The sequence below is a fragment of the Caloramator proteoclasticus DSM 10124 genome, from assembly GCF_900129265.1.
In the GTDB taxonomy this organism is placed as follows: Bacteria; Bacillota; Clostridia; order Clostridiales; family Caloramatoraceae; genus Thermobrachium; species Thermobrachium proteoclasticum.
In genome coordinates this window covers 1-48,054 of sequence record NZ_FQVG01000013.1, presented here as the reverse complement: position 1 = coordinate 48,054, position 48,054 = coordinate 1, and the positions used below count along the sequence as shown (strand labels likewise).

General features: G+C 33.0%; 60 protein-coding genes and 1 other annotated feature. Of the genes, 7 read left to right on the top strand and 53 right to left on the bottom strand.

Features of this window, described 5'->3' with window-relative positions:
* Positions 1 to 117, top strand: a 117-nt coding sequence (locus BUB63_RS04850; protein ID WP_143290224.1) for a transposase, incomplete at its 5' end; no start/stop codon positions are given.
* A gap of 184 nt (positions 118 to 301) precedes the next feature.
* On the opposite strand, the gene BUB63_RS13710 is transcribed toward BUB63_RS04850, so the two are convergent.
* The 4 genes from BUB63_RS13710 to BUB63_RS04830 are packed head-to-tail and all read right to left on the bottom strand — an operon-like array spanning position 302 to position 3,611.
* On the bottom strand, positions 302 to 1,324 hold the full coding sequence (locus BUB63_RS13710; RefSeq protein ID WP_051350661.1) for a hypothetical protein: 1,023 nt from the start codon (positions 1,322 to 1,324) through the stop codon (positions 302 to 304).
* Positions 1,325 to 1,326: 2 nt separating this feature from the next.
* Positions 1,327 to 1,578: a zinc/iron-chelating domain-containing protein gene (locus tag BUB63_RS04840; protein WP_073248147.1), complete on the bottom strand. Its 252-nt coding sequence runs from the start codon at positions 1,576 to 1,578 to the stop codon at positions 1,327 to 1,329.
* 5 nt (positions 1,579 to 1,583) lie between these two features.
* A complete protein-coding gene (locus tag BUB63_RS04835; protein WP_027308807.1) occupies positions 1,584 to 1,988 on the bottom strand; it encodes a hypothetical protein in 405 nt (134 codons plus the stop codon).
* 18 nt (positions 1,989 to 2,006) lie between these two features.
* Positions 2,007 to 3,611: a phage tail family protein gene (locus BUB63_RS04830; protein WP_073248145.1), complete on the bottom strand. Its 1,605-nt coding sequence runs from the start codon at positions 3,609 to 3,611 to the stop codon at positions 2,007 to 2,009.
* Between the two features lie 445 nt (positions 3,612 to 4,056).
* Here BUB63_RS04830 and BUB63_RS04825 point away from each other — a divergent pair, with 445 nt between their 5' ends.
* Positions 4,057 to 4,506: an FUSC family protein gene (locus BUB63_RS04825; RefSeq protein ID WP_073248143.1), complete on the top strand. Its 450-nt coding sequence runs from the start codon at positions 4,057 to 4,059 to the stop codon at positions 4,504 to 4,506.
* Between the two features lie 16 nt (positions 4,507 to 4,522).
* Positions 4,523 to 4,960, top strand: a complete 438-nt coding sequence (locus BUB63_RS04820) for a Fur family transcriptional regulator (RefSeq protein ID WP_073248141.1) — start codon at positions 4,523 to 4,525, stop codon at positions 4,958 to 4,960.
* Here the strand turns inward: BUB63_RS04820 and BUB63_RS04815 are convergent.
* From BUB63_RS04815 to BUB63_RS04795, 5 genes are all read right to left on the bottom strand, one after another.
* A complete protein-coding gene (locus BUB63_RS04815; RefSeq protein ID WP_073248139.1) occupies positions 4,950 to 5,402 on the bottom strand; it encodes a threonine/serine exporter family protein in 453 nt (150 codons plus the stop codon). The two genes, BUB63_RS04820 and BUB63_RS04815, sit on opposite strands and share 11 nt — an antisense overlap.
* 6 nt (positions 5,403 to 5,408) lie before the next feature.
* Entirely contained in the window at positions 5,409 to 6,164 is a 756-nt protein-coding gene (locus BUB63_RS04810) for a threonine/serine exporter family protein (RefSeq protein ID WP_027308811.1), read from the bottom strand.
* A 287-nt stretch (positions 6,165 to 6,451) separates the two neighbouring features.
* Complete coding sequence (locus tag BUB63_RS04805; protein ID WP_143290241.1) at positions 6,452 to 8,803, bottom strand: glycoside hydrolase family 31 protein; 2,352 nt, start codon at positions 8,801 to 8,803, stop codon at positions 6,452 to 6,454.
* Positions 8,804 to 9,051: 248 nt separating this feature from the next.
* Positions 9,052 to 13,335, bottom strand: a complete 4,284-nt coding sequence (locus BUB63_RS04800; protein WP_073248135.1) for a 2-hydroxyacyl-CoA dehydratase — start codon at positions 13,333 to 13,335, stop codon at positions 9,052 to 9,054.
* A gap of 475 nt (positions 13,336 to 13,810) precedes the next feature.
* Positions 13,811 to 14,308: an SEC-C metal-binding domain-containing protein gene (locus BUB63_RS04795; RefSeq protein WP_073248133.1), complete on the bottom strand. Its 498-nt coding sequence runs from the start codon at positions 14,306 to 14,308 to the stop codon at positions 13,811 to 13,813.
* Between the two features lie 223 nt (positions 14,309 to 14,531).
* Positions 14,532 to 14,779: a binding site (T-box leader), on the top strand.
* 78 nt (positions 14,780 to 14,857) lie between these two features.
* On the opposite strand from BUB63_RS04795, the gene asnA reads away from it, so the two are divergent.
* A complete protein-coding gene (gene asnA / locus BUB63_RS04790; protein ID WP_073248131.1) occupies positions 14,858 to 15,865 on the top strand; it encodes an aspartate--ammonia ligase in 1,008 nt (335 codons plus the stop codon).
* An 18-nt stretch (positions 15,866 to 15,883) separates the two neighbouring features.
* On the opposite strand, the gene BUB63_RS04785 is transcribed toward asnA, so the two are convergent.
* Genes BUB63_RS04785 through BUB63_RS04775 form a run of 4 tightly spaced genes read right to left on the bottom strand, consistent with a single transcriptional unit; the run spans position 15,884 to position 22,088 of the window.
* Positions 15,884 to 17,695: an LTA synthase family protein gene (locus BUB63_RS04785; RefSeq protein ID WP_073248129.1), complete on the bottom strand. Its 1,812-nt coding sequence runs from the start codon at positions 17,693 to 17,695 to the stop codon at positions 15,884 to 15,886.
* Positions 17,696 to 17,706: 11 nt separating this feature from the next.
* Complete coding sequence (locus tag BUB63_RS13590) at positions 17,707 to 17,880, bottom strand: hypothetical protein (protein ID WP_156897887.1); 174 nt, start codon at positions 17,878 to 17,880, stop codon at positions 17,707 to 17,709.
* A gap of 12 nt (positions 17,881 to 17,892) precedes the next feature.
* The gene (locus tag BUB63_RS04780; RefSeq protein WP_073248127.1) at positions 17,893 to 19,452 is read right to left on the bottom strand and encodes an ATP-dependent helicase; all 1,560 of its coding nucleotides are present in this window, start codon (positions 19,450 to 19,452) and stop codon (positions 17,893 to 17,895) included.
* 8 nt (positions 19,453 to 19,460) lie between these two features.
* Complete coding sequence (locus BUB63_RS04775) at positions 19,461 to 22,088, bottom strand: DEAD/DEAH box helicase (protein WP_143290240.1); 2,628 nt, start codon at positions 22,086 to 22,088, stop codon at positions 19,461 to 19,463.
* Between the two features lie 272 nt (positions 22,089 to 22,360).
* Between BUB63_RS04775 and BUB63_RS04770 the strand changes: the two genes are divergently transcribed.
* From BUB63_RS04770 to BUB63_RS04760, 3 genes are all read left to right on the top strand, one after another.
* Positions 22,361 to 23,971 (top strand): Na/Pi cotransporter family protein, encoded by a 1,611-nt coding sequence (locus BUB63_RS04770; RefSeq protein WP_073248126.1) that lies wholly within the window; start codon positions 22,361 to 22,363, stop codon positions 23,969 to 23,971.
* Positions 23,972 to 23,976: 5 nt separating this feature from the next.
* Positions 23,977 to 24,192 (top strand): hypothetical protein, encoded by a 216-nt coding sequence (locus BUB63_RS04765; protein WP_073248125.1) that lies wholly within the window; start codon positions 23,977 to 23,979, stop codon positions 24,190 to 24,192.
* Positions 24,193 to 24,356: 164 nt separating this feature from the next.
* Complete coding sequence (locus tag BUB63_RS04760) at positions 24,357 to 25,958, top strand: Na/Pi cotransporter family protein (RefSeq protein WP_073248124.1); 1,602 nt, start codon at positions 24,357 to 24,359, stop codon at positions 25,956 to 25,958.
* A 48-nt stretch (positions 25,959 to 26,006) separates the two neighbouring features.
* Here BUB63_RS04760 and cwlD read toward each other — a convergent pair whose 3' ends face one another.
* The 40 genes from cwlD to tuf form a co-directional block, all read right to left on the bottom strand.
* The gene (gene cwlD / locus BUB63_RS04755) at positions 26,007 to 26,684 is read right to left on the bottom strand and encodes an N-acetylmuramoyl-L-alanine amidase CwlD (protein WP_027309159.1); all 678 of its coding nucleotides are present in this window, start codon (positions 26,682 to 26,684) and stop codon (positions 26,007 to 26,009) included.
* Positions 26,685 to 26,802: 118 nt separating this feature from the next.
* A complete protein-coding gene (gene rpsI / locus BUB63_RS04750) occupies positions 26,803 to 27,195 on the bottom strand; it encodes a 30S ribosomal protein S9 (RefSeq protein WP_027309158.1) in 393 nt (130 codons plus the stop codon).
* 25 nt (positions 27,196 to 27,220) lie between these two features.
* On the bottom strand, positions 27,221 to 27,655 hold the full coding sequence (gene rplM, locus BUB63_RS04745) for a 50S ribosomal protein L13 (RefSeq protein WP_035166393.1): 435 nt from the start codon (positions 27,653 to 27,655) through the stop codon (positions 27,221 to 27,223).
* Between the two features lie 123 nt (positions 27,656 to 27,778).
* Complete coding sequence (gene truA, locus BUB63_RS04740) at positions 27,779 to 28,513, bottom strand: tRNA pseudouridine(38-40) synthase TruA (protein ID WP_073248123.1); 735 nt, start codon at positions 28,511 to 28,513, stop codon at positions 27,779 to 27,781.
* Between the two features lie 2 nt (positions 28,514 to 28,515).
* Entirely contained in the window at positions 28,516 to 29,313 is a 798-nt protein-coding gene (locus BUB63_RS04735) for an energy-coupling factor transporter transmembrane component T family protein (RefSeq protein ID WP_073248122.1), read from the bottom strand.
* A complete protein-coding gene (locus tag BUB63_RS04730) occupies positions 29,310 to 30,170 on the bottom strand; it encodes an energy-coupling factor transporter ATPase (RefSeq protein ID WP_073248121.1) in 861 nt (286 codons plus the stop codon). Before BUB63_RS04730 ends, BUB63_RS04735 begins: the two co-directional genes overlap by 4 nt.
* Complete coding sequence (locus BUB63_RS04725; protein ID WP_073248120.1) at positions 30,155 to 30,997, bottom strand: energy-coupling factor transporter ATPase; 843 nt, start codon at positions 30,995 to 30,997, stop codon at positions 30,155 to 30,157. Before BUB63_RS04725 ends, BUB63_RS04730 begins: the two co-directional genes overlap by 16 nt.
* Positions 30,998 to 31,069: 72 nt before the next feature.
* A complete protein-coding gene (gene rplQ, locus BUB63_RS04720; protein ID WP_027309152.1) occupies positions 31,070 to 31,417 on the bottom strand; it encodes a 50S ribosomal protein L17 in 348 nt (115 codons plus the stop codon).
* A gap of 12 nt (positions 31,418 to 31,429) precedes the next feature.
* Positions 31,430 to 32,377: a DNA-directed RNA polymerase subunit alpha gene (locus tag BUB63_RS04715; protein ID WP_073248119.1), complete on the bottom strand. Its 948-nt coding sequence runs from the start codon at positions 32,375 to 32,377 to the stop codon at positions 31,430 to 31,432.
* A gap of 61 nt (positions 32,378 to 32,438) precedes the next feature.
* A complete protein-coding gene (gene rpsD / locus BUB63_RS04710; RefSeq protein ID WP_073248118.1) occupies positions 32,439 to 33,059 on the bottom strand; it encodes a 30S ribosomal protein S4 in 621 nt (206 codons plus the stop codon).
* Positions 33,060 to 33,077: 18 nt separating this feature from the next.
* On the bottom strand, positions 33,078 to 33,476 hold the full coding sequence (rpsK, locus tag BUB63_RS04705; protein ID WP_027309149.1) for a 30S ribosomal protein S11: 399 nt from the start codon (positions 33,474 to 33,476) through the stop codon (positions 33,078 to 33,080).
* Between the two features lie 17 nt (positions 33,477 to 33,493).
* The gene (gene rpsM, locus BUB63_RS04700) at positions 33,494 to 33,871 is read right to left on the bottom strand and encodes a 30S ribosomal protein S13 (protein WP_027309148.1); all 378 of its coding nucleotides are present in this window, start codon (positions 33,869 to 33,871) and stop codon (positions 33,494 to 33,496) included.
* Positions 33,872 to 33,966: 95 nt separating this feature from the next.
* Complete coding sequence (rpmJ, locus tag BUB63_RS04695; protein ID WP_018663678.1) at positions 33,967 to 34,080, bottom strand: 50S ribosomal protein L36; 114 nt, start codon at positions 34,078 to 34,080, stop codon at positions 33,967 to 33,969.
* Between the two features lie 13 nt (positions 34,081 to 34,093).
* The gene (gene infA, locus BUB63_RS04690; RefSeq protein WP_027309147.1) at positions 34,094 to 34,312 is read right to left on the bottom strand and encodes a translation initiation factor IF-1; all 219 of its coding nucleotides are present in this window, start codon (positions 34,310 to 34,312) and stop codon (positions 34,094 to 34,096) included.
* 17 nt (positions 34,313 to 34,329) lie between these two features.
* Positions 34,330 to 34,599 carry a KOW domain-containing RNA-binding protein gene (locus BUB63_RS04685; RefSeq protein ID WP_027309146.1) on the bottom strand — a complete coding sequence of 90 codons (270 nt, stop codon included), beginning with the start codon at positions 34,597 to 34,599 and terminating at the stop codon, positions 34,330 to 34,332.
* 11 nt (positions 34,600 to 34,610) lie between these two features.
* Complete coding sequence (gene map, locus BUB63_RS04680) at positions 34,611 to 35,360, bottom strand: type I methionyl aminopeptidase (protein ID WP_027309145.1); 750 nt, start codon at positions 35,358 to 35,360, stop codon at positions 34,611 to 34,613.
* Positions 35,357 to 36,010, bottom strand: coding sequence for an adenylate kinase (locus tag BUB63_RS04675; RefSeq protein ID WP_073248117.1), 654 nt, complete (start codon positions 36,008 to 36,010; stop codon positions 35,357 to 35,359). The genes map and BUB63_RS04675 overlap by 4 nt, the downstream gene beginning before the upstream one ends.
* Before the next feature lie 20 nt (positions 36,011 to 36,030).
* Positions 36,031 to 37,305 (bottom strand): preprotein translocase subunit SecY, encoded by a 1,275-nt coding sequence (gene secY / locus BUB63_RS04670; protein WP_073248116.1) that lies wholly within the window; start codon positions 37,303 to 37,305, stop codon positions 36,031 to 36,033.
* A gap of 2 nt (positions 37,306 to 37,307) precedes the next feature.
* Entirely contained in the window at positions 37,308 to 37,748 is a 441-nt protein-coding gene (gene rplO / locus BUB63_RS04665; protein ID WP_073248115.1) for a 50S ribosomal protein L15, read from the bottom strand.
* 16 nt (positions 37,749 to 37,764) lie between these two features.
* Positions 37,765 to 37,944: a 50S ribosomal protein L30 gene (gene rpmD, locus BUB63_RS04660; RefSeq protein WP_027309141.1), complete on the bottom strand. Its 180-nt coding sequence runs from the start codon at positions 37,942 to 37,944 to the stop codon at positions 37,765 to 37,767.
* Positions 37,945 to 37,958: 14 nt separating this feature from the next.
* Positions 37,959 to 38,456 carry a 30S ribosomal protein S5 gene (rpsE, locus tag BUB63_RS04655; RefSeq protein WP_073248114.1) on the bottom strand — a complete coding sequence of 166 codons (498 nt, stop codon included), beginning with the start codon at positions 38,454 to 38,456 and terminating at the stop codon, positions 37,959 to 37,961.
* A 19-nt stretch (positions 38,457 to 38,475) separates the two neighbouring features.
* Positions 38,476 to 38,844: a 50S ribosomal protein L18 gene (gene rplR, locus BUB63_RS04650; RefSeq protein ID WP_073248113.1), complete on the bottom strand. Its 369-nt coding sequence runs from the start codon at positions 38,842 to 38,844 to the stop codon at positions 38,476 to 38,478.
* 18 nt (positions 38,845 to 38,862) lie between these two features.
* Positions 38,863 to 39,405 carry a 50S ribosomal protein L6 gene (rplF, locus tag BUB63_RS04645; RefSeq protein ID WP_073248112.1) on the bottom strand — a complete coding sequence of 181 codons (543 nt, stop codon included), beginning with the start codon at positions 39,403 to 39,405 and terminating at the stop codon, positions 38,863 to 38,865.
* 23 nt (positions 39,406 to 39,428) lie between these two features.
* A complete protein-coding gene (rpsH, locus tag BUB63_RS04640; RefSeq protein ID WP_027309137.1) occupies positions 39,429 to 39,827 on the bottom strand; it encodes a 30S ribosomal protein S8 in 399 nt (132 codons plus the stop codon).
* Between the two features lie 25 nt (positions 39,828 to 39,852).
* Positions 39,853 to 40,038 (bottom strand): type Z 30S ribosomal protein S14, encoded by a 186-nt coding sequence (locus BUB63_RS04635; RefSeq protein ID WP_027309136.1) that lies wholly within the window; start codon positions 40,036 to 40,038, stop codon positions 39,853 to 39,855.
* A 16-nt stretch (positions 40,039 to 40,054) separates the two neighbouring features.
* Positions 40,055 to 40,597, bottom strand: a complete 543-nt coding sequence (gene rplE, locus BUB63_RS04630; RefSeq protein ID WP_051350702.1) for a 50S ribosomal protein L5 — start codon at positions 40,595 to 40,597, stop codon at positions 40,055 to 40,057.
* A gap of 21 nt (positions 40,598 to 40,618) precedes the next feature.
* Positions 40,619 to 40,936, bottom strand: coding sequence for a 50S ribosomal protein L24 (rplX, locus tag BUB63_RS04625; protein ID WP_027309134.1), 318 nt, complete (start codon positions 40,934 to 40,936; stop codon positions 40,619 to 40,621).
* Positions 40,937 to 40,960: 24 nt separating this feature from the next.
* On the bottom strand, positions 40,961 to 41,329 hold the full coding sequence (rplN, locus tag BUB63_RS04620; protein WP_018663705.1) for a 50S ribosomal protein L14: 369 nt from the start codon (positions 41,327 to 41,329) through the stop codon (positions 40,961 to 40,963).
* A 25-nt stretch (positions 41,330 to 41,354) separates the two neighbouring features.
* A complete protein-coding gene (gene rpsQ / locus BUB63_RS04615) occupies positions 41,355 to 41,609 on the bottom strand; it encodes a 30S ribosomal protein S17 (RefSeq protein WP_027309133.1) in 255 nt (84 codons plus the stop codon).
* 18 nt (positions 41,610 to 41,627) lie between these two features.
* Positions 41,628 to 41,840: a 50S ribosomal protein L29 gene (rpmC, locus tag BUB63_RS04610; protein ID WP_027309132.1), complete on the bottom strand. Its 213-nt coding sequence runs from the start codon at positions 41,838 to 41,840 to the stop codon at positions 41,628 to 41,630.
* Positions 41,830 to 42,270 (bottom strand): 50S ribosomal protein L16, encoded by a 441-nt coding sequence (gene rplP, locus BUB63_RS04605; protein WP_073248111.1) that lies wholly within the window; start codon positions 42,268 to 42,270, stop codon positions 41,830 to 41,832. Before rplP ends, rpmC begins: the two co-directional genes overlap by 11 nt.
* 24 nt (positions 42,271 to 42,294) lie before the next feature.
* Entirely contained in the window at positions 42,295 to 42,969 is a 675-nt protein-coding gene (rpsC, locus tag BUB63_RS04600; RefSeq protein ID WP_073248110.1) for a 30S ribosomal protein S3, read from the bottom strand.
* A gap of 25 nt (positions 42,970 to 42,994) precedes the next feature.
* Entirely contained in the window at positions 42,995 to 43,330 is a 336-nt protein-coding gene (rplV, locus tag BUB63_RS04595; RefSeq protein ID WP_027309129.1) for a 50S ribosomal protein L22, read from the bottom strand.
* 18 nt (positions 43,331 to 43,348) lie between these two features.
* Positions 43,349 to 43,630: a 30S ribosomal protein S19 gene (gene rpsS, locus BUB63_RS04590; RefSeq protein ID WP_073248109.1), complete on the bottom strand. Its 282-nt coding sequence runs from the start codon at positions 43,628 to 43,630 to the stop codon at positions 43,349 to 43,351.
* A 65-nt stretch (positions 43,631 to 43,695) separates the two neighbouring features.
* A complete protein-coding gene (gene rplB, locus BUB63_RS04585) occupies positions 43,696 to 44,523 on the bottom strand; it encodes a 50S ribosomal protein L2 (protein WP_027309127.1) in 828 nt (275 codons plus the stop codon).
* 63 nt (positions 44,524 to 44,586) lie between these two features.
* A complete protein-coding gene (rplW, locus tag BUB63_RS04580) occupies positions 44,587 to 44,886 on the bottom strand; it encodes a 50S ribosomal protein L23 (RefSeq protein WP_027309126.1) in 300 nt (99 codons plus the stop codon).
* Positions 44,886 to 45,506 (bottom strand): 50S ribosomal protein L4, encoded by a 621-nt coding sequence (gene rplD, locus BUB63_RS04575; RefSeq protein ID WP_027309125.1) that lies wholly within the window; start codon positions 45,504 to 45,506, stop codon positions 44,886 to 44,888. The genes rplW and rplD overlap by 1 nt, the downstream gene beginning before the upstream one ends.
* Before the next feature lie 24 nt (positions 45,507 to 45,530).
* Entirely contained in the window at positions 45,531 to 46,160 is a 630-nt protein-coding gene (gene rplC / locus BUB63_RS04570; protein ID WP_027309124.1) for a 50S ribosomal protein L3, read from the bottom strand.
* Between the two features lie 56 nt (positions 46,161 to 46,216).
* Complete coding sequence (gene rpsJ, locus BUB63_RS04565) at positions 46,217 to 46,525, bottom strand: 30S ribosomal protein S10 (protein ID WP_027309123.1); 309 nt, start codon at positions 46,523 to 46,525, stop codon at positions 46,217 to 46,219.
* A 307-nt stretch (positions 46,526 to 46,832) separates the two neighbouring features.
* Positions 46,833 to 48,035, bottom strand: coding sequence for an elongation factor Tu (gene tuf / locus BUB63_RS04560; protein WP_073248108.1), 1,203 nt, complete (start codon positions 48,033 to 48,035; stop codon positions 46,833 to 46,835).
* Positions 48,036 to 48,054 lie beyond the last annotated feature (19 nt).

Here is a 48,054-nt window from a genome sequence, read left to right as displayed (position 1 = left end):
TATACAAATGCTTGTACTGAAGGCTTTAATAACAAAATTAAAGTTATTAAAAGAAATGCCTTCGGCTTTAAAAACTTTGATAGGTTTAGAAATAGAATTCTTCATTGCTGTAATTAAAGTAAATTATAATACCAAATTTTAGAAAACCAACTCCCGTTGGTCTTTTTGTCCTGCAATTTTTTGCAGGGGACTCTCCCCCATCCAACCTATCTTTATAAAATCACTCTCAAACAAGAAAGGACAGGCATTCTAATTGAATACCCGCCCCAACAATTGACAAAGAGCCTTTTTTGTAAAATAACTATGCTATTTTTTCCATTTCAATTTTATACTCAGCTAATTGTTCTTTAAAATTACTTTTTGCTAATTCATTTAATTTAATTTCATAATTTTTACTTTGCTTTAAAATCTGGATTTGTGTTAATTCTTTTAATGTCTTTATTGATAATATAGTTCTATATAATATATTTCTCTCATTTTCATCAAATAATTGATAATCACAATATTTTTCATTTACGATTATCTCTAACTTTTCAATATCCTCTAAAAATATATTTCGTATTTTTTTTATTTCTATCGTAAAAAACTGTACTGTTTTAGCTGTCTCCCTTAATATATTTTCTGCTGTTTCCATCTTTTCTATAGCTTTATTAGCTTCTCTTCTAACCTCATAAGCTTTCTCAAGACTTTGGGTCCCCTTACTATTTAATAATAATCCTCCAACAGCTAACGCAGGGCCTGCTACAAGTCCACCTAAAACCGCTGTACCACCTGCTATTCCAAGTCCTCCGGCTGCTAAAGAACCTCCTCCAAAGAAAGCTAAAGTTGCATTTGTTGCTGCTGCACCTGATAATGCACTTAGAGCTGTTCCTGTTGATGCTGTACCTAAAAGCATTGCTCCGCCCCATGCTCCAATTCCAGCTAAAGCTCCTGCTCCTATAGAACCAGTAACACCTGCTAAAATATCGATTGCTCCTAAATTAATATCCTTGAATTCTTTTAGTTCTTCTGGTGTTAATGAAATAAATTCATTATGTAGTTCACCATTAAATTTTGGCTTATTATGTATTTTTTCATATAACATAATAAATCTCTTTAGATCTTTTGTCCAAATATCCATTTTTACTTTTCCTAATTTTTCTAATTTATTTGTGCAGTTATTTTGTTCTTCTTCCATTTTTTCTTTAGCTCGTTCATATCTATATGTTGCATCTTCAACAATCTCATTTGCTTCCTTTATTTTATTTGCACCACTAACTCCTGCCCCTATTCCTGTTGCTGCAGTAGCCGCTGCTATACCAATAAACAATAAAGGTATTGGCATATCTATACCTCCTTTAACTTTCTACACACTAAATAATTTAATCTATAATACTCTTCTCTATCCATTTTATCTTTAAGATATAATTCATAATATAAATCTACATTACATTTAATAGGTCTTTTATTATATATTGTACATAATCTCTTTTCCATATCAAAATATTTACAAATACCATCTCCTCTATCTAAATCTTTATAAATTGGATTTAAATTAAGGTTAATACAACACTTTCCACATTTACTACATTTAAACATATGATTTAACCAACTATGTCAAAAACTTTTTTATATACATTTTTTAATTCATCCAATACACTTGAAATGGATTTTATCATATCTGAATCTAAATTAAAATCATTTTTTAATTTTTCTAACAATTCAATTTCTCTATCATCTTCTTTTTTATCTACCTTGACTAACGCAATAAGTTCAAACATAATTTTCTTTATATTGCTAAAATTACTTTTTTCCTTTAATCCTTTAACAATTTCTTCATATTTTATACCTTTAATTTGATAATCTTCTTCAAATAATCCCATTTCAAATCTGTATTCATTAATTAAATCCAATTCCTCTTTTTCAATTTTTAAGTCAGCTTTTATTACTAAATTACACAATTCAAGAAATAATTGTTGCTCTTGTTCTGATAAATACTTCAAAAACATTCTAAACTCCTCCTTTTTTTATAATTCTAAAACAAAATTTTTATCTAACATGCAATTATTAAATTCTTCAAAATTTTTAAATTGCATGTTACACCCTAAACTTGATAGAAAATCAGTTAATACTGTTGTCATATCTTCTCCTCTTTCTAACCTATTATTTATTTGAATAATTTCATATGTTTTTTTATTTAATTCTTTTATATCTATATCCATTAGTTTAGATATATAATTATCTAATATTTTATTAGCTTCTTTTAAATCATTTACAACATTATCATATATTGTATTATTCATATACTTAATAATTTTTCTCATTAAGTCTGAATTGTCTATAAAATATATAATACTAATACTCATAATACCACTAACTAAAGTTCCTACAAAAATTGGTATTGTATCATTTAATACTTCTCCAATTAAAGGGATCGATGCAACACCACTTGTAGATATTAACTTTTGAACAGCTTCAGTAATTAAATTTCCTATTATTGCAGAAATTCCTAAAAAAATAATTTTACAAGCTGCACATACTTTTTTTTCAAATGGTAGATTATCTGGATTATATATTAAAATTTTCAATGCTTCTTTAATTGAAACTATTGCTTGTCTTATTATTCTAACAACATTTTTTGCTGTTGTTAAAAACATATTAATTATAGTTGTAACAACAGAAGAAAGTACTCCTGATATAAATCCATTTTTAAAAGCATCTAAAATATCTTTAAACTTTTCTTTTACACAAATTACAGCTTTTTCGATAATATTTCTTAGTTTTTCCCAAAATATCTTTAAATCAAAATTATTTTTTAATTCCTTTACCAACAAAGGTATTTCATCAAATATAATAAATGTAAATTCTGTACATATAATACCTAATGCTTGTCTTATTCCTAATTTACTTCCTTGTAAAATTGAATCTTTACCTATTTCTCTTGAATAATGTTGTAACAATTTTCTCGCATTATGGCTATCAATTTTCTTTTTTGATTGTTTATATAAGTATGTTGCCTTTTCTTTATTAATTTTAAAATATTCAGCATTAGTCATATTACTTCCTTTTCTTTTTGTATTCAGAAACTCTTCCATTGATTTTTCACCTTTTGATAAATTAATTGAAGCTTTTGTTAGTGCCATATTTGAATTATCATTGCCTATTTTCTTTATTCCTTCAACGCTATTAAGCATTCGTGTTTTTGGGTCATCGTGCAGTTCTTTAAGTGAAACTATATGATCTAAATGTGTAGAACCATCTTTTTGTAATTTATCTCCTGTATATTCGCATCTCAGTTCTTTTTCTCTTTTATAAATTTCTTTTTTCTTTCTATTCATTTCACTAGCTGTTACATAATCTTCTCTGTTATATTGTCTTTCACCACGCTCTCTAAATTTTTGATTTGCATAAACGCCTTTTTCAAAGTTGTGAACTGTTTGAACATTTCCTCCATCTATGTCTTTAAATAATATAAAATCTAGTCCAAAAGATGTTATTAAAGAATTATATACAACTTTTTTATATTCCTTTATTAGACAATTAATTTCATCATTACCATTTTCATTTTGAGATTCCACAATAATTTCCTCATTATCAAATTCATAATATAAATAACTTAAAGTTTTTTCCATCATATCACCTCAATATACATATTTATACATTTATAAACCATATTCTTAATATAACTTATAATAATTACTATAATTAATATGCATTTAACATATTGATTTTATTTAAAAAAACTTATTTATCTCTATACACTTGAGATTTAATATTTTTTCAATAAAACTTTATAAAAAATACCTTTTATTTCCTATCTAAAACCACTTAGAAATTAAATCTCAAGAACTTAAATTGACATATTTCATATAATATTATAAATATTCTACTTAAATATTAAAATTCCTTCATAATTCACTATATTTTTTAAATATATTTATTTCATGATTTGATTATATATTTTATTTTTATTTGCATTTGAAATTAATGTTTTGTTTTATTATAATCAAGATATGAAATTATTTTTTATAAAACAAACCTTAAATTAGTATTTTAAATAATATTAAAGGTGATGAAATGAATATTGGTCTTAGGAACATAAAAACTGCACTTTCGGTGTTTTTATCAATTTTAATTTCAAATTTTGTTGGGCTTGATTATCCATTTTATGCTGCTATAGCATCGCTTGTTTGTATGCAATCTACATTAGAAAAAACATATACAGCAGGAAAAAACAGACTTTTAGGTACTGTAGTCGGGGCAATTCTTGGCTTTATATTTGCTTCTGTATTTCCAACAAACGCTATTTTCTCAGCCATAGGAATAATTGTACTCATTTATATTTGTAATAAACTTGAGTGGAATGATGCAATATCAATGGCAGGAATTGTTTTTTTAGCAATTATGTTAAATGTAAAGGATAATAAACACGCCCTTATATACAGCTACAAAAGACTTTTTGAAACACTTATCGGAATTGTTGTTGCATTTTTAGTGAATTCCTTTATATTCCCACCAGAAAAATAATATGGAGTGTGTTAATATGAATGCAGTACAACTTGAAGAGATATTAAAGTCAAATGGATATAAAATGACAAACCAAAGAAGAGCTATAATAGAGGTTTTATGTGAAAACATTGGAAAATTTTTATCTGCTGAAGACATACTAAATTTATCTAAAATTAAATGCCCTCAAACAAATTTCTCAACAGTATATAGAAATTTAGAAATTCTTGAACAACTTGAATTAGTACATAAAACAAATATGGATGCAAATAGCACCTGCTTTTATGAAATAATTGATTTAGACAATCACCACCACCATATTATATGTACACAATGTGGCAAAACAAAGGCTATAGACTTTTGTCCTCTCGAAATGTTTAAATCCAATATAGAAGATGAGGATTTTGAGCTATTAGACCATAAGGTAGAACTTTACGGGATATGTAGTGAGTGTAGAAAAAAGCCTAAGAAATAACCTTAGGCTTTTTTCTATACTTTTCATTAACTTTGTATACAAATTGAAATGCAGTAGATGCCAGCATTATTCCAAAGGCAATTGCACCTGCTGTTCCTATTGTTTCTATTCCCTTATTTGCAGCAAATACTAATCTTCCTTCTACTATTGCTCTAACTGTAGTATAGGCCGTAATACCTGGAACAAGTGGATAGATTCCAGGAATTGAAAATACAAAGGCTGGAGTTTTACGTTTTCTTGCCATAGCTTCACTATATATTCCACAAGCAAAGGCTGCAAGAAAGGTAGAAAAAACTACTCTATCTGTTTGTATAAATAACACCTTAAATACAACCCAAGAAATTCCTCCACATAAACCAGCCCATACTAAATTTTTTCGTTCAATGTTAAAAAGTATTGCCCCTGCAAAACTTCCTATAAATGCTAAAATAAAATCCATCATATTACCTCACACCCAACTTAATTGTAGTATTAATGAAACACCAACACCAAGACCTATGGCAATTGCTATAAAGGATGCTTCAATTAACCTTGCAAAACTTGATATAAAGTCACCATATAGTGCATCCTTTATACCATTTGTAATGGCAACACCAGGAACAAGCGTCATTATAGCACCTATTATTACCTTATCTATGTTTACATAGGGGATTAACTTAGCAACTATTATTGATAATACTCCTGCCATAAGGCCTGACAGAAAAAACTCTAAAAATTGAAAGAATCCATATTTTTGGATATTATCTTTAATATAAAAAATAAACATACTTATGACAAAGGCAACTAATGAATCTAAAAAGCTACCTCCAAATAGTTTAGCAAAACCAAAGGCAACAAAGCCCGATGATATAATCTGAAGATTATAACTAAAATAGGGCATATTTTTTATTCTATTTAATTCCTCCATTGCCTCTTTGTAGGAGGACCTCTCATTTAAAAGCCTTCTTGAAAAGGTGTTTATCATCTCAACCCTATGAAGGTCAACACTTCTATTTTTTATTCTCTTTACATTGCTTAAAACATCTCCATTTTTGTTTCTTACTGTTAAAGAAAATCCTGTTGGCATAACAAAGCACTCACAATGGACTCCATAGCTATTGCAAATCCTTGTTATAGTATCCTCAACCCTATATATCTCTGCACCACTTGATAGAAGTATCTCCCCAGCAAAGCTTGCTATATCCATAACTTCCTTTATATTCACACTATCACCTATCCTTAATGTAATAATAACAATTAATAATATATCATAAATTAATCAAAAGGTTTATTATTTATTAGTTAAATTAACTTAAATAAATTGTAAACCTTTGTAAAAATATTTTGACATTATTATTTACATTATGTTTACAATTTATCAACAACATCTTAATATTGAATGTGTATTATTAGATACGTAAAGTGAAGCTCAAATTTTCCCCCCATAATAGTTCCCCCTTTAATATAGATTAATAAAAAATGGTATAAGCCGGCGTTAAGCCGGCTAATTTCCTATATATAGAATTTTATTTGACAATCTTTAATCTCTAAAGAAACTACTGTATCATTTCCATAAACTTCTGCTTTAACTTCAACATCATTTACTGTAACCTTTTCTGCCTTGATGTTCTTTAATCTAATCTTTGCCTTTTTATAACCCTTATCATATCCTTTATGTTCAACACTAAAACTTATATTTACAAAGTTCTCTTGTTCTGTTTGTACTAATTTGTAAAGATTATATTCTCCTTCCCTATAATTAAAGGTCTCTCTATCATCTTCATAGTGAAGATAGCTTCCATTACCCTTATAAACTTCAAATTCTACTTCATCCAATTCCTTTTCTCCTACATAATTCATCTCTCTGTATGTTGGTATAATACTACCTGCCTTTATATATATTGGGCAGATATCAATTGGAGCATCCTTTAGAACTACCCTATTTCCTTCAAATACTTCTCCTGTCCAATAATCATACCATACACCTTCTGGTAGATATACTGCTCTAAAGGTTTTTCCCTGCTCTAATATTGGTGCAACTAAAATATTTTCACCAAATAAAAATTCATCGTTTAATTCGTAGGTATTCTTATCCTCCATATAATGCATAAATAGAGGCCTCATTATTGGAAGTCCTTTTTCTTCTGCTTGGTAGAATAAATCATATAAGTATGGTAGAAGCTTGTATCTTAGCTTTATATATTTTCTATTTATCTCCTCTGTCCTTTCATCAAAGGCCCAAGGTTCTTGGTCTCTTGTATGTATACAGGAGTGGTTTCTAAATAGTGGAGTAAAGCATCCAAGTTGTACCCATCTTGATAAAAGCTCTGGAGTACAATCAAACTGAAAGCCTCCAACATCTGTTCCGCAGAAGGCAAAACCTGATAATCCTAAATTTAAAAGCATAGGAACTGCCATTCTTAAATGTTCAAAGAAACTATGGTTATCTCCTGTCCAAACTGTTGAATATTTTTGCGTCCCTGCAAAACACGCCCTTGTTATAACAAATGGTCTTTTATCGGTATATCTTTTTAACCCCTCATAGGTAGACTTTGACATAAGATGTCCATATACATTGTGAATCTCCCTATGATCTGTTGGATAACCATCGTTTTTAAACTGAACATCATCTGGAAGTGGTCCTCTAAAGGATGCTGGTTCGTTCATATCATTCCAAATACCAGCTACACCACTATCTACCATAACCCTTTGCTTTTCCGACCACCATCTTCTAACCCTCTCATCAGAAAAATCAGGATATAAAGATTCTCCTGGCCAAACCTCATTTACATAAGGAATACCATCCTTATCCGTTGCAAAATATCCATTTTCTATTCCTTCATCATAAACATAGTATCCCTTATCCTTTTTAACACCTGGGTCGATAATTGTTACAACCTTAAAGCCCATATCCTTTAGCCTGTCTGTAAAGGCCTTTGGATCTTTAAATTTCTCCTTATCCCAAGTAAACACCCTATATCCATCCATATAATCTATATCAAGATATATTACATCACAGGGGATATCCCTTTTTCTAAAGTTTTCTGCAATCTCTAAAACCCTGCTCTCTGGAGCATAACTCCATCTACACTGCTGATAGCCAAGTGTCCACATTTGAGGAAGTGGTGTTCTCCCTGTTAAATATGTATATCCATCAATAACATCAACTACCTTTGGACCATAGGTAAAATAATAATCCAAATTACCATCATCGGCACCAAAATAGTAGTAACTACTGTTTTCCTTTCCCATATCAAAATATGTTTTAAAGGTGTTGTCAAAGAATATACCAAAGGCCTTATTTTCTCTTAGTGTAATAAAAAAAGGAATAGATTTATATAGTGTTGTATAGTTTTCAACGTGGGGTTTTGGATCATCTGTATTCCACATCTCGTAGTAATATCCTCTTTTATTAAGATGTCCTGTTTTTTCTCCAAATCCATAAAAATATTCGTCTCCAAGCATCTTTTTTATAACTTCTATTTTATGAGGTTTAAAATCTGTCTGTGTACTTATTCCTTCTCCCTCTGCAATTGAAGTATTTCCTCGTCTTATAAATGGGCTTCTCTCACCATCATAATCTAAACATAATGGATTTTTCTGTTTATCATAAAAATCTACCCTAAAGTTATCATATATTACAACAATGACGTCATTAGTTTCTATCTCTACTCTATCTTCATATCTTTTTTCTAATATGTTTGCTTCCTTTGTTTTTAAATTCTCAATAGCCTTTGAATTATGTTCCTTATATTTCATTGGAACAAAAACGTTTATAATTGTATCACTTATTACCTCTATAATGCCCTCTCCATTCTCGAAACTAAATATAAACTTATTCTCTCTCCTTACATATTCCTTCATCTTTCCTAACAAATAAATCACTCCCTTCTCTATAATTCTACAACAAAATTAAACGCTTAAGTAGTGTCAATTTGTATGAGTTTTTAAAATAATTTAAACAAAAGAGAAGGATAAAAACTTTACACTTTATGTACCATCAAAGGCAAGTAAAATTAAGAATAATAGTATGATTATAAGAGCCAGTTGGTTTAATTTTATCCCAACTGGCTCTTGCATACTCCCTTATAGACTATTATTTTTTTGACCGTTTAGTTTTCGTCCGCTACGCTTGCCTCTTGTAGTATGTTGCTGTCCATATATTTTTGTGCTGATTCTAACACCCTCCTGTGGGCTACAGACATCATAAGTTTAAGCCTGTTTACTTGATTTACTTCACTTGCCCCTGGGTCATAATCTATTGCAACTATATTTACATCCTTATATCTTTCCCTTAATGCCTTTGCAACTCCCTTTCCTGTTACGTGGTTTGGAAGACAGGCAAAGGGTTGAAGACACGCAATGTTTGGCACTCCCATTTCAATTAGCTCAATCATCTCTGCCGTTAGAAGCCATCCTTCTCCTGTTTGATTTCCTAAATCTATTATTTCCTTTGCCTTTTCAGCTAAATGGTAAATAGTTGTTGGTACCTCAAATCTTGATGAATTCTCAAGAGCCCTTCTTATCACATTCCTATACATCTCAACTATTTTTATAGTTGCATTTCCTAAAATCTTTGCCTTTTTGCTACCCGATAAATACTTATGCTTATATTCTGCATCGTAGGCACTATACAAGAAGAAATCAACAAGGTCAGGAACTACAGCCTCTCCTCCCTCTTCCTCTATTAGCTTTACAATATCGTTATTTGCTGTTGGATGGAACTTAACAAGTATTTCACCTACTACACCAACTCTTGGCTTTCTTGTTTCTTCTATCTCTACAGCTTCAAAGTCTGCAATCATATCAGTTACAACCTTCTTATACTCAAAAACACTTCCACTTTTTACTACTCTTTTACATCTATTAATCCATTTTTCATAGAGCCTGTCACAGCTTCCCTTTTCCTTTTCATATGGTCTTGTTCTGTATAAAAGCCTCATAATTAAGTCTCCAAGCAGTAGTGCCATAACTCCCCTATGAAGCATTGGAAGTGTTACCTTAAAACCTGGATTTTTTTCAAGTCCAACGGCATTTAGTGATATTACAGGAATGTGTGAGAGTCCTGCATCTGAAAGTGCTTTCCTTAAAAATCCTATATAGTTTGTGGCTCTACATCCTCCCCCTGTTTGAGAAATTATAACAGAGGTGTTGTTAAGGTCATACTTACCCGACTTTAGTGCACTCATAAGTTGTCCAACTACAATAATTGAAGGGTAGCAGGCATCATTATTTACATATTTTAGTCCCTCATCTATTGCATTTTTATCAACTGATGGAAGAACCTCAAGATTGTATCCTGCCCATCTAAAGGCCTCCTGTACTAATTCAAAATGAATTGGTGCCATCTGTGGTGCAAGTATTGTATGTTTTTTCTTCATATCCTTTGTAAAAGTAACCTTTTCACTGTATGTTTTTATTCTCTTTGGAACAAAGTTTAACTTATCCCTTTCTTCTACTGCAGCTTTAAGTGACCTAATTCTGATTTTTACTGCCCCTAAGTTATTTATTTCATCTATTTTAATTAAAGTATAAATCTTACCATAGGCTTCAAGCAGTTCTTTAACTTGGTCAGAAGTTATAGCGTCAAGCCCACATCCAAAGGATGTAAGTTGAACAAGCTCTAAATTTTTACTTCTTGCAACAAAGCTTGCAGCCCTATAGAGTCTTGAATGATATGCCCATTGGTCTACAACCCTTAAAGGTTCATCTAATTTACCAAGATGAGCAATACTATCCTCTGTTAAAACACAAAAGCCCTGTGATACTATAAGTCTATCTATTCCGTGATTTATTTCTTTATCTAAATGATATGGGCGTCCTGCAAGTACAATAGCCTTTTTATGATTCTTTTCAATATATTCTAATACTTCCTGTCCCTTTCTTCTTATATCCTCTTTAAATCTATCTAATTCCTTGTCTGCCTTATCTACTGCTCTACTTATTTCTTCAAACGGTATATTAAAATCAAAAAGTTCTTCCGCCAATCTACTCTTTAGTTTTTCCTTATCATCAAAGGGTAGGAATGGATTTAAAAACTTTATTCCCCTTTCGTTTAAGATATCCATATTGTTTTTAATTACTTCACTATAGGATGTTACAACTGGACAGTTATAATGGTTGTGGGCATCACTAAATTCTATCTTTTCATAGGGCAATGCTGGATAGAAAATAAAGTTTGCTCCCTTGTTTATTAAGTTTACTATATGTCCGTGCACAATCTTTGCAGGATAGCATACTGTGTCTGAAGGAATTGTATCCATTCCAAGTTCATATAACCTTCTTGTTGATGTATCTGATAGTATAACTTTAAATTTAAGCTCAGTAAAGAAAGTAAACCAGAAGGGATAATCTTCATACATATTAAGTACTCTTGGTATTCCAACACTTCCTCTTATAGCTTGGTTATCATCTAAAGGTTTATAGCTAAACAGTTTGTTATATTTATATTCATAAAGATTTGGTAGCTTCTCCTTTGTATTTTCTATTCCTGCTCCTCTTTCACATCTATTACCCGTTACAACACTTTTATCATTTATTCTTGTAATAGTAAGAAGGCAATTGTTTGTACATAGTTTACACCTTTTTATTTCGTTTGAATATGTTAAGCTATTTATCTCCTCTAACTTTAATATTTTTGATTTTTCTCCATCAGTATAGCTATCCTTTGCTATAAGTGCAGCTCCAAAGGCACCCATTATTCCTGATATATCAGGTCTTACAACATTAAGCCCTGTTATTTTTTCAAAAGCCCTTAAAACTGCATCGTTGTAGAAGGTACCGCCCTGCACTACAACCTTGCTTCCAATATCCTTTGAATCCTTAAGTTTAATAACCTTAAAAAGGGCATTTTTTATAACAGAGTATGAAAGTCCTGCTGAAATATCCTCAACAGTTGCACCTTCCTTTTGTGCCTGCTTTACCTTTGAATTCATAAAAACTGTACATCTACTTCCTAAGTCTACAGGATGTTTTGCAAAAAGTGCTGACTTTGCAAAATCCTCTATTGACATCCCAAGAGACTTTGCAAACCCCTCAATAAAAGATCCACATCCAGATGAGCAGGCTTCATTTAACATAATATTTTCAATTATTCCATCCTTTACAGTAAGACATTTCATATCCTGTCCGCCTATGTCTAATATAAAGTCCACTCCATCTAAGAAATAATCAGCAGCTCTAAAATGTGCAACAGTTTCAACTTCGCCAATGTCTATATTCAATGCATTTTTTAATAGCTGTTCTCCATAGCCTGTAACTGCAGATTTTGCAATATATGTTTTATCGTTTAAGTTCCTATATAGATCCTTTAGAGCTTCTATTATAGAGTTTAATGGGCTTCCTTGGTTGCTGGAGTAAAAGGAATATAGAAGATTTCCTTCTTTATCTATTAATGCTACCTTTGTCGTAGTTGAACCTGCATCTATTCCTAAGAAGCATTCCCCTTCATAGGTTTCTAATTCTCTTCTTTTAACCCTGTTTTTCTCGTGTCTATTTTTAAATTCTAAATACTCCTCTTCATCCTTAAATAAAGGTTCTAATATATCTTCATCTACCTCTTTTATATCTGCTGCTTCATCTAATTTATTTATAATTTCACTTAATTTGTACAAATTGCTGTTGCTACTTAAAAGTGCTGCTCCTATTGCCACAAATACTTGTGAATTTTGTGGTATATAAACATCCTCTTCTTTTAGGTCAAGAGTTTCTACAAACCTTCTTCTAAGCTCTGATAAAAAGTATAGAGGCCCTCCTAAAAATGCAACTTTGCCCTTTATAGGTCTACCACAGGCAAGTCCACTTATAGTTTGGTTTACTACTGCTTGAAAAATAGATGCAGCTATATCCTCTTTTCTTGCTCCCTCATTTAATAGAGGTTGTACATCCGTTTTAGCAAAAACACCACATCTTGAAGCAATTGGATATATTATCTCATAATCCTTTGCAAGTTCATTTAATCCATCTGCATCTGTATTAAGTAAACCTGCCATTTGGTCTATAAATGCACCTGTACCTCCTGCACAGGTTCCGTTCATTCTCTGCTCTATTCCATTTTTAAAATATGTAATTTTTGCATCCTCTCCACCAAGTTCTATAGCAACATCAACTTCTCTTATTAGTTTTTCTACCGCATAGGTTAAAGCTACAACTTCCTGCTCAAAGGGTATATTTGTCCACTTTGAAATTGAAAGTCCACCTGAACCTGTAACCTTAACCTTAAAATCTAAATCTCCAAATTCATCTAAAAGCTCCTTCAATAGAGCCTTAAGAGTTCCTTTAATATCAGAGTAATGTCTTTGATATCTTTTAAAGAGTATCTCCCCATTTTTCCCAAGTAAAACAAGTTTTACTGTTGTGGAACCTACATCTATGCCACATCGCAAAACCTTCATCATACTAAGACCTTCCTTCTATACCAATTTAAATATTAATATTATACTATTGTTTTTTTATTTGATTACTAAAATTATAGGTTGTATTTGTAAATTTAATTTTATGTCAATAATAAAATTCACCTTAATTGGTGAACTGAAATAATTTATTATATTTACTCTAACTTATATTTTTACTTTTAAATTAGATAAATTTCTTGAAAAACTAATAATATTTTATCATATTATTTTTAAAATGGTAAATTTAAAAGAAAATTTAAACTAAAATTTTTAAAATATACAAATTTTTTTATAATAAAATAGCAAACTATTGTTTATATTTTTATCTGATATAAATAGTAATAAAAATTGTTTATTATTTAATTATATTATAATTTATTTATATAAAAAATACAATATGTTGTTTATATATATCGTTCTTTAAATTATTATGCACTTTTAAAAATAATATATTAAAAAAATAAGGTGCAGATGCACCTTATTTTCCACAACACTTCTTATATTTCTTACCTGAACCACAAGGACAAGGATCGTTTCTACCAACCTTATTTTCATTTACAACTATCTTTGACTTGTTGTATTCTTTTCTTATCTCTTTTCTTCTTTCAACTGTTAAAATGCCATCCCATTCTGGAAGTTCATATAACCAGTTTGCCTTTGCATCAAGCATATTGTAATATAGCTTTTCAAAATCTATTTCAAGCTTAAGTTCTGTATCTTCTTCTAATTTTTCTTCATCTACTGGATTCACTAAGCTTGTATTAATACCTGATACAAACGCAGCAAATGTAAGTTCATCAACACCATATTGATTAGCAAGATCCTTTAACTTTCCTTCAATAATGTTTTTCTTATTTTCTAATATGTCCTTGTAGATTAATTGTTCCTTCTTTAGATAATCTGTCCAGAACTCTTCATAGTCTGGTGCATTAACCTTTGAATCTGCAAGTTCTTCCCACTTTTTATATAAGCTCATACCTAACGCTCCTTCGTATAAAAGTTTTAACAACATTTGATTATACCATAAGCAAGTATATTTGAGCAATAGTTGATATTTATATTGAAATTATATTTAATATAAAAAAACTGTATATTTATCAAAAATACATCAAAAATAAAAGTATAAATTAGTCATTTAAAAACTTTAAATTTTTTAAAAATTGAATGTTGACATATTTTAAATTTCATTTTATAATTAGTAAAAAGCGATGAGGGGAAGAGTAGATATAGGAAGTAGTTAAAGCGAGCTGGTGACGGTGGAAGACCAGTACGATGCCTATATTGAAGAACATCCCTAAGCTCCCAACCGAAATCATTTAAATGAGAGTAGACTTGGGCGGATTACTCTACCGTTAAAAGGAGTACAGTATCGAGTTTTTCTCCGTACTGAAAGTGGGTTTTATGCCAATTTGGGTGGTACCGCGGAAGTTAACCTTTCGTCCCATTATAGGGATGAAGGGTTTTTTATTTTGTAATTTTGTAGCGCTACATACATATAAATAAATTTTATCAAGGAGGAACTATTATGGAATGGAAGGTATGCTATGATTATAAACCTACACTTGATTTAAAGGAAACTGAAATTGCAATAAAAAGATTAAAGGACTACTTTGAATCTGCTTTATCTCAAAAGCTTAACTTAACAAGAGTTTCTGCTCCACTATTTGTTCAAAAGTCAACAGGCTTAAATGACTATTTAAACGGAGTTGAAAGAACAGTATCCTTTGACGCCTACGATATAAAAGAAGAAACACTTGAAGTTGTTCAGTCCCTTGCAAAGTGGAAAAGGTATGCTCTAAAAAGATATGGATTCAAACCTGGAGAAGGCCTATATACTGATATGAATGCAATAAGACGCGATGAGGAACTTGATGCACTTCATTCAATATATGTTGATCAGTGGGACTGGGAAAAAATAATTCTAAAGGAACAAAGAAACACTCAAACATTAAAACAAATAGTTAAAGATATTTATAGTGTTTTTAAGCAAACTGAACTTTATGTTTACAGCTTGTATCCCCATATTACACCTATTTTACCTGAAGAAATAACATTTATTACAACACAGGAACTTGAGGATATGTATAAAGAACTTTCACCAAAGGAAAGGGAATATGAAGCCTGTAAAAAGTATGGGGCAATTTTCTTAATGCAGATAGGAGATTATTTAAAATCAGGTATAAAACACGATGGACGCTCCCCTGATTATGATGATTGGAAATTAAATGGTGATATAATATTCTACTACCCTATCTTAGACTGTGCCTTTGAATTGTCTTCTATGGGAATTAGAGTAGATAAGGATGCTCTACTTTATCAAGTTGAAAAGTGTAATTGCAGTGAAAGATTAGAGATGCCATTCCACAAAATGATTTTACAGGAAGAACTTCCATTTACAGTGGGTGGAGGAATTGGTCAGTCAAGAATATGTATGTTCTTTTTAAGAAAGGCTCATATTGGTGAAGTTCAATCATCTGTTTGGCCAGAAGACGTAGTAAAAAAGTGTAGCGAATTAGGAATTACTTTATTATAAAAGATAAGGGCTTTGCCCTTATCTTTGTTTAAAATAATTTGAGCTTATGATTTTATCTGAAATTTCAATTCCCTTTAGTGCGTGCCTCTTTGTTTCTTCATCAACTTCTCCAATAACACTTCCATTATCTAATACTGTAAAATTTAAATTAGTATTAAGTAAAACTCTGCCTATTGCAGTATCTTGATATTCTCTGCTTTCTATTCCAAGCAGATAACATATTGTTGGTAAAAGGTCAACTTGTCCACCAATTGTATCAATTGTCCTTTGCTCCATTCCTTTATGGTACACTATGAGAGGTATCTCTTTGTTATTAATAAGCCACCAATCCTCTTTTTGGCTTAGATTTTCTATACTATTTTGATAATACTTATGAACCCCCTCGTGATCACCTGATATTACAACAACTGTATTATCTAATAGTCCCTGTTTATCAAGTTCATCGATAAACATTCCTAAACATTTGTCTGTATAATGAATGCTTTCAAAATATCCACCCAAATATGACTCATTAAGTTCTTTGTTTAAATTTAAACCCCTATATTTTTCATCAATATTAAAGGGCATATGGCTTGTTAATGTTACAATAAAGGTGTAAAAGGGCTGTCTTTGAGTTTTAATTAATGGAACTATCTGTTTCAAATAGGATTCATCACTTAATCCTAAACCTATCTTCTCATCAACATTAAAACTTGTTTCATCTGTACATTTATCAAATCCTATTGAATATAATGCCCTCATCCAATTCCAATAGGGACCTTTATCTGAATGTATTGCGTGGGTATAATAACCATATTTTTTTAATATTTTAGGTAAAGAATTATAGGTATTATCTGGATATCTAAAGAATGTACTTCCTCTCCTAACTGGAAATAACGAAGTATTTACAATAAGGTCTCCATCTGAACTAATACCATTGTGAGTCTGTTCGTGATAATTATTAAAATAGATGCTATTTTTCAAAAGTCTATTTAAATTAGGAGTTATCTCTTTTCCATTAATGCTCTTATTTATAACAAAGTTCTCTAAGGATTCGACCTGTATATAAATCAAATTTTTACCTTTAAATAGACCCTTATATTCATTTTCCCCTTCTATATTTTCTTTTTTATTAAACCATTCCTTTATATCTATCTTTTCCTGTTCTGTAAGTTCTATATGCCTACATTCTTTTATATAATTGAATACGTCAAAAACGTGATATCCAATTGGGGATAAATTGGATATCGTAACCTTTGGTGAATATGTCATTTGATATATCGCTTGTTTTTTAGTGTTAAATAAAATCATTGCGTCCACTGGTTCTATTATAAAAATAATTGAAACTAACAATGAAATGGTAAATGCTTTAGCTTGTACACTCTTTTTAGATACATTTACCTCTTGTTTTTTATAAAAATAGAATAATACTAAAATATCCAAAAACAAAAATAAATCATAAAACTTTATTAGAGATTTTATACTATCTGATAAATTATATAAATTTCCAGTCTGCATCAATGAATGTACTGATAAAAAACTGCCAAAGCCTCTAAAATACCAAATATCAATTAAAAACAATATAGTAACAAAAAAATTTATGCAAAACAAATAGTAAACTTTAAACTTCCCTCTAAATAGAAAATAAAAGGACATCAAAATGACAATATATGAGAAATATAATAGGTATGATGGTATACAGCCTATTGTGTAAAAAATGGCAAAACTCTTTGTATCAGTTACTATATGTGCTAAAATGGATATACTTTTAATAAATAGTAAAAATACTGCCAAAAAAAATAATTTGTTATTTTGATAAATACCTTTTAATCTCTCCTTCAAAAAGTGCATCTAATTCCTCCCTACTTAATCCAAAACTTCAATAGAATAAAAAATACTATACCCATTATACCTGCAAATAAAAGTGCAATTGGCAAAAGTACTTCAATTGCTGCGATTGTCATAGCAAGCACATCCTTAAACCCAAGCCTAATTGGTTCATCATTTAATTCGTTGTTATTTTTAAATTCTCCCACACAAATTCCCCCTTAAATAAATTCTCCTTGACAAAACAACTTTAAAAACTCCTTCTCTCCATAGGAATCAAATTTAACCTTTAATACATTGTCATCCTCATATATTACTACACCTTCTCCATATTTTTTATGTGTAACCTTCTTTTCTATATTTTTCTTTTCTTTTTCTAATCTTAACATATCGTAAATTTCATTTAAAGTATATTTTGAGCTGTTATCCTGTTCCAATAAAAGATTTTTAGGAAGCATAGATATATACTGACTCTTATATCCCTTAAACCCAAAATAGGACGGACTTTTTATATAAGATATCTCAAGAGCTTCCTTTGCCCTCGTAACACCAACAAAGAAAAGTCTAAGTTCCTCTTCTTCAATCTCTCTTTTGGTTGATATTGGTATATTACCCTCATTTACCCCAACTATAAAAACATATCTAAACTCTAATCCCTTTGAGGAATGAAGTGTAAGAAGCTTTACAGACTCTCTGTTTATCCTGTCCTGTTCTGTTTCTAATCCCTTTATAAATTCACACTCAACTTCACGGCTTAATACATCATATAGAAGCTCTCCCTGTGCCTGTCTTCGAAAAAGCACAGCAATATCCTTAAGATATACTCCTTTTTCCTTTAATTCCTTTATTCTTCTTAATATATAGTTTGCTTCATTAAAGGCATCATAATGGCTTGTTATCTTGATTGGTTCTCCATATTCCCTTTCACAATGTATTTTTTCACCTATTAAAGCTGCTGCTGCCTCCGTAATTGTTCTTGTTGACCTGTAGTTTATAGGAAGATCATAGGTTCTTGCATTATATTTCTCTATAAAAGAATTAAATATATTTTTTGTTCCTGTTCTAAAGGAGTATATAGTTTGATTTGGATCTCCTACAACAAATATACTCCCTCTTTTTCCTGCAATCTTTTCTATAAGTTTTAGCTGCATATAATCGGTATCCTGAAATTCATCTACTATTATATGTTCAAAATCTAATTCTTCATTTAAAAAGTCACAGCAATTTATAATTAAATCCTCATAATCCATTATGTTTTTTTCCTTCTTAACCCGTTTATATTCTTCATAGAGCTTTTCGATATCGTCTTCCTTTTTCATATTAGCATAAAGTAGATTACCATTTTTAAATTCTTCTATTCTTTTTTGTATTTTAGATTTGTATTTTATATTTAACCTCCCCTCTTTTACTATATTATTTAATATCTCTCCAGCCTCTTCGTAAGTTATTATTTTAAAATCTCTGGTATAACCATATCTATCTATATCCACATTTTCTCTTAATATCCTGTTTGCAATACTATGGAAGGTACCTATATATTTTATTTCCTCATCTATATTATTTTTAAGCCTCTCCTTTAACTCCTCTGCTGCTTTATTTGTAAAGGTAACCACCATAATTTTATTTAACGGTACTTTTTTTATAAGATGAAGATACAATACCCTATAGACTATAACCGTTGTTTTACCACTTCCTACACTTGCCCTTAATGCCACATACTTTTCATCTGTCTCAACTGCCCTTCTTTGAAAGCTGTTTAACTTATCAAATAAACTTAGCAAATTCTCACCTACCTTATTAAATCATCGTATCTTCTTATTATTTTATCTATTTTGCTTTCAGATTTTTTTATATTAACATCTATAGAAAAATTATCCTTAACCTCAACATATCTTTTTATTATATTTTCTATCTTTACTTTATTTAAGGTATCCATTACCCATTCTCTAAAGAAGGCAGACTCAACATTTAAAATAAGTACATTACCTCTAACTTCAACTTCATCTACTATATTAAAGAATCCTAAAAAGGATTCACTTCTTGATTTTAAGAAATTTCTATAATCATTCCATTTAAATTGAAGCTCTTCTAATTTAAAATATTTACTTTCTTCTACAACAACCTCTTCCACCTTTTTAGTTATTTTAGGACTCTCCTCAACCTGTTTCATCATACCCTCAAGTGCCCATAGAACCATCTTTTTATCCAAATGATAATCCCCTACACAGGCAGGACATCCATCCTTGCATTTGCAATTTCTAACCAAATTTATAGCATCAACCAATATCTCCTTTGCAAAATCAAAGGCCTTCTCTGTAAATCCCAATCCGCCTGGGTATAAATCATATAGTATAACATAGGCCCTCTTTATTTCTCCATCCTTTTCAACTGTGTTAAACATAGTTGCTCCAATATCCTCAGCCGTTGCCATTGTTCTTATTCTTGCTGCGGTAAGAAGTGAATGTTTAATGCCGTTATAATAATTAAATTCTGTATAAAGGTTTAAAACATCATCGACATCATTCGGTATTAAATACCAAAGCCCTTCAGTCTCAAGAGTGGTAAATAGGTTATCCTTTATTGATTCGAATCCTAAGTTTTGCCTATTGTGAAACTGTATCATCTTATATGCCACAACTGCCTCTTTAATTAAAACGTCGCCAAAGGTAGCAGTGGTTCTTGCAAAATTAATATTTTTAAACTCCTTTATTATATTTACCATTGTATCTGTAAAGGGAACAGTAAAATAATTAACTTCTATTGGAAAAACTGTTGCTATTCTATTTACTAAATCAAGCTTTTCCACCATATATTGAACACCATCGTGCATATAGATAGCCTTTTCATATACTTCGTGGAAGGCTTGATACTCATCCATCTCTGTAAGCATTTCCCCATTTACTTTGTTTATAACCTTATAAATATCCCTTGATATATTTCTTAAGCTAAAATCTCCTGCAGGATGTTCCTTCCCAATCCAAGTAAATATTCCACCATCATTTTTTAACTCTCCTGCCTTTAAGAGAACAGGTATTATCTCTGCTATATCTGGAAACAGTTCTGCATCATCAAGAGTAAGTGGTAATTCTGCTGCAGCTGCTCTTACGTGGGCAAGCTGAATAAAAAGATTATTCTTATCTAAAACTGCATTTTCTACGCCTGTCTTTAATAAAAATTCGCTATTTACAGCTATATATTGGTCAATTGGCCCAACATCAAGTATTAGTATTCCAACAGCTTCTTTACGCCTTCCTGCACGTCCTACCTGCTGCCAAAAGGATGCCTTAGTTCCTGGAAATCCAGAGCATATTACAATATCAATATCCCCTATATCTATTCCAAGTTCTAAAGCATTTGTTGCTATTACACCATTAATTTCTTCCTTAACAAGCCTTTTTTCTATATCCTTTCTCTCTTCCTTTTTATATCCACCTCTATATCCTGCTATCTTATCTGTTAAATCAAGAAGGCTTGGTATATCTTCAACATTTGCTAACTTATCACGCGTTTCCTTTAAAACAACCTCAACTTCACGCCTACTTTTACAAAATGTAATAAATCTTCTTCCATTTTGAATCATATCCGGTATAATTTCTGCAGCCTCTTCTTCTGGTGTCTTGCGATATTCAGAATCTCTAACATATGGGGGCTGCCAAATATAAATGTGTTTTTTATGGGATGGGGAACCATCCTTCTTAACGTGATAGAATTCTTCAGCTGTTAATGTTTCTGCAAGTTCCTTTGGATTTGCTATTGTTGCTGAGCTAAAAAGATATTGAGGGTTTGACCTATAGTATTTACAAACTCTCTTTAGTCTTCTAATTATATTAGCCATATGAGAACCAAAGGCACCTCTGTAAACGTGAAGTTCATCTACAACAAAAAACTTTAACTTAGAAAAAACGTGATTAAACCCATATAGACTATGATTAGGTAAAAAGGCTGAATTTAGCATTTCAGGATTTGTAAGAATTATATTTGCTGTTTTTCTAATTCTTGTTCTTTCGTTAGGGGGGGTATCCCCATCATATATACCTGCTTGTATTCTGTCTTCTCCAAAATGTTCAATAAAGGGAAGAATGTTTCTAAACTGATCATTTGCAAGGGCCTTTGTAGGATATACAAATATAGCTCTTGTTTTATTATCTTTAAGTATCTCATCTATTACAGGAAGTAAAAAACTCAAAGTTTTACCACTTGCTGTCTGAGTTGTTATAATAACATTTTCACCCTGCTTTGAATGTTCAAACATCTCCCTTTGATGTGAGTAAAGTTTTGTAAAACCTCTTTTAATTAAAAACTCCTTTAATTCATCCGATATATTCTCCGGAAAATCCACATAACTTGCACATCTTTCATCTATACTGATTTCTGATATTATTCTATTTTTAAATGATTCTATCTCCTTTAAATACAAATTAATCACCCCTATTTAATTTTATACTTTTAAAAGTATTTATTCAAATGTATAATTAATATAGGGTATTGTTAATTTAATGTTAATCCTATTTTATCACTTGGTTAAATATTTTGTTTTATTAACACAAACTTAACACAGAATTAACATAAGATAAGTATAATCTAAATCGTATGTAGAAAAACATATTTTAAAGAGTAATATTGTCGAAAATGGACGCGTAAAAATATTTCTATTTACGCGTTTAATAATGTAAAAGATGGGGGTATATTATGAATGCAAAAATGGTTTTTGAACTGTTAGGTGGCCTTGGTCTTTTCGTCTATGGTATGCATATGATGGGAGGAGGACTCCAAAAGGCTGCAGGAGAAAAACTTAAAAGAATACTTGAAGTTTTAACAACTAACAGAATACTTGCAATTACTGTTGGTGCAATTGTTACTGCAATTATCCAAAGTTCATCTGCTACAACTGTTATGACAGTTGGTTTTGTTAATGCAGGACTTATGAATCTATATCAAGCAGCAGGTGTTATAATGGGTGCAAACATTGGTACTACAATGACTGCACAACTTATTGCTTTTAAGCTAACAGATGTTGCACCACTAATACTTGCAATTGGTGCTGCAATGCTTATGTTCTCAAATAAGAAGAAAACTAAGGATATTGGAGAAATAGTATTTGGTTTTGGTGTTCTATTTGTAGGTATGAAAATGATGGAACACTCAATGAAGCCACTTGCTCAGATGGATGGGTTTAGAAATCTAATTATAACCTTAGGTACTCACCCAATACTTGGAGTATTTGTAGGACTTGGAATGACAGCAGTTGTTCAAAGTAGTAGTGCCACAATTGGTATTCTTCAGGCTCTTGCTGGAATTAATGCACTACCACTTAATGTTGCTCTTCCAATACTATTTGGTGATAACATAGGTACTTGTGTTACAGCAATGCTTGCAAGTATTGGTGCAAGTAAAAACGCAAGAAGAGCATCATTTATACATCTTTCATTTAATTTAATTGGTACTCTAATATTTATGGCTATTTTGCCTATAGTAGTAAAGCTAATTCCTATGCTTGGTGGAGATATAAAAAGACAAATTGCAAATGCCCATACAATATTTAATTTAACAAACGTAATAATTCAAGCACCATTCATACCTCTACTTGTTAAATGGGTTAAGTGGTTAGTTCCTGGTGAAGAAAAGGAAGCAACTGCAATGACTTTAGAACACTTAGATTCAAGACTTCTTGAAACACCATCAATAGCTGTTGGCCAAGTTATTAAAGAAGTTTCAAGAATGGGACAAATTGCTTCAGAAAATTTAACAAGATCTATGGAAGCCTTCTTCAATGAAGATACTAAATTAATAAACAAGGTATTTGAAGTTGAACAAGTAGTAAACTTCCTTGAAAGAGAAATAACAGCCTTTATGGTGGCTCTATCTAATACTTCTCTTTCAGAACACGATTCAGAAATTATAACTTCACTATTCCACGTTGTAAACGACATTGAAAGAATTGGTGATCACGCTGACAATATAGCAGAACTTGCACAGTTTAGAATTGATAACAAATTGGTATTCTCAGATGAAGCTATAAAGGAACTTCAAGAGATTTATGGTGTGGCAAAATATGCGGTCGATTCATCAGTAGAAGCTCTAAAGAATTTTGATTTTAGTTTAGCACAAAAGGTTCTTGAGGCTGAAGGAAAAATAGATATGATGGAAAAGCAACTTAGAAATGAACATATAGATAGATTAAACAAGGGTGTATGTTCAACTGCAAGTGGTACAATATTCTTAGATTTAATAAGTAACATCGAAAGAATAGGTGACCACTCAAATAACATAGCACAAATGGTACTTGATTTTAAGGAGTGAAGAGGATGAGAAGATACGAAGAACCCTACTATGGTAAAAGATATCTATATGATATAGAAAAAAAGACTCTACACGATTTAGTAAATGAAAAAACAGAATGTAATATTGATAGCATTGATAAAGAAGCTATTGATATGTATAGCTCATTAAATGAAGCTTCACTGCTTTTAGACCATCCCTTCTATTATCCTTGTCCACACTGTATGAAGAAGGATGAATAATTAGTATAGGGTGCCACGAACAAGGTATTTTGAAATTCCCATTGTTCCTGGCACCTTTTTAGATAATTTTTTACAATAAAATAACTTTATTATACTTTTTTATGTAATTTAAAAAATCCTTTTGTTATAATAATATTAGTGAATATAACATTGGGGGAATACATATGAAAACACAAATTTATAATTTATTAGGTGGAATAGGTTTACTTATTTTCTCGTTATCTATGCTTAGTCATTCATCTCAAAATTATTTTAGCTCTTGGTTTCATAATAAATTTAAACATAAGAATGTAAGCAAATTGTACTCTTTGTTTGAAGGAATAATATTTTCCTTTATAACAGAAAGCAGTACTATTTCAGCAACATCCTATTCAAGTATTCTTGAGGCTGGTTCTATTGATTTTGTTAATATTTTATATTTTATATGTGGTGTAAATATTGGTGCCTCTTTAATCCCAGTTATTATACTTCTTAATATTTCAGTAGTACCTTATTTATTAATATTTGCAGGAACATTTATAGTTATATTTGTTAATAAAAATACTAAGAAAAATATATTTAATTTAGGTCAGATTCTTTTAAGCATAGGTCTTCTTTTAGTATCTTTAATTTATATTAAATCTGGAACAATAGAAAACCAGCTAATACACCTTATAAAAAACAACTACATTTCAAGCTTTTTTGTAGGGATAATAATTGCACTTATTTTTAGAAGCAGTAATGCAGTAGTCATACTTCTTATTCCATTTGTTCAAAACAACATTATAGGATTTAATTCTGCTTTATTCATTATAATAGGTGCTAATATAGGTTCTGCATTTTATGTTTTATTTAAATCCTATAAACAGGAAAGACATATAATAATTACATCCTTCATACATTTAATTATTAATATAATGGGAGCTGCTGCAATATATATTATTTATTTAATTAATCCGTTTTTTCTATATACAACCCCCTATATATCATTAAACATTATAATTTTGCACATTTTAACTAACATATTTGGCTCATTTTTTTCAATATTATTTTCAAATCCAATAGTAAAGGGACTATTAAATAATATATATCCTCTTAAGGCAGATAATAGCACAAAAAGATTTAAATATTTAAATCCTATTGTTACAAATACACCATCCGTTGCAATTGAGCAATGCATAAAGGAAATTAGTAGAATGGGTGAGATAGCACTTTTAAACCTTGAAAAATCCTTTAATCTTATATTTGATTATAGAAGAAATATCATAAATCAAATACAAAAGGATGAGGATTTACTTGATTATCTTGAGGATGCATTAATGAACTTTTTAACTACCTTATCTATGAAAAATCCAACATATGGTGAATCAGAAGTAATTATGAACCTTTATAATATGATAAACGATATGGAACGTGTAGGAGACCACGCTATAAATCTTTTGGATCTTGCAGAATATAAATTTAACCACTATGTCAATTTTTCTGAAGAAGCCTCCGTTGAGTTAAAGTACTTCTTTGAACTTTGTCATACATCCTTCAGCAAAGCTCTTGAAGCTTTAAAGAATAGAGATTTAGAGAAGGTAGATGAAGTTGTAGAACTTGAGCAGAAGATTGATTCTGTTGAAAAACAGTTAAGAAAAGACCACATAGATAGGTTGAATAAATGTATATGTAATCCTAACAGCGGTATGATATTCCTTGATTGTTTGACAAACCTTGAAAGAGTTGGAGATCACGCATATAAAATTGCTCTAACTACAAGGGATATAGTAAAAACATTACAGTAGTATTTAAACAGCTCTTAAAGTGTTACTTTAAGAGCTGTTTGTTTGTGCTTATTTACTATTTCCCAGGTAATACGATGAAATACCTTTAAATATAGCCCATGCTATTTTATTTTGATAGATTTCTGATTTAAGTAGTTGTTCCTCTTCATAGTTTGATAAAAAACCACATTCTATTAAAATAGATGGTATTTGGTTGTCTCTTATTACATATATATCGTTTGTACCTTTCGCTTCTCTCTTATTGCCTCGGTTTAGAGTTTTAATTAGCTCCTGCTGAATAAGTTTTGCTATTTTCTCACTCTCTGTATCATTTTTAGGGTAAAAGACCTGTGCCCCATAATACTGGCTTTCAGGGAAGAAATTTAAGTGTATGCTTATAAATAGGTCTGCCTTATATTTCTTTATAAACTGCTTTCTGTTTCGCAAGTCTTCATTCTTTTTATCTCGTATCCTACCATATTCACTATATAACCCCTCATCAATCTCTCTTATCATTATACAAGTATATCCTGCATCCTCAAGATATCCTTTAAGCTTTTGAGCTATATTTAAGTTTATATCCTTTTCAATTGTTCCATCTCTTCCTATAGCACCTGGGTCTATTCCTCCGTGCCCTGCATCAATTATTACAACTTTATTTGTGTTAAAACCCAATACAGGCAACTTTATATATAATACAATTCCTATTGTTATTACTATGATTAAAGCAATATATCTTTTTAACATCCTATCACCCTATTTTCGTTATTCAATAATTATTATATGCATTAACTAAATAATAATAACAAATGCAAAAAATAAAACTGGAACTGCATATGCAGTTCCAGTATATATAATAGGCATATTATCTCTTTGAGAATTGTGGTGCTCTTCTTGCCTTCTTTAGACCGTACTTCTTTCTTTCTACCATTCTTGGGTCTCTTGTTAGGAAACCTGCCTTCTTAAGAACTGGTCTTAAGTCAGCATCAGCTTGAACAAGTGCTCTTGCTATACCGTGTCTTATAGCACCTGCTTGACCTGTAAATCCACCACCGTGAACATTTACAAGTACATCATACTTGTCAAGAGTTCCAGTTAAAACAAGTGGTTGCTTAACTATAACCTTAAGAGTTTCAAGACCAAAGTAGTTGTCTATATCTCTTTTATTTATAACTATGTTTCCTTCTCCTGGAACTAATCTTACTCTTGCTACTGAAGTCTTTCTTCTACCTGTTCCAAAGTATTGAACCTTTGCCATCTTTCCTTCCTCCCTTCACACCACATTAATACTTTAATTCAAGTACTTCTGGCTTTTGAGCGTGGTGATTGTGTTCTGCACCTCTGTATACCTTAAGCTTCTTTGCCATCTTTCTTCCTAATGGTCCCTTTGGTAACATTCTTCTAACTGCTTCTTCTATTGCTAATTCTGGCTTAGTTTCTAATAGTCTTCTGTATGGGATTTCCTTTAATCCACCTGGATATAGTGAGTGATGTCTGTAAAGTTTTTGATCTAACTTCTTACCAGTTAAAGCAACCTTATCAGCATTTATAACTATTACAAAGTCACCAGTATCTACGTTTGGAGTGTAGATTGCCTTATGCTTTCCTCTTAATATTGTAGCTATTTGGCTTGCAAGTCTTCCTAATGTCTTGTCAGTAGCATCAACAACATACCATTTTCTTTCAACTTCTTGAGCTTTTGCCATGTATGTTTTCATCATTTTCCCTCCTTGACTTATTAAATCTCTCTATCGATAAAGATCCGGGGCCAGTGGATCTTAGTATCGTAAATTACACCATTTTTTATTTTAATACATTGAGCCGGGTGTGTCAAGCTTAATTTAATAATAAACTTCTTCCAGACACAAACCACAGGCTGGTGCAGTAAAACCTGCTAACCTTCTATCCTTTGATTCTAATATTTTTGGAATATCCATAGTACTTTTTTTGCCCCTGCCTACATCAATTAATGTACCTGTTATTATTCTTACCATATTATAAAGGAATCCATCTCCCTTGTAATCTAATCGAATTATATCACCTATTTTTGTTATGTCTATACTATATATTGTTCTAATTGTTGTCTTAACTGAACTTCCTTCTGATCTAAATGCAGCAAAATCGTGGGTACCAATTAAATACTGTGCTGCACTTTTCATCTTATCCAAATCAAGATTATATTTTATATGTGCTGAATATTTATTATAAAATGGAGATGGCTCTAATCTGTTAAAAATTGTATAGCTATACCATTTTCCTTTACTGTTATATCTTGAATGAAACTCCCTATCTACCTCTATAGATTTAACGATAGTAATATCTGTTGGGAGTTTACTATTAATTGCGTCCTTTAGCCTTTCAGGTTGAATTTTAGTTTCTATCAAAAAATTTGCCACTTGCCCTCTTGCGTGGACACCTGCATCTGTTCTTCCTGAACCTATCAATTCAATGCTTTGTTTAGTTACCTCGAAAATGGCCTTTTCTATAACTTCTGAAACCGAAAGCCCATTTTTTTGTTTTTGCCAGCCTACATAGTTAGTACCATCATATTCAATAATTAATTTAATATTTTTCATACTTATCTCCTACTTAATATAGAGATAATAATAAAACATACCATAACAACAATAGATATATAGTCATTTTTCTCTATATTAAACTGTTTCATCCTTGTTCTACCTTCTCCACCCTTATAGCATCTTGCTTCCATCGCTAATGCGAGTTCATCAGCACGTCTAAAGGAATTTATAAATAAAGGTACAAGTATTGGAATTAAATTCTTTGCTCTATTTATAATATTTCCAGATTCAAAATCAGCACCTCTTGCCTTTTGTGCTTTAATTATTTTATCAGTTTCGTCTATCAATGTTGGAATAAACCTTAATGCAATTGTCATCATCATAGCAAGTTCGTGTGCTGGTACACCTATCTTTTTAAACGGATTTAATAATAGTTCAATTCCATCTGTTAGAGCTATTGGTGAGGTAGTCAAGGTTAAAACAGAGGTTCCGACAATTAAAAATACTATTCTAATTATCATAAAACCTGCAAGATATATACCCTTATCTGTTATTGTAAATGGCCCAAATCTTGCATAAACTATTTCACCTGGAGTTAGCAGTACATTAAATACCGCTGTAAAAAGTAATAACCATATAATTGGCTTTAAGCTTTTCATTATATATTTAAAGGGTATCTTGGCTATAAATATCACAAAGGCTGTAAAAACAGCTACATACAAATATCCAATGAATTTATTTATTATGAATAAGTTAACAACATATAATGTTGAAAGTATTATTTTAACTCTGGGGTCTAATCTATGAATCACAGAGTCTCCAGGAAGATATTGACCTAAAGTAATGTCCCTAATCATTTCTTTTCTCTCCTTAATGCCTTTAGAATAGCATCCTTCGCTTCGCTAACAGTAATGATATCTTCATTTAAATTGAAGCCCTTCTTATTTAGACTTTGTACCAAATATTTTACTTGAGGTACAGCAAGTCCTATTGACTCTAACGTTTCAACATTCCTAAACACTTCCTTTGGAGTACCCTGAATAATATTTTTACCTCTATACATTACAATTAGTTTATCTGCCAACTCAGCAACATCATCCATACTGTGGGATACTAAAATGATGGTCATTTTTGACTTCTTATGCAGATTTTTTATGTTTTGTAAAATCTCATCTCTTCCCTTTGGATCAAGTCCTGCTGTTGGCTCATCCAATATTAAAACCTTAGGCTGCATCGCAAGCACACCTGCAATTGCAACTCTTCTTTTTTGTCCACCACTTAAATCAAAGGGTGAAACATCCTTGTATTTATCATAATCAATACCCACTATACTAAGTGCCCATTTTACTCTACTTTCTATTTCCTCTTCATCTAAACCTAAATTTTTAGGTCCATAGGAAACATCTTTAAAAACAGTTTCTTCAAAAAGTTGATGTTCAGGATATTGAAATACCAAACCAACTAACTGTCTTATTCTTTTTAAATCAACACCCTTAGCTGTTATACACTCATCATCTATATATATTTCACCAGATGTTGGTTTCAAAAGACCATTTAGATGCTGGATAAGAGTTGATTTTCCTGAACCAGTATGACCTATTAAACCTATAAACTCACCATCTTTTATTTCAAAGGACACATTATCTAAAGCTGTTTTTTCAAAGGGAGTGCCTACCATATATTTAAATGTTAGATTATTTACCTTAATTGACATAGCTCCTCCACCAACTCATCAATAGTTATTATATCTTGTCTTATATTTAATCCGCTTTTTTTAAGTTCATAAGCAAGCTCCGTAACCTGAGGAACATCTAATCCTAATTTTTTTAGTAGCTCTACCTTTGAAAAAACTTCTCTTGGAGTTCCCTCTGCAACAATTTTTCCATCATCCATAACTACAACTCTATCTGCATCAACAGCCTCTTCCATAAAATGAGTAATTAATATAATAGTTATTCCTTCTTCTTTATTTAACTTCTTTATTGTCTCTATTACTTCTTTTCTTCCTGATGGGTCAAGCATTGCGGTGGGTTCATCTAATATAATGCACTTAGGCTTCATTGCCAATATACCTGCTATTGCAACCCTCTGTTTTTGTCCACCCGACAACAGATGTGGTGCGTGTTTTGAATATTCTTCCATTCTCACCGCCTTTAGTGCACTTTCCACCCTTTTTCTAATTTCTTTTGGCTCAACCCCCATATTTTCAGGCCCAAAGGCTACATCCTCCTCCACTATTGTTGCAACTATCTGATTATCGGGATTTTGAAATACCATCCCTGCTGATTGTCTAATATCCCAAAGCTTACTAATATCTTTTGTATTCATTCCGTTAACTATTACTTCTCCTTCTTTGGGAAGATAGATTGCATTTATGTGCTTTGAAAGAGTAGATTTGCCCGAACCATTATGCCCAATCACTACAAGAAACTCACCTATTTTTACCTTTAAATTGACACCCCTTAGTGCCAAAAACTCTTCTGCTTGGTCGTGTTTTTTATATCCATAAAAAACATTATTAATTTCAACCATATTTTCCATCTCAGGCACCTTCTAAACTTAATATAGAAAGGGATTAAGTATTAATATACTTAACTTAATCCCTCTTTTTTATTACACTAATTCAAGTATAACCATTTCTGCTGCGTCGCCTCTTCTTGGACCCATCTTAATGATTCTTGTGTATCCACCGTTTCTTTCAGCGTACTTTGGTGCAACTTCTGAGAATAACTTAGCAACTACTTCTTCTTCAGTTATGAAAGCAAGAACTTGTCTTCTTGCGTGTAGATCTCCTCTTTTTGCAAGAGTTATCATCTTTTCAGCAAGACTTCTTACTTCTTTCGCTCTTGCTTCAGTTGTTATTATTCTACCGTCCTCTGACTTAAAAAAGCTTGTTACAAGATTTCTTAACATAGCTTTTCTTTGGTCAGTTGGACGTCCTAGCTTACGATATCCTGCCACTGAAAATCCCTCCTATTCTTCGCTCTTTTTCAAGCTAAGTCCAAGTGCTTCAAGCTTTTGTTGAACTTCTTCTAATGATTTCTTACCAAGGTTTCTTACCTTCATCATATCGTCTTCTGTTTTATTAATCAGTTCTTGAACTGTATTAATTCCAGCTCTCTTTAAGCAGTTGTATGATCTTACTGATAAATCAAGCTCTTCAATTGTCATTTCAATAACTTTATCCTTCTTTTCTTCTTCCTTTTCAACCATTATTTCTACCTTATCAGCTAAGTCTGTTAGTGAAAGGAATAGTTTAAAGTGTTCTATTAATATCTTTGCTGATAAACTTACTGCTTCTTCTGGTTTAATTGTTCCGTTAGTCCATAATTCAAGAGTTAACTTATCATAGTCTGTTATTTGTCCAACACGTGTATTTTCAACAGTATAGTTAACTCTCTTAACAGGTGTGTAGATTGAATCTACTGGAATTAATCCTATTGGTTGACCTGGATGCTTATTTTTATCTGCTGAAACATAACCTCTACCTTTACCGATAGTTACTTCAGCATATAGTCTTCCGCTCTCACTTACTGTTGCAAGCACGTGATCAGAATTTATTATTTCAACATCTCCATCAACCTTTATATCCGCACCTGTAACTACAGCTGGCCCCTTTACATCAATTACACCAGTTCTTGTTCCTTCGCCATCCATTTTTATAGCTAAACTCTTTAGGTTAAGTATTAACTCAACTACATCTTCCTTAACACCAGGTATAGTTGAGAACTCGTGTAAAACACCATCTATTTTAACAGAAGTTACTGCTGCACCTGGTAATGATGACAGCAGAATTCTTCTCATAGCGTTACCTAAAGTTGTTCCGTATCCTCTTTCAAGTGGCTCAATTACAAATTTTGCATATGAACCATCTTCAGATTTTTCAACACATTCAACTCTTGGTCTTTCTATTTCTAACATTAATTTAACCCTCCTTTATTTAGAAGTATCAACTTGCGAGGGCAAATAATTCTACACTAAATTACTTGCTGTAAAGCTCAACTATTAATGTTTCGTTAACTGGTATATCAATGTCCTCTCTTTGTGGAAGTGATACTACTCTACCTACCATATTTTCCTTATCAACAGTTAACCACTTTGGAACATTAGTTTCAACTTGCATTAGAGCCTTTATCTTTTCGCTTGATTTGCTCTTTTCTCTTACAGCTATTTCATCATTTACTCTTACTTGGTATGATGGTATATTAACCTTCTTACCATTTACAGTAAAGTGTCCGTGTCTTACTAATTGTCTTGCTTCTGCTCTTGAGCTTGCAAATCCAAGTCTAAAGATTACGTTGTCAAGTCTTAGTTCAAGAAGTCTTAGTAGGTTTTCACCAGTGATTCCCTTTAATCTATCAGCCTCTTCGTAGTACTTTCTGAATTGTGATTCAAGTACTCCGTAAATTCTCTTTGCCTTTTGCTTTTCTCTTAATTGAACACCATAGTTTGTTAACTTCTTCTTGTTGTGTCCGTGTTGTCCTGGTGCATATGGTCTTCTTGCTAATGCACACTTATCTGAGTAGCATCTATCTCCCTTAAGATATAGCTTAACTCCTTCTCTTCTACATAATTTACATGATGGTCCTGAATATCTTGCCATTCTTTACACCTCCAATCATCAAACTCTTCTTCTCTTAGGTGGTCTACAACCGTTGTGTGGAATTGGAGTTACATCCTTTATTAGGCTAACTTCAAGTCCAGCTGCTTGAAGAGCTCTTATAGCAGCTTCTCTACCTGCTCCAGGTCCCTTTACATATACTTCAACTGACTTCATACCGTGTTCTATAGCAGTCTTTGCTGCAGTTTCTGCTGCCATTTGTGCTGCAAATGGAGTGCTCTTTCTTGAACCTCTAAATCCAAGTGCACCAGCACTTGACCAAGAAATAGCATTTCCTGCTGTATCTGTTATAGTTACAATTGTATTGTTAAATGTTGACTTGATGTGTGCCGCTCCACGGTCAACATGCTTACGCTCTCTTTTTCTTCTAACCTTCTTAGCCTTTGCTTGAGCCGCCATTCACTGTCCCTCCTTTATTACTTTCCTGCTTTCTTCTTATTAGCAATTGTTCTTCTTGGGCCTTTTCTTGTTCTTGCGTTTGTCTTTGTTCTTTGACCTCTAACTGGTAGTCCTCTTCTATGTCTTAGTCCTCTATAGCAACCTATTTCCATTAGTCTCTTTATGTTAAGAGCAACTTCTCTTCTTAGGTCACCTTCAACAACAAAGTTCTTATCGATATATTCTCTTAGTTTGTTAACGTCTTCTTCTGATAGATCCTTAACTCTTGTATCTGGATTTACTCCTGTAGCTTCAAGAATCTTGTTAGCACTTGGTCTACCTATACCATAGATGTATGTTAGTGCTATTTCTACTCTCTTCTCTCTTGGTAAATCTACACCAGCTATTCTTGCCATTGAGTTTTTACACCTCCTGTATTTTACTTAAAACCACTAAAACATTAATATATAAATCACCGAAGCGATTTAGCCTTCAGTGCAGCCGCGCAAAATTAACCTTGCTTTTGCTTATGCTTTGGGTTTTCGCATATAACCATAACTCTACCATGTCTTCTTATTATTTTGCACTTTTCGCAAATTGGCTTAACTGATGGTCTAACCTTCATTGGCTATCCCTCCTTACTTTCCTCTCCATATAATTCTACCACGAGTTAAGTCATAAGGTGAAACTTCAACTGTTACCTTATCACCTGGAAGTATTCTTATAAAATTCATTCTTAACTTACCTGATATATGAGCGAGTATTTTGTGGCCATTTTCTAACTCCACTTGGAACATTGCATTAGGTAATGCTTCTACAACAGTACCTTGCAATTCGATTATATCCTCTTTTGCCATAGGCTAATCTAACCTCCTTATAATAAACCCATTGACTGCAAAGTTTTTTTAAGGTCTGCATTGGTGATGCGTTGATTTGTTTTAATTTTTTCAACTATGTCTACTGCAAATTTATCGTGAAAAACAAGATGCTTAATCTTCTTTTTCTTTGGCGATTCAATCTTTCTTAAATCTCCATCTGCAAGAAGAACATAGTTTTCATCTATAATTCCTACTACTATAAAGTATCTACCCTTATCTCTACCTGCTCTTGAATGAACTATTTGTCCCAGGGCAATATTATCCATACATTCCACCTCTATTTTTTCAAAGTTAGAATCTCAGGACCGTTATCAAGTATAGCAACAGTGTTTTCATAATGTGCAGACAGCTTTCCATCGTAAGTAACTACTGTCCAACCATCGTCTAATTCCTTAACTGCGAAGGTTCCCATATTAACCATAGGTTCTATCGCAAGAACAAGTCCCTTATTCAATCTCATTCCTCTTCCGCTTTTGCCATAGTTAGGAACTGATGGTTGTTCGTGCATCTCACGTCCTATACCGTGCCCTACATAGTCACGTACTACAGAAAAATTGTTTTTTTCTACATATTCCTGGATAGCTGCTGATATATCTCCTAATCTGTTGCCAACCTTTGCATATTTTATTCCCTCAAAAAAACTTTCCCTGGTAACATCGATTAGTCTTTGGGCTTCGGGAGTTACCTTACCTACTGGGAAGGTTCTTGCTGCATCACCATGAAAACCTTTATAAAAAGCACCGCAGTCAACACTTATTATATCGCCTTCCTTCAGTACTCGCTCTCCCGGAATTCCATGTACTACTTCTTCATTAACTGAAGCACAGATTGTTGCTGGGAACCCGTGGTAACCCTTAAATGAAGGACGGGCTCCACAGCTTATTATATATTCTTCTGCTATTTTATCAAGTTCTTTTGTGGTGATACCAGGTTTTATTGCCTCTTCTAAAATTAGAAGAGTCTCAGCGACTATCTGCCCTGCTTTTCGCATTATTTCAATTTCTTGATCAGATTTTAAATAAATCATTTTTTGTCGCTCCCTAAAACATTACATATTTCTTCAAATACATCATTTATATCCTGTTCACCATTAATATTTTTTATTAAACCATTCTTCATATAATAATCTATCAATGGTTGGGTTTGTTTATTATAAACTGATAGTCTATTCTTAACTGTCTCTTCTGAGTCATCTGCCCTTTGTACAACTTCTGCTCCACAGTAATCGCATACTCCTTCAACCTTTGGAGGATTAAATACTACGTGGAAACTTGCACCACACTTTGGGCATACTCTCCTACCAGACAATCTTTCTATTAAATTATTCTCATCTACCTTAATATTTATAACATAATCAAGTTTAGTTCCTAATTCTGATAATACATCATTTAGTGCATCAGCTTGAGCTACTGTTCTTGGAAAACCATCTAATAGAAAACCATTTTTACAATCATCTTCCTTTATTCTATCCTTTACTATTTCAACAGTAAGCTCATCTGGAACTAATTGTCCTTTATCAATGTATTCCTTGGCCTTAATGCCCAGAGGCGTCATTTCTTTAATGTTCTTTCTGAATATATCACCTGTTGATATATGAGGAATATTATATTTTTGAACTATTAATTTTGCTTGTGTTCCTTTTCCCGCCCCAGGTGGTCCAAGAAGCACTATTTTCATCTAAATCAACTCCATTTACTCTATTTCAAGAAACCTTCGTAGTGTCTCATTACTAAATTTGCCTTTAATTGTTTATCTATTTCTAATGCAACACCAACTACGATAAGTAATGCAGTACCACCAAATTGTAACTGTCCAAGATTGCTTACTTGACTTAGTATTATTGGAGTTACTGCTACGATTGAAGCAAATATTCCACCGATGATTGTCATTCTATTAATAACTCTTGTTAAAAACTCTTCAGTTGGTTTACCAGGTCTAAGTCCAGGTATAAATCCACCACTCTTTTGTAAATTTTGTGCTACTTCATCTGGTTTAAATGTAACTGTTGTATAGAACCAAGTAAAGAAAACTATAAGTATTACATATATTATTGGATATATTGGATACTTTGGACTTAGCCATCCTGCTTCAAATAACATTCTAAATTTATTAGTTGGTGGCAGTGTTAATTGTGATATTACTAATGGAAATTGCATTACTGACATAGCAAATATTATAGCAATAACACCAGCAGAGTTAACGTTTATTGGAATATGCGTGCTTTGTGCACCATACATACGCATTCCAACTTTTCTTTGAGCATATTGAACTGGTATTCTTCTTTCTGCTAAATCCATAGTAACAACACCCGCAACTAATGCAAGTGCAAATACTATGAATAAAACAACTTGTATAATGTTAACTGATTGACCCTTAACTAATATAGTTAATTGTGCAATCATAGCTGGTATTCTTGCTAATATACCGGAGAATATTATAAGTGATGTTCCATTTCCTAAACCATATTCAGTGATTTTTTCACCTAACCACATTAAGAATATTGTTCCAGTTATTAATGTTATTATTATAATTAAAATTTGTGTCCATCCCTCTTGTGCAAGTGCACCATTGTTTCTTAGATACAAGCTTATACTTAAACCTTGTATTGCAGCAAATATTAAAGCTGCATATCTTGTGTATTCTGCAATCTTCTTTCTGCCTTCTTCGCCTTCCTTTGAAAGCTGTTCAAGGCTTGGAATTGCAATTGTCAACAAGCTAAATACAATGGATGCATTAATGTAAGGAACTACACCTAATGCAAATATACTAAAATCTTTAAAAGCTCCACCTGATATTATATCGAGGAAACCCAGATACAGACCACCCTCTACCATCTGCTTAACAACATCTGTTCTAACTCCAGGAACAGGAATAAATACTCCTGCCCTGAAAACTAATAACAAGAACAGAGTTGTAAGTAGTTTCTTTCTTAATTCTGGTACCCCCCAAGCATTACGTAAGGTCTTAAACATAATTAAATCACCTCAACTTTTCCTCCGGCAGCTTCTATTTTTTCTATAGCTGACTTTGTGAAGTTATGAGCCTTTACAGTTAAGCTCTTTGTTAAAGTTCCTTCGCCAAGTATCTTTATACCGTCTCTTACATTCTTAACGATTTTAGCTTCCTTTAAAAGTTCTGGTGTTACTTCTGTTCCGTTTTCAAATTTATTTAAAACTTCTATATTAACTTCTGTATATTCCTTAGCAAATATGTTTGTAAATCCTCTCTTTGGTAGTCTTCTGTGTAGTGGCATTTGACCTCCTTCAAAACCTGGTCTTACTCCACCACCTGATCTTGAAGTTTGGCCCTTTTGTCCTCTACCAGCTGTCTTACCTTGTCCTGTAGCTGTACCTCTACCCTTTCTCTTAGGCTCCTTTGTTGAACCGGGAGCTGGTCTTAATTCATGTAGCTTCATTTTAGCACCTCCCTCATTACATTTCTTCAACTTTTAGCATGTAATTTACTTTATTAATCATTCCCCTGATAGCAGGAGTATCTTGATGCTCAACTGTATGACCTATCTTTCTTAAACCGAGGGCTTTAACAGTAGCTACATGGTCAGGTTTTTTTCCTATTGTGCTTTTTACTAATGTTACTTTTAACTTTGCCATGTAAATCCCCCCTCTTATCCTAATATCTCTTCAACAGTCTTTCCTCTAAGCTTTGCTATTTCTTCTGGTGTTCTTAGCTTGGAAAGTCCGTTTATTGTTGCATTAACCATATTTCTTGGATTATTTGAACCTAGAGACTTAGCTCTAACGTCCTTAATTCCAGCAAGCTCAAGCACTGCACGTACAGGACCACCTGCGATAACTCCTGTACCTTCGTTTGCAGGCATTATAAGTACGCTTGAAGCACCGAATTCACCAACTACATCGTGTGGTACTGTAGTTCCAGTTAATGAAACCTTTATTAAGTTCTTCTTAGCATCTTCGATTCCCTTTCTTATAGCTTCTGGAACTTCAACAGCCTTACCGATTCCTACACCAACATGGCCGTTTTCGTCTCCTACAACTACAAGAGCACTGAATCTAAAGTTTCTACCACCCTTAACAACCTTAGTAACTCTGTTTATATATACAACCTTTTCTTTAAGGTTTAACTTGCTAGGATCGATTCTCATCTATTTCCCTCCTTCTCAATTAGAAGTCAAGGCCTGCTTCTCTTGCAGCTTCTGCAAGTTCCTTAACTCTACCATGATATATATATCCGCCTCTGTCAAATACAACCTTCTTAATTCCCTTTTCTAATGCTCTTTTTGCAACAAGTTCACCTACTACTCTTGCTGCTTCTTTGTTGCTACCACACGCAAGCTTTCCTTTAAGTTCTTTATCTAATGATGAAGCTGCAACAAGTGTTACTCCCATTTCATCATTTATAATTTGTGCATATATATGCTTTTCACTTCTATATACATTTAATCTTGGTCTTTCTGCAGTACCATAAACCTTCTTACGAACTCTTAGGTGTCTCTTTTCCCTTTGTTCGCTTCTGGATGGCTTATTTAACATTTAGCTCACTCCCTTCTATTATTTCTTACCTGTCTTACCTTCCTTACGTCTAATCACTTCGTCAGCGTACTTGATTCCCTTTCCTTTGTATGGTTCTGGTTCTCTTACGCTTCTAATTCTTGCAGCTACTTGACCAACTAATTCCTTATCTATACCCTTAACCACTATTTGTGTAGCTGCTGGTACATCAAATTCAATTCCTTCTTCTGGTTCTATTTCAACTGGATGTGAGTATCCAACGTTAATTACAAGCTTCTTTCCTTGCTTTTGAACCTTGTAACCTACACCTACAAGTTCAAGTGCCTTTTGGTATCCTTGAGTAACACCAACTATCATATTGTTAATTAGTGTTCTTGTTAAACCGTGTAGTTCTCTTGATTTCTTTTCATCGTTTGGTCTTGTTACTACAACTTTGCCGTCTTCAACATTTATATTCATTAATTTGCTAAATTGCCTTGTTAGAGTTCCTTTTGGACCTTTAACTGTTACAAGGTTGTTTGCGTCAACTGTAACAGTTACTCCTTGAGGAACAGCAATAGGTAATCTTCCTATTCTTGACATGACTGCACCTCCATTCGTTTATATTACCATATATAACAGATAACTTCTCCGCCTACTCCTTCTTTTCTTGCAACCTTATCAGTTACTATTCCCTTTGATGTTGAAAGAATAGCTGTTCCTAATCCTCCAAGCACCTTTGGTATATTATCCTTTTGAGCATAAACTCTTAGACCTGGCTTTGATATTCTTCTAACACCAGTTATAACTCTTTCTCTGTTTTGTCCATACTTAAGAGTTACTCTTAACATTGGAACTGACCCGTCCATATATTCTTCAAGGTTAGCTATATAACCTTCTTCTAACATTATTTGTGCTATTGCCTTCTTTATCTTTGAAGCAGGAAATTCAACAAAGTCTTTCCTTGCTATATTAGCGTTTCTTATACGAGTTAGCATATCTGCAATTGGATCAGTCATTACCATATTTTCTGCCTCCTTTCATTTATCATTACCAGCTTGCCTTCTTACAACCTGGAATTTGTCCCTTATAAGCTAATTCTCTAAAGCAAATTCTGCATATTCCGTACTTTCTAAGAACTGCGTGTGGTCTACCACATATTCTACATCTTGTATATGCTCTAGTTGAGAACTTAGGTTCTCTCTTCCACTTTTCAACTAATGCTTTACGTGCCACAGTTTTCCCTCCTTTATTATTGAGCGAATGGCATTCCAAGAAGTCTTAGTAATTCTCTTGCTTCTTCGTCAGTCTTTGCAGTAGTTACAAACACGATATCCATTCCTCTTAGCTTTTCTACCTTATCATATTCTATTTCTGGGAATATTAATTGTTCCTTAACTCCTAATGTGTAGTTTCCTCTACCATCGAATGCCTTGTTTGAAACTCCCTTGAAATCTCTAACTCTTGGAAGAGCAACGTTGAATAGTTTATCTGCAAATTCATACATCTTTGCTCCTCTTAAAGTTACCTTGCATCCGATTGGCATTCCTTGTCTTAACTTGAAATTAGCTATTGATTTCTTTGCTCTTGTAACAACAGCCTTTTGTCCTGTTATAAGAGTTAAATCATTTACAGCCGCATCTAATAGTTTTGAATTATCCTTAGCGTCACCAACACCCATATTGATAACGATTTTTTCTATTTTTGGTACTTCCATTATGCTCTTATATCCAAACTTTTCGCGTAATGCTGGTACCACTTCTTTCTCATACTTTTCCTTAAGTCTTGGAATCATCTAGTGTACCTCCTTTCAGGATTAGAAAGTCTCATTGCACTTCTTGCATACTCTTACCTTTGTTCCGTCTTCTAAGAACTTGTATGCTACTCTTGTTGCCTTATTGCACTTTGTGCAGTAAAGCATAACATTTGATGCATGTATTGTTCCTTCTGTCTTTATTATTCCGCCTTCTCTATTTGCCATACTTGGCTTAACATGCTTTGAAATCATGTTAACACCTTTAACTATTACTCTATTCTTCTTTGGTAGAACCTTTAGAACTTCTCCTACCTTACCCTTATCTTTTCCTGCTATTACAACAACTGTGTCTCCTCTTTTTACATGTACCTTAGGCATTGTCACTTCAGCCACCTCCTTGCATTATAGAACTTCTGGTGCAAGTGATAGTATCTTTGTAAATTCCTTATCTCTTAATTCCCTTGCAACTGGTCCAAAAATTCTTGTTCCTCTTGGTGTTTTGTCATCCTTTATTATAACAGCTGCGTTTTCATCAAATCTTATATATGAACCATCTGGTCTTCTTGTTCCTTTTACTGATCTTACGATAACTGCCTTAACAACGTCTCCCTTTTTAACAACACCTCCGGGTGTTGCACTTTTAACGCTAGCAACTATTATATCTCCTATATTTCCATACTTTCTCTTTGAACCACCTAATACTCTGATACACATAATTTCCTTAGCGCCAGAGTTATCTGCAACCTTTAGTATGGTTTGTTGCTGAATCATATAAAAGCCCTCCTTTCACAACCAATTATTTTGCTCTTTCAACTATTTCAACAAGTCTCCATCTCTTATCCTTGCTTAATGGTCTTGTTTCCATTATCTTTACGATATCACCGATTTTAGCTTCATTGTTTTCATCGTGTGCCTTGAATTTCTTTGTTCTATTAACAGTCTTTCCGTATAATGGGTGACGTACTTTATCTTCAACAGCAACTACTATTGTCTTTTGCATCTTATCAGATACAACTTTACCTATTCTAACCTTTCTTAGTCCTCTTTCCACAGGAAGTACCTCCCTTCATTATTTATTTGCTTCTACTAGTTCTTTCTCTCTTATTATTGTCTTAAGTTGAGCGATTGATTTCTTAACTTCTCTTATTCTCATTGGATTTTCAAGCTGTCCTGTGGCAAGTTGGAATCTTAAATTGAAAAGTTCAGCTTTTAAATCCATAACCTTTTTATTTAATTCTTGAAGATTGCTTTCACGTAGTGCCTTTAACTCATTAGCCTTCATTTACTTCACCACCCATCTCGAAGTCTCTTCTTGTAACAAACTTAGTTTTTACAGGAAGCTTGTGTGAAGCAAGTCTCATTGCTTCTCTTGCAACTTCTTCTGCAACCCCTGATAATTCGAATAGAACTCTACCTGGCTTAACTACTGCTACCCAGTATTCTGGTGAACCCTTACCTGAACCCATACGAGTTTCAGCTGGTTTCTTTGTTATTGGCTTATCTGGGAATATCTTTATCCAAAGCTTTCCGCCTCTTCTTATATATCTGTTTATTGCTATTCTGGCAGCTTCTATTTGATTGCTTGTTATCCAACCCGCTTCTGTTGCCATTATAGCATAATCTCCATATGCTATAAAGTTACCTCTTGTAGCCTTTCCTTTTATTCTTCCACGTTGCACCTTACGATGCTTAACTCTCTTAGGCATTAACATGGTATTTTCCTCCTTCCCGTTACATTAGTTGTTCGCAGCTTCTTCAGTTTCTATAACTTCCTTTTTCTTTCCAAGAACTTCTCCCTTATATATCCAAACCTTAACACCTATTTTCCCGTAAGTTGTGTGAGCTTCTGCAAATCCATAATCTATATCCGCTCTTAAAGTTTGTAGTGGAATAGTTCCTTCATGATATCTTTCTGTTCTTGCCATTTCAGCTCCACCAAGTCTTCCTGAAACAGCAGTCTTTATACCCTTTATGTTGAACTTCATTGCTCTTGATATAGCTTGCTTCATTGCTCTTCTAAATGAAACTCTCTTTTCGATTTGAGCAGCTATATTTTCAGCAACAAGTTGTGCATCTATTTCTGGATTCTTTATTTCAACTATGTTTATAAGTATATTCTTTCCAGTCATCTTAGCTATTTCATTCTTAAGATCTTCTACACCTTGACCGCCTTTTCCGATTACTATACCTGGCTTAGCAGTGTGGATGTTTATCTTTACTGACTTATTTGCTTTTCTTTCTATAACAACTCTTGATATTCCTGCAGCATATAGCTTATTCTTTATAAATTCTCTTATCTTGTTATCTTCTATTAGTAAGTCTGCAAAATCCTTATCATTTGCATACCATTTAGCATCCCAGTCTTTAATAACTCCAACTCTTAATCCATGTGGATTTACTTTTTGTCCCACTATTAACCCTCCTTCTGGTTATGCTTTATGCTCTTTCTTTTAATACCATAGTTATATGGCTTGTTCTTTTTCTTATTCTGTAAGCTCTTCCTTGAGCTCTTGGTCTAAATCTCTTTAGTGTTGGCCCTTGATTTGCATATGTTTCTGCAACAAATAACTTGTTTACATCCATATTGTGATTGTTTTCAGCGTTTGCTATAGCTGACTTAAGTAGCTTTTCTACAACAGGTGCTGCTGCCCTTGGAGTATGCTTTAGTATTGCTAAAGCCTCATTAACCTTCTTGCCTCTTATTAGGTCAAGAACAACCTTTATTTTTCTTGGAGACATTCTTATATATCTTGCATGTGCTCTTGCTTCCATGAATGCGCCCTCCCTTCATTATCTAACTTTTGATTTCTTTTCTGTGTCATCATGGCCTCTGTAAGTTCTTGTTGGTGCAAATTCCCCAAGCTTATGTCCTACCATATCTTCTGTAATATAAACTGGAACGTGCTTCTTTCCATCATATACAGCTATAGTGTGTCCAACCATTTGTGGGAATATTGTTGAACTTCTTGACCAAGTCTTTATAACCTTCTTTTCACCATTCTTGTTCATTTCAAGTATTCTTTTGAAAAGTCTTTCTTCAACAAATGGACCTTTTTTTAATGATCTACCCATGTTAATTCGTGCCTCCCTTCGCATAAGTTAACATTAGGAAGCAGAGCTTAGCCCTGCCCCTTATATTACTTTCTTCTCTTTACTATTAATTTATCTGAATACTTCTTATGCTTTCTAGTCTTATATCCAAGAGTTGGTTTACCCCATGGAGTAACAGGTGATGGACGTCCTATTGGTGACTTACCTTCACCACCACCGTGTGGGTGGTCAACTGGGTTCATAACAGAACCTCTAACTGTAGGTCTGATACCCATATGTCTCTTTCTACCTGCTTTACCTATTATAACTAGTTCGTGTTCTGCATTACCTACAACACCAATTGTAGCTTTGCATTCAAGTCTTACTAATCTAACTTCTCCGGATGGTAGTCTTACTTGTGCGTACTTACCTTCCTTAGCCATTAGCTGAGCTGCTGCACCAGCTGCTCTTACTAACTGACCACCTTTTCCTGGATTTAATTCTATGTTGTGTATCATTGTACCTACTGGAATGTCCTTAAGCTTTAGAGCATTTCCTACTTTAATGTCAGCATTTTCACCTGACATTACTGTATCGCCTACTGATAAACCATTTGGAGCAAGTATATATCTCTTTTCTCCATCTGCATAAGTAAGAAGTGCTATGTTAGCTGTTCTATTTGGATCGTATTCTATAGCAGTTACCTTTGCTGGAATACCATCCTTATCTCTCTTGAAGTCAATTATTCTGTACTTTATCTTGTATCCGCCACCTCTGTGACGTACAGTTATTCTTCCGTAGCTATTTCTTCCTGAATGCTTCTTAAGTGTTATAACCAATGACTTTTCAGGTTCTTTCTTTGTTATTTCTTCAAATGAAAGCCCAGTCATATTTCTTCTACCAGGCGTAGTTGGCTTAAACTTTTTAATTCCCATTGCTAACCCTCCTTTACAGCTTATCTGGCAGTCCTGCCAATAGCGCCAAAATATCTATATCAATTACGCATTAAATCCTTCAAAGAATTCAATTGCTTTGCTATCTGCAGTAAGCTTAACTATTGCTTTTTTGAAGCTTGGTCTCTTACCAACATTCATTCCTACTCTCTTTGTCTTTCCTTCGTAGTTTTGAGTCTTTACATCTTCAACCTTAACTCCAAAAACTTCTTCTACTGCTCTCTTTATCATTGACTTGTTTGCATCTACATGTACCATGAAGGTGTATTGTCTGTTTGCCATTTGAGCCATTGTCTTTTCAGTTATTACTGGTCTTCTTATTATATCATAGCTTGTTAGCTTCATTATGCATACACCTCCTCCACTTTAGAAGCGGCATCCTTAGTTATTATTAGCTTCTCATACTTTAATAGATCGTAAACATTTATATTGTTTACTGGTATAACATGTGCATTTTCTATATTTCTAACTGACTTGTAGATTACTTCATCTGATTCCTTAACAACTATTAAAGTCTTCTTTGCATCGAACTTCTTTAACATTTCAACTATTGTCTTTGTCTTTGGAGCATCTAACTTAAGTTCATCAAGCACTATTATGTTGTTGTCAACAACTTTTGATGAAAGAGCTGACTTTAATGCAAGTCTCTTTACCTTCTTTGGAACTGTAAAGCTGTAATCTCTTGGCTTTGGAGCAAATACAATACCACCATGTGTCCATTGTGGAGCTCTTATAGAACCTTGTCTTGCTCTACCTGTTCCCTTTTGTCTCCATGGCTTTATTCCACCACCAGAAACTTCTGCTCTTGTTAATGCTGATTGTGTTCCTTGTCTCTTGTTTGCAAGTTGCATCTTTACAACTTGATGCATAACATATGGATTTATTTCAACTCCAAATACTGCATCTGAAAGTTCGATTTCTCCAACCTTCTCAGCGTTCATATTATATAAATCTACCTTAGGCATCGTTATTCCTCCTTTCCTTTAGAATCAAGCCTTAACTGAATCTCTTATAATTACTAGACCCTTCTTTGGTCCTGGTACTGCACCCTTAACAAGAATTAGGTTTCTTTCTGCATCAACCTTAACAACTTGTAGGTTTAGCATAGTTGACTTTCTTGCGCCCATATGTCCAGGCATTTTCTTTCCTTTGAATGTTCTTGATGGGTCAGATGAAGCACCCATTGAACCTACCGCTCTATGATACTTTGAACCGTGGCTCATTGGTCCTCTGTTAGCATTCCATCTCTTTATAACACCTTGGAATCCTTTACCCTTTGATGTTCCTGTAACATCAACCTTATCTCCAGCCGCGAATACGTCAGCTTTAATTTCGCTTCCTACTTCGTATGCTGAAACATCTTCTAATCTGAATTCCTTAACAAATCTTAGTGGCTTAAGATTTGCCTTTTCAAAATGTCCCTTCATTGGCTTATTAACAAGCTTTTCTCTTATTTCTTCAAAACCTACTTGAATTGAATTGTATCCGTCTGTATCCACAGTCTTCTTTTGAACAACAAAACATGGACCAGCCTTTATTACTGTAACAGGAATTACTCTTCCGTTCTCATCAAATATTTGAGTCATTCCAAGCTTTCTACCTAATATTGCCTTTTTCATCCTCTACACCTCCTAAACTTATCAGCGGAATGCGAACGCATTCATAATAGTTCATATTATAGCTTTATTTCGATATCAACACCTGCTGGTAGGTCAAGTCTCATAAGTGAATCAACTGTCTTTTGAGTTGGGTTTGTAATATCAATTAGTCTCTTATGAGTTCTTATTTCAAATTGTTCTCTTGAATCCTTGTACTTGTGTACTGCTCTTAGAATTGTTACTACATCCTTTTCAGTTGGTAGTGGTACTGGACCTGAAACTTGTGCTCCAGTCTTCTTTGCAGTTTCAACTATCTTTTGAGCTGATGCATCTAATAGATTGTGATCAAATGCCTTTAATTTGATTCTTATTTTTTGCTTTGCCATAATCTTACCCTCCTTTTCATCGCACGCTTTGATTTTTCTACGCACGACAACGGTTATTGTGTACACTATACCGGGTGTTTCTTAATTTTCCCCGTAAATTTACACACAACCTCGTCGCCCGATTCAAGATCTGGACATACTCGGCAAGAATTCCCCGTTTCCGGCAACCTCTTGCGTCATCGCAGCTTGACACTTCACAACTCTTATATTTTACAATATAATTTGTGATTTGACAATACCTTTATTTTATTTTTTTATTAGTATTTTTTTCATAATTTAGGGCGACTTAACGTCGCCCTAATTTTAATTATTCAAAAATCTTAGCAACAACACCAGCACCTACAGTTCTTCCACCTTCACGGATAGCGAATCTTAATCCTTCTTCCATAGCGATTGGAGTGATTAGTTCAACTTCCATGTTGATGTGGTCTCCTGGCATACACATTTCAACGCCTTCTGGTAGCTTAATTGAACCTGTAACGTCTGTTGTTCTGAAGTAGAATTGTGGTCTGTATCCGTTGAAGAATGGAGTATGTCTTCCACCTTCTTCTTTCTTTAATACGTATACTTGACCTTCAAACTTCTTGTGTGGATTTACTGATCCTGGCTTTGCAAGTACTTGACCTCTTTCTATTTCGTCTCTTGTTACACCTCTTAGAAGTGCTCCTATGTTGTCTCCTGCTTCTGCCATATCAAGTATCTTTCTGAACATTTCTACTCCAGTTACTACTGTCTTCTTCTTTTCATCTGATAGTCCTACGATTTCTACTTCGTCTCCTACCTTTAGTACTCCTCTTTCTACTCTACCAGTTGCAACTGTTCCTCTTCCTGTTATTGTGAATACGTCTTCTACTGGCATTAGGAATGGCTTATCTCTATCTCTTTCTGGTGTTGGAATGTAGCTATCTACTGTGTTCATTAGCTCTAATATCTTTCCACACCATTGACATTCTGGCTTTCCACATCCACATTCAAGTGCTTGTAGTGCTGATCCTACTACGATTGGAGTGTCATCTCCTGGGAATTCATATTCGTTTAGTAGGTCTCTGATTTCCATTTCTACAAGGTCGATTAGTTCTGGGTCATCTACCATATCTGCCTTGTTTAGGAATACTACAATGTATGGAACACCAACTTGTCTTGCAAGTAGTATGTGCTCTCTTGTTTGTGGCATTGGACCATCTGCTGCACTAACTACAAGGATTGCTCCGTCCATTTGTGCTGCTCCTGTTATCATGTTCTTTACGTAGTCAGCGTGTCCTGGACAGTCAACGTGTGCATAGTGTCTTGTTTCTGTTTCGTATTCAACGTGTGCTGTGTTGATTGTTATTCCTCTTTCCTTTTCTTCTGGTGCCTTATCTATTTCGTCATACTTTGTTGCTTGTGCTCTTCCGTATTGAGCTAATACTGTTGTTATTGCTGCTGTTAATGTTGTCTTACCGTGGTCTACGTGTCCTATTGTTCCTATGTTTACGTGTGGCTTGGTTCTCTCAAAATGTGCCTTTGCCATTTCTCTTCTCCTCCTTTAT

What these genes read in the sequence shown, in the direction of transcription:
- BUB63_RS13710 (WP_051350661.1), bottom strand. Translation starts at nt 1,324, where the DNA reads ATGCCAATACCTTTATTGTTTATTGGTATAGCAGCGGCTACTGCAGCA.
- BUB63_RS04840 (WP_073248147.1), bottom strand. Translation starts at nt 1,578, where the DNA reads ATGTTTAAATGTAGTAAATGTGGAAAGTGTTGTATTAACCTTAATTTA.
- BUB63_RS04835 (WP_027308807.1), bottom strand. Translation starts at nt 1,988, where the DNA reads ATGTTTTTGAAGTATTTATCAGAACAAGAGCAACAATTATTTCTTGAA.
- BUB63_RS04830 (WP_073248145.1), bottom strand. Translation starts at nt 3,611, where the DNA reads ATGGAAAAAACTTTAAGTTATTTATATTATGAATTTGATAATGAGGAA.
- BUB63_RS04825 (WP_073248143.1), top strand. Translation starts at nt 4,057, where the DNA reads ATGAATATTGGTCTTAGGAACATAAAAACTGCACTTTCGGTGTTTTTA.
- BUB63_RS04820 (WP_073248141.1), top strand. Translation starts at nt 4,523, where the DNA reads ATGAATGCAGTACAACTTGAAGAGATATTAAAGTCAAATGGATATAAA.
- BUB63_RS04815 (WP_073248139.1), bottom strand. Translation starts at nt 5,402, where the DNA reads ATGATGGATTTTATTTTAGCATTTATAGGAAGTTTTGCAGGGGCAATA.
- BUB63_RS04805 (WP_143290241.1), bottom strand. Translation starts at nt 8,803, where the DNA reads ATGAAGGAATATGTAAGGAGAGAGAATAAGTTTATATTTAGTTTCGAG.
- BUB63_RS04800 (WP_073248135.1), bottom strand. Translation starts at nt 13,335, where the DNA reads ATGATGAAGGTTTTGCGATGTGGCATAGATGTAGGTTCCACAACAGTA.
- BUB63_RS04795 (WP_073248133.1), bottom strand. Translation starts at nt 14,308, where the DNA reads ATGAGCTTATATAAAAAGTGGGAAGAACTTGCAGATTCAAAGGTTAAT.
- asnA (WP_073248131.1), top strand. Translation starts at nt 14,858, where the DNA reads ATGGAATGGAAGGTATGCTATGATTATAAACCTACACTTGATTTAAAG.
- BUB63_RS04785 (WP_073248129.1), bottom strand. Translation starts at nt 17,695, where the DNA reads ATGCACTTTTTGAAGGAGAGATTAAAAGGTATTTATCAAAATAACAAA.
- BUB63_RS04770 (WP_073248126.1), top strand. Translation starts at nt 22,361, where the DNA reads ATGAATGCAAAAATGGTTTTTGAACTGTTAGGTGGCCTTGGTCTTTTC.
- BUB63_RS04765 (WP_073248125.1), top strand. Translation starts at nt 23,977, where the DNA reads ATGAGAAGATACGAAGAACCCTACTATGGTAAAAGATATCTATATGAT.
- BUB63_RS04760 (WP_073248124.1), top strand. Translation starts at nt 24,357, where the DNA reads ATGAAAACACAAATTTATAATTTATTAGGTGGAATAGGTTTACTTATT.
- cwlD (WP_027309159.1), bottom strand. Translation starts at nt 26,684, where the DNA reads ATGTTAAAAAGATATATTGCTTTAATCATAGTAATAACAATAGGAATT.
- rpsI (WP_027309158.1), bottom strand. Translation starts at nt 27,195, where the DNA reads ATGGCAAAGGTTCAATACTTTGGAACAGGTAGAAGAAAGACTTCAGTA.
- rplM (WP_035166393.1), bottom strand. Translation starts at nt 27,655, where the DNA reads ATGAAAACATACATGGCAAAAGCTCAAGAAGTTGAAAGAAAATGGTAT.
- truA (WP_073248123.1), bottom strand. Translation starts at nt 28,513, where the DNA reads ATGAAAAATATTAAATTAATTATTGAATATGATGGTACTAACTATGTA.
- BUB63_RS04735 (WP_073248122.1), bottom strand. Translation starts at nt 29,313, where the DNA reads ATGATTAGGGACATTACTTTAGGTCAATATCTTCCTGGAGACTCTGTG.
- BUB63_RS04730 (WP_073248121.1), bottom strand. Translation starts at nt 30,170, where the DNA reads ATGTCAATTAAGGTAAATAATCTAACATTTAAATATATGGTAGGCACT.
- BUB63_RS04725 (WP_073248120.1), bottom strand. Translation starts at nt 30,997, where the DNA reads ATGGAAAATATGGTTGAAATTAATAATGTTTTTTATGGATATAAAAAA.
- BUB63_RS04715 (WP_073248119.1), bottom strand. Translation starts at nt 32,377, where the DNA reads ATGTTAGAAATAGAAAGACCAAGAGTTGAATGTGTTGAAAAATCTGAA.
- rpsD (WP_073248118.1), bottom strand. Translation starts at nt 33,059, where the DNA reads ATGGCAAGATATTCAGGACCATCATGTAAATTATGTAGAAGAGAAGGA.
- rpsK (WP_027309149.1), bottom strand. Translation starts at nt 33,476, where the DNA reads ATGGCGGCTCAAGCAAAGGCTAAGAAGGTTAGAAGAAAAAGAGAGCGT.
- rpsM (WP_027309148.1), bottom strand. Translation starts at nt 33,871, where the DNA reads ATGGCAAGAATAGCTGGTGTAGATTTACCAAGAGAGAAGAGAGTAGAA.
- rpmJ (WP_018663678.1), bottom strand. Translation starts at nt 34,080, where the DNA reads ATGAAGGTTAGACCATCAGTTAAGCCAATTTGCGAAAAGTGCAAAATA.
- infA (WP_027309147.1), bottom strand. Translation starts at nt 34,312, where the DNA reads ATGGCAAAAGAGGATATAATCGAATTGCAAGGTACTGTTGTAGAAGCA.
- BUB63_RS04685 (WP_027309146.1), bottom strand. Translation starts at nt 34,599, where the DNA reads ATGGATAATATTGCCCTGGGACAAATAGTTCATTCAAGAGCAGGTAGA.
- map (WP_027309145.1), bottom strand. Translation starts at nt 35,360, where the DNA reads ATGATTTATTTAAAATCTGATCAAGAAATTGAAATAATGCGAAAAGCA.
- BUB63_RS04675 (WP_073248117.1), bottom strand. Translation starts at nt 36,010, where the DNA reads ATGAAAATAGTGCTTCTTGGACCACCTGGGGCGGGAAAAGGAACACAA.
- secY (WP_073248116.1), bottom strand. Translation starts at nt 37,305, where the DNA reads ATGTTTAAGACCTTACGTAATGCTTGGGGGGTACCAGAATTAAGAAAG.
- rplO (WP_073248115.1), bottom strand. Translation starts at nt 37,748, where the DNA reads ATGAAGCTACATGAATTAAGACCAGCTCCCGGTTCAACAAAGGAGCCT.
- rpmD (WP_027309141.1), bottom strand. Translation starts at nt 37,944, where the DNA reads ATGGCAAAGTTAAAAGTAACATTAGTAAAAAGCACAATAGGAAAAAAA.
- rpsE (WP_073248114.1), bottom strand. Translation starts at nt 38,456, where the DNA reads ATGAGAATCGATCCTAGCAAGTTAAACCTTAAAGAAAAGGTTGTATAT.
- rplR (WP_073248113.1), bottom strand. Translation starts at nt 38,844, where the DNA reads ATGTTAAATAAGCCATCCAGAAGCGAACAAAGGGAAAAGAGACACCTA.
- rplF (WP_073248112.1), bottom strand. Translation starts at nt 39,405, where the DNA reads ATGTCAAGAATAGGAAGATTACCTATTGCTGTTCCTCAAGGAGTAACT.
- rpsH (WP_027309137.1), bottom strand. Translation starts at nt 39,827, where the DNA reads ATGGTAATGACTGATCCAATTGCAGATATGCTAACTCGTATAAGAAAC.
- rplE (WP_051350702.1), bottom strand. Translation starts at nt 40,597, where the DNA reads ATGATTCCAAGACTTAAGGAAAAGTATGAGAAAGAAGTGGTACCAGCA.
- rplX (WP_027309134.1), bottom strand. Translation starts at nt 40,936, where the DNA reads ATGCCTAAGGTACATGTAAAAAGAGGAGACACAGTTGTTGTAATAGCA.
- rplN (WP_018663705.1), bottom strand. Translation starts at nt 41,329, where the DNA reads ATGATTCAGCAACAAACCATACTAAAGGTTGCAGATAACTCTGGCGCT.
- rpmC (WP_027309132.1), bottom strand. Translation starts at nt 41,840, where the DNA reads ATGAAGGCTAATGAGTTAAAGGCACTACGTGAAAGCAATCTTCAAGAA.
- rplP (WP_073248111.1), bottom strand. Translation starts at nt 42,270, where the DNA reads ATGTTAATGCCTAAGAGAGTTAAGCATCGTAAGGTGCAACGTGGAAGA.
- rplV (WP_027309129.1), bottom strand. Translation starts at nt 43,330, where the DNA reads ATGGAAGCAAGAGCACATGCAAGATATATAAGAATGTCTCCAAGAAAA.
- rpsS (WP_073248109.1), bottom strand. Translation starts at nt 43,630, where the DNA reads ATGGGTAGATCATTAAAAAAAGGTCCATTTGTTGAAGAAAGACTTTTC.
- rplB (WP_027309127.1), bottom strand. Translation starts at nt 44,523, where the DNA reads ATGGGAATTAAAAAGTTTAAGCCAACTACGCCTGGTAGAAGAAATATG.
- rplW (WP_027309126.1), bottom strand. Translation starts at nt 44,886, where the DNA reads ATGAAGCTAACAAGCTATGATATAATAAGAAGACCAGTAATAACTGAA.
- rplD (WP_027309125.1), bottom strand. Translation starts at nt 45,506, where the DNA reads ATGCCTAAGGTAGATTTATATAATATGAACGCTGAGAAGGTTGGAGAA.
- rplC (WP_027309124.1), bottom strand. Translation starts at nt 46,160, where the DNA reads ATGAAAAAGGCAATATTAGGTAGAAAGCTTGGAATGACTCAAATATTT.
- rpsJ (WP_027309123.1), bottom strand. Translation starts at nt 46,525, where the DNA reads ATGGCAAAGCAAAAAATAAGAATCAAATTAAAGGCATTTGATCACAAT.
- tuf (WP_073248108.1), bottom strand. Translation starts at nt 48,035, where the DNA reads ATGGCAAAGGCACATTTTGAGAGAACCAAGCCACACGTAAACATAGGA.